Below are 56,151 nucleotides of genomic sequence, written 5' to 3'. Positions count from 1 at the left end.
ATGACCTGGCTGTCGCTGCTGGTCGCGCGTCTGATCGCGCTTTCAACCAGCACCGACGCGCTGCAGTCGCGGCTCAACCAGCGCTTCACCATGGGCTTCTGGCACCTGGAGCCGATCGTGCTGGGGGTGAGCGGCACGCTGATGATCGGTGCGGCGCTGTATGCGCTGGTCAATGCGGTGGATGCGCTGATGTCCGGCGGCCGCCACATCGCGCTCGGCCCGGCCATCGCCTTCGCCGGGTTGTCGATCGTTGGCGAAGGTGCGCTGGCCGGGTTCATCCTGCGCGCCAACCGCCGCATCGGTTCGGAGTTCATCGCGCTGGACGCGAAGAACTGGGTGATCGCCGCCAGCATGTCGGCCTGCTATCTGCTGGCCTTCCTCGGCGGCGTGCTGGTGCGCGGCACCTCGCTGGCCTGGGTCGGGCCGTACATCGACCCGGCCATCCTTGCCTTCGTCTGCGTGCTGGTGATGATCGCCCCACTCGGTACCGTGCGCCGGGCGCTGGCCGGCATCCTGCTGGTCACTCCGCCGGAACTGCAGGCGCACGTGGACGCGGTGGCACGCGCGATCGTGGCCAAGCATGGCTTCGTCGAGCACCGCAGCTACGTGGCCCAGGTGGGGCGTGGCGAACAGATCGAACTGTTCTTCGTGGTGCGCGAGGACGACCCGCCGCGGCCGCTGGTGGAATGGGACAGGCTGCGCGACGAGATCGGCGATGCGCTGGGCGAAGCCTCGCCCGACCGCTGGCTGACCATCATGTTCACCACCGACCGCGAATGGACGATCTAGGCAAACAGGACGATCGATCAAGTTTTTCGTACGCGTTGCAACCCATCGTACGCGGAAAGCGGGCAAAGTAGGCTCCAACGCAACACCCACCCACCCACCCACTGACCAGGAGCATCCCGATGTCCATCGAAAAGGTTCTGTACACCGCCCAGGCAACCTCCACCGGCGGCCGCGAAGGCCGTTCCGTCTCCTCCGACAACGTGCTGGACATCCAGCTGTCGACCCCGCGCGAGCTGGGCGGCGCCGGTGGCCCGGGCACCAACCCGGAACAGCTGTTCGCCGCTGGCTACTCGGCCTGCTTCCTGGGTGCGCTGAAGTTCGTGGCCGGCCAGGCCAAGGTCGCGCTGCCGGCCGACACCACCGTCACTGGCAAGGTCGGCATCGGCCAGATCCCGACCGGCTTCGGCATCGAGGCCGAGCTGACCATCAACGTGCCAGGCGTGCCGCGCGAGCAGGTGGAAGAACTGGTGCAGAAGGCGCACATCGTGTGCCCGTACTCCAACGCCACCCGCGGCAACATCGACGTGACGCTGGTCGTGGCCTGATGCAACGGGGTCAGAGCCCTTTCGCGTTGCGAGAGGGATCCGACCCCAGGGAACCCACCCCAAAAAAATGGGCGGATGCCGGTCGGAACCGAACATCCGCCCATCCCACCTTCGTTGTCCCACAGGGGGGCATGAGGTTGCCGGCCAGCGGCCGGCACTACCAGGTCACTTTTCGCTGGTGATGAGCTGCACGACGCTGGAGAAATCCAGCTTGCCGCGGCCGGCCTGGTGGTTCATCGAGTACAGGTTGCGCGCCACTTCGCCCAGCGGGATCGAGGCGCCGACGCTCATCGCCGCTTCCACCGCCAGGCCCATGTCCTTCAGCATCAGATCGCTGCCGAAGCCACCGCTGTAGCCACGCGAGGCCGGCGCATTCTCCAGCACGCCCGGCCACGGGTTGCACACCTCGGTGGCCCAGCTGCGGCCGGTGCTGACCGCCATCATCTGCGACAGTACCTTCGGGTCCAGGCCGTGCGCCACGCCCAGTGCGATGGCTTCACCGGTCACCGCCATGATCACGCCCAGCGCCATGTTGTTGCACAGCTTGGCGACCTGGCCGGCACCGCTGGCGCCAACGTGGAAGATGTTCTTGCCCATCGCCTGCAGCACCGGGCGGGCGCGCTCCAGCGCGTCCTCCTCGCCACCGACGATGAAGGTCAGCGTGCCCGCCTGTGCCCCTGCGGTACCACCGGACACCGGTGCGTCGATCATCTGCAGGCCACGCGCGGCGGCGGCTTCCGAGACCTTGCGGGCGCTGGCCGGCGCGATCGTGCTGCAGTCGATGACCAGTGCACCGGCGGGGATCGCGGCAAGAATGCCGTCGTCGCCCAGGTACACGCCTTCGACATGACGGCTGGCCGGCAGCATCGAGATCACCACTTCGGCATCGGCCAGAGTGTCGCGCGCCGACGCGGCGGCGCTTGCACCGGCATCGACGGCGGCCTGCACCGCGGCCGGGACCAGATCGAACACGCGCACGCTGTGGCCGTTCTTGACCAGATTGGCGGCCATCGGGCCACCCATGTTGCCCAACCCGATGAATGCAATGCGGCTCATGCAAGGCTCCTTTCAACAAGGGGAGTGCCCAGGTCGGCCAGCGGATGCGCAGCGTCGGCCCAGGGGGAAGCGAAGAAGGTGTCGGCCCACGCGCCGGTGGCCTCGGCCAGGGTGGCCGGGTTCCACTGCGGATTGCGGTCCTTGTCGATCAGCAGCGCGCGGATGCCTTCGGCGAAATCACCGTGGGCGGCGCAATGCAGGGCGACGATGTACTCCAGGCGATAGATCGCGGCAAGGTCCTGGCCGGCACTGCGGCGCTGCAGTTCGTACGCCAACCGTGCCGAACCTGGTGCGCCGGCCGCAAGGGTCTTCTGAGCTGCCTGCAACCAGGCGTCGTCGGTCTGCAGGCCGGCAATGCGCGCAACGATGGCTTCAAGGTCATCGCCTTCGCACAACGCATCGACCTGCGCCGCGTGGGCCAGCAGTGGACCGGTGGCGGCATCGCTGGCATGCGACTGCAGCAGATGGGTCAGGCGTTCGTGGTTGTGCGCGGTGTCATTGGACCAGGCCACCTGCAGCAGCGCATCGAACACTGCACTGCGGCGTTCTTCGGCCACGTGCACGTCGGCCAGGCCGGCGTAGATGGCATCGCCCGGGTTGAGCAGCGCGCCGGTCAACGCCAGGAACAGCCCTCCCTTTCCGGGTACACGCGGCAGCAGCCAGCTGCCACCGACATCGGGGAACAGACCGACGGTGATTTCCGGGAAGGCCAGCTTGGAGCGCTCGCTGACCACGCGGTGGCTGGCGCCGGACATCAGGCCGATGCCACCGCCCATCACGATGCCATGGCCCCAGCACAGGATCGGCTTGGCATAGGTGTGGATGAGATGATCGACGCGGTATTCGACGTCGAAGAACTCGGCGGCGTAGTCGTTCCCGCGGATGTCGCTGCGGCCGGCCTCGCGGAAGGCGACCATGCTCTTGTACAGGCTGTGCAGGTCGCCGCCGGCGCAGAACGCCTTTTCACCGGCGCCCTGCAGCACCACCAGGGCGATGCCTTCATCGTCGGCCCAGGCATTCAACTGCTTCAGCAACAGATGCGCCATCGGCAGCGAGAAGCCGTTGAGCGTGCGCGGCGCGTTGAGCGTGGCGATGCCGATGCGCGTGCCATTGCCGGCCACGCGCTCTTCGAACAGCACCGGTGCGTCGTCGGCAGCGGTGTCGGTGCTCATGCGTTCTTCCACTGCGCGGTGCGCTTTTCCAGGAAGGCCGTCACGCCCTCGACCTGGTCGGCAGTGTCGAACAGGTCGACGAAGGCTTCGCGCTCGGCCACCAGCGCCGAGGCGTGGGTGCCGGTGCGGGTGGCCTGCACCAGGGTCTTGCAGGCGGCGATGCTGGTCGGGCTCTGCTTGCCAGCCTTCTTCGCCCATTCCAGCGCCAGTGCCTTGGCTTCGCCCTTGCCGACCTTTTCTTCGGCCAGGCCAATGCGCAGCGCGGTCTCGGCATTGATGCGCTCGCCCAGCAGGATCATGCGCTTGGCCCAGCCCTCGCCGACCAGGCGCGGCAGGTTCTGGGTGCCGCCAGCACACGGCAGCAGGCCGACGGTGGCCTCCGGCAGCGCGACCTGGGCGTGGTCTTCGATGATGCGCAGGTCGCAGGCCAGCGCGCATTCCAGGCCACCGCCCATGGCGTAGCCGTTGATCGCGGCGATCGACACGCCACGGAAACCGGACAGCGCTTCGAAGGCTTCACCGAAGCGGCGCGCGGCCTCACGTGCGGCGGCCTTGTCGCCAGAGGCGAACTGGTTGAGATCGGCACCGGCGGAGAAGAACTTCTCGCCCTCGCCAGTGATCACCAGCGCGTAGATGCCGCGGTCTGCGTTGAGCGCGCCGACCAGGTCGCGCAGCGCCGACAGGCTGTGCACGGTCCAGGTATGCGCCGGCGGGTTGTTCAGGGTGACCACGGCGGTGTGGCCATCGACCTCGACCTTCAGGCCCACGTGCTCCTGGGTACGCCAATCCTTCATCGCAGTTCCTCTTCGGTGTTGAGCAGGTGACGGGCAACGATCACCCGCATGATCTCGTTGGTGCCTTCCAGGATCTGGTGCACGCGGCAGTCACGCAGCAGGCGCTCGATCGGGTACTCGCGGATGTAGCCGTAGCCACCATGGATCTGCAGCGCTTCGTTGCAGACGTTGAAACCCGCATCGGTAGCAAAACGCTTGGCCATCGCGCACCACACGTTGGCATCGCTGGCACCGGCATCGAGCTTGCGCGCGGCGGTGTGCACCATCTGCCGCGCGGCCACCAGCTGGGTGACCATGTCGGCCAGCTTGAACTGCAGCGCCTGGAATTCGGCCAGCGCCTTGCCGAACTGGCGGCGCTCGCCCATGTAGCGGCGCGCGGCATCCAGCGCACCCTGCGCGGCGCCCAGCGAACAGGCGGCGATGTTGATGCGGCCGCCATCGAGCCCCTTCATCGCCAGCTTGAAGCCGCCGCCTTCCTCTCCCAGAAGGTGGCTGACCGGCACGCGGACGTTTTCGAAGGTGATGCCGCGGGTGGGCTGGCTGTTCCAGCCCATCTTCTCTTCCTTGCGGCCGAAGCTGATGCCTGGCAGGTCCGACGGCACCGCGATCGCGCTGACACCGCCGGCACCAGCACCGCCGGTACGCGCCATCACCACCAGCAGTTCGGTGGCCCCGGCGCCGGAAATGAAGGCCTTCGAGCCGTTCAGCACGAAATGGTCGCCCTCACGCACGGCGGTGGTCTTCAGCGAGGCCGCATCGGAACCGGCGCCCGGCTCGGTCAGGCAGTACGAGGCCAGCTTGTTGCCCGAAGACAGGTCGCTGCCCCAGTCGTCGCGCAGGGCCGGCTGGCCCCACGTGGACACCATCCACGAGGCCATGTTGTGGATGCTGATGTAGGCCGCAGTCGACGGATCGACGTTGGCGAGCTCCTCGATGACGACGGCGGCGTCCAATCGGCTCAGGCCGCTGCCGCCCACTTCCGGGTCCATGTACAGACCGCAGAAGCCCAGTTCCCCGGCCTTGGCGATCGCCTCGCGCGGAAAGATGCCCTCCGCATCCCATCGCGCGGCGTGCGGCGCCAGTTCGGCCAGTGCGAAGTCGCGCGCAGCCTCGCGGTACGCCTGCTGTGCTTCGTCCAGTTCCGTCGTCATCGAGTGGCTCATGGCTGCTCCTGCGCTTACTTCAGGCTGATCGTGGTGTTGACGCCGTGACTCAGCGTCTCGTCGTCGAACCAGCGCGCGGTGACCGTCTTGGTCTGGGTGTAGAACAGCACCACCTGCTTGCCGTACGGGCCCAGGTCGCCCAGCTTGGACGCGCGCGAACCGGTGAAGGAGAACAGCGGCACCGGCACCGGGATCGGCACGTTGATGCCGACCTGGCCGACGTCGATGTCTTCCTGGAACTTGCGCGCGGCGGCGCCGGACTGGGTGAACAGTGCGGTGCCGTTGCCGTTCGGATTGCTGTTGACCATCGCGATGGCGTCTTCCAGCGTGTCCGCTTCGAGGATGACCAGCACCGGCCCGAAGATCTCTTCCTGGTAGATGCGCATGTCGGTGGTGACGCCGGCAAAGATGGTCGGGCCGACGAAGTTGCCCTTCTCGAAGCCATCCACCTGCGGCTTGCGGCCGTCGAGCACCAGCTTGGCGCCCTGCTCCACGCCCGAGGCGATCAGGCCTTCCACGCGCTCGCGGGCGCTGCAGGAAATGACCGGGCCGACGTCGGTGCCGGACACGGTGCCGGCGCTGACCTTCAGCGTCTTGGCCTTTTCGACCAGGTCCTGCACCCAGCTGCGCGCTTCGCCGACCAGCACCAGGGTGGACGCGGCCATGCAGCGCTGGCCAGCGGCGCCGAAGGCGGCACCGACCATCGCGTTGAGGGTCTGTTCCTTGTTGGCGTCCGGCAGCACCACGGCGTGGTTCTTGGCGCCCATCATGCACTGCACGCGCTTGCCGGCCAGCGAGGCGCGGTTGTAGACGTGGGTACCGACGCGGGTGGAACCGACGAACGACACGGCCTTGATGTCCGGGTGGTCGCAGATCGCGTTGACCACTTCCTCGCCACCGTGGACGACGTTCAGCACGCCCTTGGGAATGCCGGCTTCCAGCGCCAGTTCAACCAGGCGCATGGTGACCATCGGGTCCTGTTCGGACGGCTTGAGGATGAAGGTGTTGCCGGTGGCAATGGCCATCGGGAACATCCACAGCGGGATCATCGCCGGGAAGTTGAACGGGGTGATGCCAGCGCACACGCCCAGCGGCTGCATGATCGTGTAGGTGTCCACGCCATTGGCCACGTTGTTGGCCAGCTCGCCCAGCTGCAGGTTGCCGATGGCGGCGGCGTGCTCGACCACTTCCAGGCCGCGGAACACATCGCCTTCGGCGTCCGGCAGGGTCTTGCCCTGTTCGGCGGTGAGGATGTGCGCCAGCTCGCTCATGTTTTCGCGGATCAGCTGCTGGTACTTCAGGAAGATGCGTGCACGGGTGCCGATCGGGGTCTTGCGCCAGGTCTTGAAGGCTTCCTTGGCGGCGGCGACGGCGGCGTCCACTTCGCTGGCAGTGGCGAACGGCACCTGGGCCAGCACGTCCTGGGTGGCCGGATTGATCACGTCCTGCCAGTGGGAGGTGGCCGATTCAACGAACTGGCCATCGATCAGCATGCGGATACGGGGCGCTGCAACAGTCATGACGACAATCCCACGGGGTGCGAAAGATGCTTGGCATTATTCACAGCACCCACCTCGATTTCCGGCCTGAATCCGCTTAATCTGGCCAATGCGCCCCACGATTCCTGTTAATTCTGTGAATTATTCAGCCCCCCAACGGCAACTTGGCCTGCGCCTGCTGCGGTTGCGCGAGCAGCGCGGCTACAGCCAGGCCGATCTGGCGCGCGCGCTGGGGCTGTCGGCCAGCTACCTGAACCAGATCGAGCGCAACAAGCGCCCACTGACACCGGCGGTGCAGAAGAAGCTGGGAGAGGTGTTGGGCGACGTTTCCTCGCTGTTCGATGACGATGAGCCCGCCGCCCTGCAGGAAGCGCTGGGCGAAACCCTGCGCGACCTGGGCCTGGCCGAGGTCAGCGCGACTGAGCTGCGCGCGCTGGCCGGCAACCTGCCGCAGGTCAGCCGGGCGCTGCTGGACCTGCACCGCCGCCACCTGGCGCTGCGCGAGCACGCCGCCGCACTGGAGTTCCAGCTGGGCGAGCCCGGCGCCGGCAGCACCCTGCCGGCCGGCGACCAGGTGCGCGAGTTCTTCAACCGCATGCACAACCACATTCCCGAACTGGACGAACTGGCCGAACGCCTGTTCGCCGAGTGGGGGCTGTCGCCCGGGCATGTGGCACCACGCCTGCGCCAGCTGCTGGCCGACCGCCACGGCGTGCTGGTGGAAGTGGCCGCGCTGCAGGCCGGGCGCGAGAAGCGCCAGTACGATGCGGGCACGCGACGGCTGTGGCTACCGGACTACCTGGAGCCGGGCCAGCAGGCGTTCCAGATGGCCGCCGAACTGGCCCTGCACGGCTACCTGCCGCAGATCGATGCGGTGGTGGCGCGTGCCGGCTTTACCGATGAGGCACGCATCGCGCAGGCGCGGATTGGCTTGTCGAATTACTTCGCCGGTGCGCTGGTGATGCCGTACATGCGTTTCCTGCGTGCGGCCGAAGCCAGCAGCTACGACATCGAGCTGCTGGCGCACCAGTTCGGCGTCGGCTTTGAAGCGGTCTGTCATCGGCTGAGCACCTTGGCACGGCGCAGCGCACCTGGCCTGCCGTTCTTTTTCATCCGCGTGGACCGTGCAGGCAACGTGTCCAAGCGCCATTCGGCCACCGATTTCCACTTCTCGCAGGTGGGTGGATCGTGCCCCCTGTGGATCGTCTACGAGGCGTTCAACCAGCCCGGGCGCATCCTCACCCAGACCGCGCGCATGCCCGATGGCCGCCGCCATTTCTGGCTGGCGCGGCAGGTCAGCAGTGGCCCGGTGGGCCATGGCCAGCCCCGCAAGACCTTCGCGGTGGCGCTGGGCTGCGATCTACAGCATGCCGAACGCCTGGTGTATTCGCTGGGGCTGGATGTGCAGAGCCCGGGCAACTCGGTGTCGATCGGGCCGGGTTGCCGGGTGTGCCCGCGCGAGGACTGCATGCAGCGCGCGTTCGCGCAGTTGCCGGGGCGATAGGGTTGGTTCGGCAGGGCTGCGCCCTGCACCTGCTTCAATCCAAGGCAACAGCAAAAGCAACAACGGGCTTTACGTGGGATGGCGGGGTGGGTCCGGTTGCGGGGGACGCCGTAAACCCGTCCTTGGGGGCTTGGCCGCGGCATCCATGCCGCGGACACCCCCGCAACCGGACCCACCCCGCCTTCGACAGTTTCCCGCTGCTGTGGGTGGGTGCCGACCGTTCGTCGGCACGCTGCTCTTGGTGGGTGTCGACCAAGGTCGACACGCTTGATCCACACATCGCGTGGATCTACTAAACCTTTCGTGCGTAGGCTGCATCCCATTGCAATGCCTGCCCATGGAGACACCCATGCCCCTGTTGCGCTCTTGCCTGGCCCTGCTGCTCGCTGCCACCGCCACACCGGCGTGGGCGACGTTCTCCATTGCCGCCTGCAACGAGGCCGGCGACTGTGGGGTGGCGGTGGCCACGCATAACCTGGCGGTCGGCGGCGTGGGCGTGCCGTGGGCGCAGGCGAAAGTGGGTGCGGTCGCCAGCCAGTTCGAAACCAACCCGACCTATGGGTCGAAGGGTCTGGAGTTGATGGCCAAAGGCCGCACGCCTGCGCAGGTGCTGAAGCAGCTGTTGGATGAAGATGGCAACTTCGATGGCACCACGCTGGCCGAGCGCCAGGTGGGGCTGGTCAGCGCACGCGGCGGCAATGCGCAGTACACCGGCGCTACCGCGCAGCAGGCGGATTGGGCCGGTGCGCAGGGCGAGGGCATGCTGAGCGTGCAGGGCAATGGTCTGGCCGGGTGGGAGGTGCTGGCATCGATGCAACGCGTCTTCGCCACCTCACGTGGGCCGCTAGCCGCGCGCCTGCTGGCGGCGTTGGAAGCGGGTCAGGCAGCGGGTGGTCAACGCAGCGGACAGTGGTCGGCGGCGCTGCTGGTGCGTACGCCCGGCGGCGACTGGCAGGACACCGACCTGCGCGTGGACGCTGACCCACGCGCGGTCGCAAGGCTGCGCGAGCTGTACGACATGCGCCTGTCCAACGAGGCGATCATCCGCGCCGAGCAGCGCTGGGAGAAAGGCGATGTGGCAGGGGCGCGTGCGGCACTGGCGACCTCGTTGTCGCTGGCCCATGGCTGGGACCGCACCTGGGCGCGCGCTGCGCGCCTGGCGATGCGGCAGGGGGATATCGCGCTGGCCCGCGAATACCTGGCCGGCCTGCGTGCGCTCAATCCGGGCTGGGTGAAGCAGGAGCTGGCGCTGCCGTTGTATGTACCCATGCAGGGTGATGCGGTGGTGGCGTCGTGGCGATGAGGCACCGCAGGGGTCAGATCGTGCCGACCAAGGTCGGCACCCACCAGAACAGTTCAATCGGCTGCGGCGGAGATCAGTAGATCGGCGTGACCTTCATCTGCGGCAGCGGGCGTGGTGCACCGTCAGTGAGGTCGGGGCCGAGGTCCTCCCAGGCACGTCCCTGCTCGACCATCAGCCCCCACAGTTGCTGCGAGGCCAGCCGCTTGTCTTCCGAGCCCAGCTTGTACGAGGGCGGTGACGGTTCACCGCGGGCGACCATCGAATACGCCGCGCGGTAAGCCAGCACCTGCTGCGCCGAATCATCGGTGCGCGCCACCTCCAGCGTGTAGCGCTGGTAGGCCGAGGCCAGGTTGCGCCAGCGGATCCAGTAGTGGTTCTCGAACGAGAACGAACAGAAACGCGCACCGGCCAGGCTGCCCTTGTCGGCGATGCGGGTCAGCACCTCCTGCGGCATGTCCAGGTTCATGCCACCCTCGTCGCCCTGCAGGCTGACGTGCACGATGCGGTCGCGATAGCCCGGTGCGCGTGCCTGCAGCAGGTCGCGCCAGTTCTGCATGGTCGCCACGACGGCGAACAGGAAGCGCCCCAGTTCGGCTGCGGCCAGCGGCGTGGCAATGGACTGGTAATGCCGTTGCCAGCCGTGGCGGTTTTCGGTGGGCAGGAACACCGCATGCTCCAGCGCCTGCCGGCTGCCGCTGCCCTGGCTCACTGCTTCGGCGTGCTGCGGATAGACCAGGTTGATGGCGAAGGTCGGCCAACGCGGCAGGGCGGCGTCGAACAGATGGATCGGGAAGTTGCTGCTGATGCCGCCATCGGAGAACCAGCAGATGCGGAAGGCGGTGATCACCGGGCCGCAGGCCTGCCCGGCACTGGTCAGCCCCTCCATGCTGTCGGCCACGTTGTGCTCCGGGTCGGCCGCAGGGGCGGTCGGTTCGCAGCGTCGTTCGCGGCGTGAGGGTTCATGCAGCGGCACCGCGCTGATCAGCAGCGGGAAGCTCAGGCTCATGCGCGTGGCCACCAGCACCGGCAGCTTCGGGCCCTGCGGCAGGTGGTAATAGTGCCGCCCGTCCACCTCCAGCGGCGGGCCGGCCTGGCTCACCAGCCACTGCACGACGCTGGCGGGGAACAGCTGTTCGAACTCCTCGCGCAGGAACCAGAACTGCGCGCCGCCCAGTGGCAGCGTGCGCGGCTCGTTGTGCGAGATGCAGGTGGTGATCATCTGCAGGCTGATCGCATGCGGGCTGACCGGCTCACCGGCATAGCGCGGCGCATCGTGCAGGTCGGCGAAGGTCAACGGTGCATCCAGCGGCTTGCCGGACAACTGCTGCAGGCACGCATGCAGCCACTCGGTCAATGCCGGCTTGCGTGCATCGCGACCGAGACCACTGCACAGGCCCAGCAGGTTGCGCCGCGCCACCCGTGCCACCCGCAGCACCGCGCCAGCGACGCCAGCCCCGTACGCGCACAGCAGTGACGGCAGCAGCGTCGCGGCCACCCCGCTCCAGCCACCGCCCCACCCGCCCAGCCCGAGCAGCAGCGCCAACGACACCAGCACTTCCAGCGGCGCGATCTCGAATACGGCGACGGCCAGGCACAGCAGCTTGTGCGGCAGGCTGGCATTGCCGGTCAGCACCACCAGCAGGCGATAGGCCGCGCGCGCGCCGCGCGCCGGCTGGAACAGGCTGTAGATGAACCCGCGCCGCGACAGCTGTGCCGACACCGCCGACAGCCCGCCATAGCCGGCGTCGCCCGCCAGCTGCTCGCCAGCCTGCATGCGGCGATCACCGCAGGCCGCCGCAGCCGCCACCGCTGCCGCAATGGCGCCGGCTGAAGTGCCGCCGATGCTCTTGAAACGATACTCGCGGGCCAGCGCCAGTACCGCATTGGGGTACACGATGCCGCTGGTGATGCCGCCTTTCATGACCAGATCGCAGTACTTGTCCGCCACTGTCTTGCCCCCGAGCATGCCGTCCGCCGCGTGGGTTGCAGTATGGCGCAGAGGCTTCTCAGGGCCTGAGAACAACGGCGCAGTCCGCGCACGCAATGCGCCGTTCAGCAGAAAGCGTGGCTGCAGGCTTGACCCGCCCGTCCATCGGCGTAGCATCTGCAGCAAGCCAAGGGACAGACCCGCGGCTGCCACAACGACATGAGGGATTCTCATGGAATTCGACTATCTCGTCTTCATCGGGCGATTCGAGCCCTTCCACAACGGCCACGCCGCCGTTGCCCGCCTGGCCCTGAGCCGGGCCCGCAAGCTGATCTTCCTGGTCGGCTCTGCCGATACCCCCCGCAGCCTCCGCAATCCCTGGACCGTGGCCGAACGTGCCGTGATGATCCAGGCGGCCCTCGACGGCCACGGCGACCGCCTGCTGATCCGCCCGCTGCGTGACCACCTGTACAACGAAGCACAGTGGATCGCCAACGTGCAGCGCCAGGTGGCTGACGCCCTGCGCAACGACGGCGCCGCCGCCGATGCCAGAGTCGGCCTGATCGGCATGGACAAGGATGCGTCCAGCTACTACCTGCGCGAGTTCCCGCAGTGGCCGCTGGTGGACGTGCAGCACACCGCCACGCTGTCGGCCACCGAACTGCGGCGTTACCTGTTCGAGGCCGGCGACGTGGACTTCCACGGTGCATTGCTGATGCTGCGTGGCAATGTGCCGGCGCCGGTGTTCGACATGCTCGAAGCGTTCCGCAAGAGCGCGCCGGCCTATGCCCAGCTGGTGGCCGAGTACCGCTTCATCGAACAGTACAAGGCCGCCTGGAAGGATGCGCCCTACGCGCCGACCTTCGTCACCACCGATGCGGTGGTGGTGCATTCGGGCCACGTGCTGCTGGTGCGCCGCCGCTCGGAACCCGGCAAGGGGCTGTGGGCATTGCCCGGCGGTTTCGTCGGCCAGGAACAGAGCCTGCTCGACAGCTGCCTGCGCGAACTGCGCGAGGAAACCCGGCTGAAGATCCCGCTGCCGGTGCTGAAGGGGTCACTGAAGGGCCAGCAGGTCTTCGACCACCCCGACCGCAGCCAGCGCGGCCGCACCATCACCCACGGTTTCCACTTCGAATTCCCCGCCGGCGAACTGCCGCCGGTGCGCGGCGGCGATGACGCCGACAAGGCGCGCTGGGTACCGGTGAGTGAAGCCCTGGACATGGGCCCGCAGCTGTTCGAAGACCACCTGCACATCCTGGAGTATTTCCTCGGCCGCGGCTGACAGGCCCGGCCTCCCCACCGGCGGATAGACCGCCGGTGCCACCCGACGCGAAGGAGCTTCCGTCATGCACTACCTCGATAATCTTCTCCTCAACACCGACAGCTACAAGGCCAGCCATTGGCTGCAGTACCCCCCGGGTACCGATGCCACGTTCTTCTACGTCGAATCGCGTGGCGGCCTGCACGATCGCACGGTGTTCTTCGGCCTGCAGGCGATCCTCAAGGACGCGCTGGCGCGGCCGGTCACCCACGACGACATCGACGACGCTGCTGCGGTGTTCGCCGCGCATGGCGAACCGTTCAACGAGACCGGCTGGCGCGATATCGTCGACCGGCTTGGCGGCCACCTGCCGGTACGCATCCGTGCCGTGCCCGAGGGTTGCGTGGTGCCCACCCATCAGGCACTGATGACGATCGAGTCGACCGATCCGGCCGCGTTCTGGGTGCCGTCGTACCTGGAAACGCTGCTGCTGCGCGTGTGGTATCCGGTCACCGTGGCCACCATCAGCTGGCACGCACGGCAGACGATTGCCGCGTTCCTGCAGCAGACCAGCGACGATCCGCAGGGGCAGCTGCCGTTCAAGCTGCACGACTTCGGCGCGCGCGGTGTATCGAGCCTGGAATCGGCCGCGCTGGGCGGTGCCGCGCACCTGGTCAACTTCCTCGGCACCGATACCGTATCGGCCCTGTGCCTGGCCCGCGCGCACTATCACGCGCCGATGGCCGGCTATTCGATTCCCGCCGCCGAGCACAGCACCATCACCAGCTGGGGCCGCGAGCGTGAAGTGGACGCCTACCGCAACATGCTGCGTCAGTTCGGCAAGCCCGGTGCGATCGTGGCGGTCGTGTCGGACAGCTATGACATCTACCGCGCGATCAGCGAGCACTGGGGTACCACCCTGCGCGATGCAGTGATCGCCTCGGGCGCCACCCTGGTCATCCGGCCCGACTCGGGCGACCCGGTGGAGGTGGTGGCCGAAAGCCTGCGCCGGCTGGATGAAGCGTTCGGCCACGTGATCAACGGCAAGGGCTATCGCGTGCTCAACCACGTGCGGGTGATCCAGGGCGATGGCATCAACCCCGACACGATCCGCGCCATCCTGCAGCGCATCACGGGCGACGGTTACGCGGCCGACAACGTGGCCTTCGGCATGGGCGGCGCCCTGCTGCAGCGACTGGACCGCGACACGCAGAAGTTCGCGCTGAAGTGCTCGGCGGCACGGGTCGACGGTGAGTGGGTCGATGTATACAAGGATCCGGTCACCGATGCCGGCAAGACCAGCAAGCGTGGCCGCATGCGCCTGCTGCGCCGCCTGGATGACGGTAGCCTGCATACGGTGCCACTGCCGGCCAACGGCGACGACACCCTGCCGGTCGGCTTCGAGGACGCGATGGTGACCGTGTGGGAGAACGGGCGCCTGCTGCACGACCAGCGGCTGGACGACATCCGGGCCCGGGCGGCGGCGGGATGCTGAAGGCGTTTGCGGGGGTCAGGGCCCGGTGCGGGTCAACGAGGATCCGACCCCGGGCTTGACCCCTGCGGCCAACAGGTCCACCTTGCACACGCCGAAGGTATCCCTGCCGTGTCTGGATGGTGGCAGGGATTTAAACGGGAATCCGGTGAAGGCGCCTGGCGCGCCCATTCCGGAGCTGCCCCGCAGCGGTGAATGGAAACGAATCCTGCCAACAGCACTGGGCTCACGCCTGGGAAGCGGCAGGGAGTAGGTGGGCTGCGGCCCGTGTCCATCAGCCCGAATACCGGCCCCGGCCGGGGGACACGACCGTCCCCTGATTCGACCTGGACTCTCCGCGGGGAGGGTGCCGGGGCCGTCGCCGTCCTGCGCGCGCAGGCGGTGTGGCCGCGCGCGTCCTGTTCACGGTATCCGGCCAGCCCGCTTCCACGCCCTGACGCACCCGACGATGACCGAGTTCCAACGCCCCACCCTGACCCTGCCCGCCGACGGCAAGCGCCTGCTGCTGCATTCATGCTGCGCGCCCTGTTCCGGCGAAGTGATGGAAGCGATCACCGCCTCCGGGATCGACTACGCGATCTTCTTCTACAACCCGAACATCCACCCGGTGAAGGAGTACGAGCTGCGCAAGCAGGAGAATATCCGCTTCGCCGAGCAGCACGGCATTCCGTTCATCGATTGCGACTACGACACCGACAACTGGTTCAGCCGCGCACGCGGCATGGAGAACGAACCCGAGCGCGGCATCCGCTGCACGATGTGCTTCGACATGCGTTTCGAACGCACCGCGCTGTACGCGCACGAACACGGCTACGACACCATCAGTTCGTCGCTGGGCATCTCGCGCTGGAAGAACATGGCGCAGATCAACGACTGCGGCATTCGCGCCGCCTCGCGCTATGAAGGCCTGCAGTACTGGGACTACAACTGGCGCAAGGGCGGCGGTGCCAGCCGCATGATCGAGATCAGCAAGCGCGAGCAGTTCTACCAGCAGGAGTACTGTGGCTGCGTGTACTCGCTGCGCGATGCCAACCGCCACCGCCGCGAGAACGGCCGCGAGCGCATCAGGATCGGCCTGCTGTACTACGGACAGGACGCTGGGACGCCGCAGGGCGATTGACGTGTGCGCATGGGGCGGCCACGCTGGTCGCCCCTTCTGTTGTACCGGAACTGCCATGACCGCCCTGCCCGCCGATGTCGCCCTGCTGGTGATCGACCTGCAGCCGGACTTCATGCCCGGGGGCGCCCTGGCCTGCGACCAGGGCGATGCGCTGGTGGCCCCCATTGCCGGACTGTTGGCGCAACGCCGCTACCGCACGGTGGTGGCGACCCAGGACTGGCACCCGGCCGACCATGCCTCGTTCGCCAGCCAGCACCCGGGCCAGCGTCCGTTCGAGACCATCCTGCTGCATGCGCAGCCGCAGACCCTGTGGCCCGACCACTGCGTGCAGGGCAGCGCCGGTGCCGCCCTGCATCCGGGCGTGGACTGGACTGCGGCCGACCTGATCCTGCGCAAGGGCACGCGCCAACAGGTGGATTCGTACAGCGCTTTCCGCGAGAACCACGGCCCCGAGGGCGGGCGCCCGGCCACCGGCCTGGCCGGCTGGCTGCATGAGCGGCGCATCCGCGAAGTGCACGTGTGCGGCCTGGCCCGCGATTACTGCGTGCTGTGGAGCGCGCAGGACGCGGTGAAGTCCGGCTTCCGGGTGAAGTTCCTGTGGGACCTGACCCGGCCGGTGACCGAGGCCAACGACGCGATGGTGCGCGAGGCGCTGGGCAAGGCGGGAATCGCGATCGCCTGACCCACAACGGTAGTGCCGGCCGCTGGCCGGCTACCTGCGGATGTCGCCTCTGCCGCTTGCAGGGGCCCGGCCAAGGGCAACACAATGAGCCATCCAGCCCTCCAATTACGCCCCCCTACAGATCGCGGGACGGCCGAACCGGGGGCTTTTCATTGGATGAATGCAGGAAGGCAAGGGTATGCCAACGGCGATTCTCATCGATGGTGGTTACTTCGTTAAGCGGTTCCGCCGTATCGAACCTCACAACGCCAACAACGCCGAACGTGCCGCGGAAGTAGCCCATCGGTGGGCACTCGCGCACCTGACCTCCTCAGGTTGTCAGCGACGGCAACTCTATCGGATCTTCTTCTACGACTGTCCGCCCCTGCAGAAGCGAATGCACAACCCGATCTCGGGCACCTGCATCAACTATGCGCGCTCACCCGAGGCGCTCTTCAGAATCGATCTGCACGAAACCCTGAAACAGAAACGCAAAGTGGCACTGCGCCTTGGTCACCTCGCGGATTCCAGTTCGTGGACAACCGATTCCCGAACGCTCGATGCACTTCTGAAAGGCAAGCGCTCATTCTCCACGCTCCTGCCCGAGGATCTGCACCCGGAAGTCAGACAGAAGGGCGTGGATATGCGCATCGGCCTGGACATCTCCTCGCTTTCCCTCAAACGACAAGTCCGTCAGATTGTTCTGGTCGCTGGTGATGCCGACTTCATCCCCGCTGCCAAGCTCGCGCGACGCGAAGGCGTGGACTTTGTCCTGGACCCCATGTGGTCTCCGATACCCCAAGGCCTTCTGGAGCATATCGACGGTGTTCGCTCCACCTGCCCCAGGCCTGCGAACAGGAAGGAAGGGAAGGCAGTGATCGAACATGCGATGGTGGGTGCAACCCGACCCTAGCGGAACACCACCGTGCGGTGCCCGTTGAGCAGGATGCGGTGCTCCACATGGCGGCGCACGGCACGCGCCAGCACCAGCGATTCGGTATCACTGCCCAGCCGCACCAGCTCGCGCGGCGCCATCGCGTGGTCCACCCGGGCCACGTCCTGTTCGATGATCGGGCCTTCGTCCAGATCCTCGGTCACGTAGTGCGCGGTGGCACCGATGATCTTGACCCCGCGCGCGTGTGCCTGGTGGTAGGGCTGCGCGCCCTTGAAGCTGGGCAGGAAGCTGTGGTGGATGTTGATCGCACGGCCGGCCAGCGCGCGGCACAGCGTGGGTGACAGGATCTGCATGTAGCGCGCCAGCACCACCAGGTCGATGCGCTCGCGCTCGACCAGATCGATGATCTGCTGCTCCTGCACCGCGCGCGTATCGGCGGTCACCGGCAGGTGGTGGAACGGCACCTGGTAGGAGCCGGCCAATGGCGCGAAGTCGGCGTGGTTGGACGCCACCGCCGCGATGTCGACCTTCAGCTGGCCGCTGTGGGCGCGGAACAGCAGGTCGTTGAGGCAATGCCCCTGTTTGCTGACCAGCACCAGCAGGCGTGCGCGGCGGCGGCCATCGTGCAGCTGCCAGTCCATGCCGAAGTCCTGGGCGAGCGTGGCCATCGCGGCGTGCACGGTCTCCAGCGGCAGGCCAGCGTCACGGTCGAAATGCACGCGCAGGAAGAAGCGGCCGCTTTCCTCGTCGCCGAACTGCTGGGCGTCAAGGATGTTGCAGCCGTGGTCGAACAGCAGGCCGGACACGCGATAGACGATGCCGGTACGGTCGGGGCAGGACAGGGTGAGGATGGAATCGGGGCGCATCGCCACAGTGTAGGGCAGCATCCTGCCCAGCGGCGGGATGATCGCCGATGCAGCCGAACCGATGGGTTCAGTCCCAAGCGATACTTGGCCTCCATCGTGGCAAGCTGGTTGGTCATGAACCTGTTGCAACTGATCCGCAGCTTCACCCGCACCGCAGAGACCGGCAGCATTGCCGCCGCGGCCCGCATCCTTGGCATCAGTGCCACCGCAGTCGGGCAGAACATCAACCGGCTGGAGGCGCATCTGGGCGTACGGCTGCTGAACCGCAGCACGCGCCAGCTGGCGCTCAGCGAAGCCGGGGCGCTGTACCTGGCGCAGGTGCGCCACATCGAGGCCGACCTGGCGCGCGCGCAGGCGATGGTCACCTCCGGCGACATCGAACCGGCTGGGCCGCTGCGCATCGCCTGCAGCAGTGCGTTCGGCCGCCATGTGCTGGCGCCGTTGCTGCCTTCGCTGCAGCAGCGCTACCCGCAACTGCAGCTGGAGCTGCGCCTGACCGACCGCGCCGTGCAGCATGGCCCGGAAGCGGTGGATGCCAGCATACGCATCGGGGCCCAGCTGGAGGACGGGGTGGTCGCGCGGCAGCTGGCGCGTGTTCCGTTCGTGTTCTGCGCCTCGCCGGCCTACCTGAAGGGCCATGGCACGCCGCAGGAACCCGCTGAACTGGGTCGCCATCGCGGGCTGCTGCACCGCTTTCCCACCGATGGCCGGCCATTGCGCTGGGGCCTGCTGAAGGACGGCCAGCGTGTGGACGCTGCGCTGCCGCCCAGCATGGTCTGCGATGACATCGATGCGCTGGCGTCGCTGGCGGTGGCCGGTGCCGGCATCACCCGGCTGGCCGCGTTCGTGGCCGAGCCGTACCTGCGCGATGGCCGCCTGCAGGCAGTGTTCGGCGCCGACAGCGCGTGGCGGCCGGAACCGATGGACGTCTATTTCTGCGTCAGCGACCGCCGCGACTTCACCGCCAAGATCCGCGCGCTGTTCGAACACCTGCGGGCCGGCATGGCGCCGGCCTGGCGGGTGTGAGCCTCAGCGCGCCTTGAACACGCCGCGTGCCTCGCGCGGCTCGCAGCGCATGTACTGCGGCGCCGCGTCCACGCTGTCACGCAGGGCAGCGGCGGCATGCCACGGCCAGCGCGGGTCGTAGAGAATGCCGCGCGCCAGCGCCACGGCATCGGCGTGGCGATGGCGCAGGATCGATTCAGCCTGCTCGGGCTCGGTGATCATGCCCACCGCGATGACCGGCATGCGCACCTTTGCCTTGATCGCCGCCGCGAACGGCACCTGGTAACCGGGGCCGACGGTGATCTTCTGGCGCTCGTCCAGGCCGCCGCTGGAGACATGCAGGACGTTGCAGCCGCGCGCGTCCAGCACCTGGGCCAGTGCTTCGCTCTGCACCAGGTCCCAGCCACCCTCGACCCAGTCGCTGGCGGAAATGCGCACGCCCACCGCGACCTTGTCCGACACCGCCGCGCGTACCGCGTCGAACACTTCCACCAGCAGGCGCAGGCGGTTCGGCAGCGAGCCGCCATAACCGTCGGTACGGTGGTTGCTCAACGGCGACAGGAACTGGTGCAGCAGGTAACCGTGCGCGGCATGCAGCTCGATCAGCTCGAAGCCCAGGCGCTCGGCACGCACCGCACTGGCGGCGAAGGCGGCGATCACTTCGGCAATGCCCGCCTCGTCCAGTGCCTGCGGCGCCGCATCGGCGGCGTGGAACGGCAGCGGCGACGGCGCCACGGTGGCCCAGCCACGCGCATCATCGGCCGCCAGCTGGCCACCGCCGTCCCAGGGGCGGGCGGTGGATGCCTTGCGGCCGGCATGGCCCAGCTGGATGCCCAGCGGCATCGGCGACCAGCGGCGGACGCTGGCCAGTACCTGTGCCAACGCGGCCTCGGTGCCGTCGTCCCACAGCCCCAGGTCGGCCCAGCTGATGCGGCCGCGCGGTTCGACCGCGGTGGCTTCCAGGATCAGCAGGCCGGCGCCGGACTGCGCCAGGTTGCCCAGGTGCATGGCGTGCCAGTCACTGGCGCGGCCGTCTTCGGCGGAGTACTGGCACATCGGCGCGATGACGATGCGGTTGGACAGGGTCAGGGGGCCGAACGAGATCGGCGAGAACAGCTGGCTCAAGACAGGAATGCACGACGTAGGGGATGCGTATTGCACCGCTGCGTGGCTCCCGGATCAACCATCTGGATGGATCGCTGTTTCGCGGGGACGGGTTGTCGGTAGAGTCGACTGACAGTCGACTCTACCCAGCCGGTGGCTCGATAACCGACGCCAGCGCCTCGGCGCAGTCCCGCTCGTCCTTGAACTGCAGCAGGTCGTCGGCACGGGTGCGGCCACGATTCACGGCGGCCACCGGCAGTCCGGCCCTGGCGGCCGCCTGCACGAAGCGGAACCCGGAGTAGACCATCAGCGACGAGCCCACCACCAGCACGGCGTCGGCCTGCTGCAGGTGATCGTGCACTGCCGCCACGCGGTCGCGTGGCACGTTCTCGCCGAAGAACACCACATCCGGCTTCAGCAGGCCGCCGCAGTACGCGCAATCGGGTACAACGAAGCCGGAGAAATCAGCCTCCAGGTCGGCATCGCCGTCCGGCGCGATGCCGGCCTCCAGCGTGTCCCAGCCGGGGTTGGCGTCCAGCAGGCGCTGCTGGAACGCCCCGCGATCGCTGCGCCGCTCGCAGCCCATGCAGCGCACCTGATCCAGGCGCCCATGCAGGTCGATCACCGTGTGGCTGCCGGCACGCTGGTGCAGGCCATCCACGTTCTGGGTGAGCAGCAGCTGCAGTTTGCCGCGGCGCTCCAGCGCGGCCAGGGCGTGGTGGGTGCCGTTGGGCCGGGCCAGGCCGAAGCGCGGCCAGCCCAGCAGGCTGCGCGCCCAGTAGCGCTGGCGGGTGGCCACCTCGCCCATGAAGGCCTGGTAGGTCACCGGCGGGGTGCGCTTCCACTGGCCGTCGGTGTCGCGGTAATCGGGGATGCCCGAGGCGGTGCTGCACCCGGCGCCGGTCAGCACGAACAGGCGCTGGGCGCGGTCGATGAAGTCGGTCAGCGGCGAGGTCATGGCTGCCAGATGGGGGCGCCGCGGCGCCCCTGCAAGCGCCGGTTCAGCCGGCGTGCTCAGGCGGCCGGCAGCGGCGGTACCGCGATCGGGTGGCCTTCCTCGTCCAGTGCGATCATCACGAAGTGGCCGCGGGTGCACAGCTTGCGCTCGCCGCTGTGCAGGTCTTCGGCGACCAGTTCCACCTCCACCTTCATCGAGCTGCGGCCGACCTCGACGATGCGGCCGATGGTTTCCACCATCTGGCCGATGCGGATCGGCAGCTTGAAGTCGACCTGGTCGCTGCGCGCGGTCACCACGGTACGGCGCGAATAGCGGGCGGCGGCCAGGAACGCGGCCTTGTCCATCCATGCCAATGCCTGGCCACCGAACAGGGTGCCGAGATGGTTGGTGTGGTTGGGGAAGACGATTTCAGCCATGCGCACTTCGGTGGGCGGCACGGTCTCGGGGATCGGGGTCATGGGGGTGCTTCGGTGTGGGGTGCGGCAATTTTAAGCCAGGCCCCGTGCAGGCAGCGCTACACTGCGCCACGCCCACCGCCAGGACCGCCCATGCCCGCCACTTCCGACCTGCTGGCCTTCGCGCTGGTTTCCCTGGCCATGGTGCTGACGCCCGGGCCGAACATGATCTACGTCATCTCGCGCTCGATCTGCCAGGGGCCGATGGCTGGCCTGATCTCGTTGGGCGGGGTGGCGCAGGGCTTCGTGTTCTACATGCTGTGCGCGGCACTGGGCATCACTGCCCTGCTGATGACCGTGCCGTTTGCCTACGACGCGCTGCGCATCGGTGGCGCGCTGTACCTGCTGTACCTGGCGTGGCAGGCGCTCAGGCCCGGCGGCCGTTCGCCGTTCGCGGTGCGCGAGCTGCCGCAGGACAGCCCGCGCAGACTGTTCACGATGGGCTTCCTGACCAATCTGCTGAACCCGAAAGTGGCGGTGATGTACCTGTCGCTGCTGCCGCAGTTCCTGCATCCGGACAGCGAAGGCAGCGTGCTGCTGCAGTCGATCGTGCTGGGCTCCACCCAGATCCTGGTCAGCGTCAGCGTGAACGGCATCATCGCGCTGACCGCCGGCAGCATCGCCGGCTTCCTGGCCGCGCGCCCCACCTGGCAGACGGTGCAGCGCTGGCTGATGGGCACGGTGCTGGCCGGGCTGGCGGTACGCATGGCGGTGGAAGGGCGGCGCTAGCCGCGCCTTGTAGCGTCGAGCCATGCTCGACTGCTGTCAGCGAAGACCAATCGAGCATGGCTCAACGCCACAGAAACGAAAAACCCCGGCATTGGCCGGGGTTTCTCGTTGCGACAGGCCTGACCGGTCCTATCAGAAGTTCATGTCGAAGGCGACTTCGCCCTGCACGCCGACCTGGTAGGCCGAGACGCGGCGTTCGAAGAAGTTGGTCAGTTCCTGCACGTCCTGCAGTTCCATGAACGGCAGCGGGTTGCGCACGTTGTACTTCTTTTCCATGCCCAGCTTGGCGAAGTGCTGGTCGGCGCAGTGCTGCAGGTACTGGCGCATGTCGCGGGTCGAGATGCCGGCCACGCCGCCGGACAGCACGTCCTCGGCGAACTGCACCTCGCACTCGATGGCTTCGGCCAGCATGTCGTAGACCTGCTGCTTCATCTCGTCATCGAACAGGTCCGGCTCTTCCTCACGCACGACGCGCACCGACTCGAACGCGAACTCCATGTGCGCGCTCTCGTCGCGGAACACCCAGTTGGTGCCCGAAGCCAGGCCCGGCAGCAGGCCGCGCGAACGGAAGTAGTACACGTAGGCGAAGGCAGCGAAGAAGAACAGGCCTTCGATGCAGGCGGCGAAGCAGATCTGGTTGAGCAGGAACTGGCGACGCTGCGCGCGGGTCTCGATGCGGGTCAGGTCCTGGATCGAGTCGATCCACTTGAAGCAGAAATCGGCCTTCTTCTTGATCGAGTCGATGTTCTCCACCGCCGAGAACGCCTTGGCGCGCTCTTCCGGATCCGGCAGGTAGTTGTCGAGCAGGGTCAGGTAGAACTGCACGTGCAGTGCTTCTTCATACAGCTGGCGCGACAGGTACATGCGCGCTTCGGGCGCATTCAAGTGCTGGTACAGGTTCAGCACCAGGTTGTTGGACACGATCGAATCGCCGGTGGCGAAGAACGCGACCAGGCGGTGGATCAGGTGGCGCTCACCCGGCGACATCTTGCTGTGCAGGTCGGTGATGTCGATCTGGAAGTTGATCTCTTCCACCGTCCAGGTGTTCTTGATCGCGTTCCGGTACATGTCATAGAACTGCGGGTAGCGCATCGGGCGCAGGGTCAGTTCAAAACCGGGATCGAGCAGCATCTGCTTGGGCTTGTCGGCCATGGGTGTTTCCTTGAATTCCTGGGTGAGCCACCGGGCATGGCCCGGTGCTACCGTGGGTGATGATCGTTGGCCGGGGTTGCCGGCCAGCGGCCGGCACTACCGCGCGGCGGTGCCGCTGTTACTGGCAGGCCTCGCAGGCTTCCGGGTTTTCCAGCGAGCAGGCGATGGCTTCGTCCGGGCTGAACACCTTGGCCGGGGCCGCCGCGCTCACCGTGGTCTTGGCGATCTTGGTGGCCGGACGCGAACGCAGGTAGTAGGTGGTCTTGATGCCCTGCTTCCAGGCGTACATGTACATGGAGGACATCGCGCCGATGTTCGGGCTTTCCATGAACAGGTTGAGCGAGGCCGACTGGTCGATGAAGGCGCCACGCTCGGCGGCCATGTCGATCAGCGAACGCATCGGCAGTTCCCACGCGGTGCGATAGACCTCGCGCAGCGCTTCCGGGATCTGCGGGAGACCGGCGATGGAACCCTCGGCCAGCTTGATGGCATCGCGCATTTCCGGCGTCCACAGGCCCAGCTTCTTCAGCTCGTTGACCAGGTAACGGTTGACCTGCAGGAAGTCACCGGACAGGGTCTCGCGCTTGAACAGGTTGGACACCTGCGGCTCGACGCACTCGTAGCAGCCGGCGATCGAGGCGATGGTCGCGGTCGGCGCGATCGCGATCATCAGCGAGTTGCGCAGGCCGTGTTCCTTGATGCGCTCACGCAGGGCATCCCAGCGCGCGGTGTCTTCCGGCACCACGTTCCAGGCGTCGAACTGCAGTTCGCCGCTGGCGGCACGGGTGTCGTTGAACGACGGGTGCTTGCCGCGTTCCTGGGCCAGCTCGCAGGAGGTTTCCAGCGCATGGAAGTAGATCGCTTCGGCAATCTTCTTCGACAGGGCGCGGGCCTCGGCGCTGTCGAACGGCAGGCGCTTGCGGAAGAACACGTCCTGCAGGCCCATGCAGCCCAGGCCGACCGGACGCCAGCGCAGGTTGGCGCGGCGGGCGGTCTCGATCGGGTAGAAGTTCAGGTCGATGACACGGTCGAGCTGGCGCACGGCCAGGCGCACGGTCTCGGCCAGCTTCTCGAAGTCGAACTCGTTGTGCTCGTCGAAGTGGTTGCCCAGGTTGATCGAACCCAGGTTGCACACCGCGGTTTCATCGTTGGAGGTGACCTCCAGGATTTCCGTGCACAGGTTGGACAGGTGGATCACGTTGCCCGGACGCAGGGTCTGGTTGCTGGCGCGGTTGCACTTGTCCTTGAAGGTCATCCAGCCGTTGCCGGTCTCGGCCAGGGTACGCATCATGCGGGCATACAGCTTGCGCGCGGAGATGGTGCGGTTGGCCTTGCCCTGCGCTTCGGCCTGCAGGTAGGCCTGCTCGAAGGCTTCGCCGAACAGGTCGGTGAACTCCGGCACGACGCGCGGATCGAACAGCGACCATTCCTGGTCGGCCTCGACGCGCTTCATGAACAGGTCCGGCACCCAGTTGGCCAGGTTCAGGTTGTGCGCACGGCGGGCTTCGTCACCGGTGTTGTCACGCAGTTCGAGGAAGTCCTCGATGTCGGCGTGCCAGGTTTCCAGGTACACGCAGGCCGCGCCCTTGCGCTTGCCGCCCTGGTTCACCGCGGCCACCGACGAATCCATGGTCTTCAGCCACGGCACGATGCCGTTGGAGTGGCCGTTGGTCGACTTGATCAGCGAGCCACGCGAACGCACGCGGGTGTAGCTGACGCCGATGCCGCCGGAGAACTTCGACAGCTGGGCGATGTCGCCGTACTTGGCATAGATCGACTCCAGCGAGTCCTGCGGCGAGTCCAGCAGGAAGCACGAGGACAGCTGCTCGTGGGTGGTGCCGGAGTTGAACAGGGTCGGGCTGGACGGCAGGTAGTCCAGATTGCCCATGCGCTTGTACAGCGCCAGGGTCTCGGACACGTCCTCGCTCAGCGCACTGGCGATGCGCAGGAAGAACTGCTGCGGGGTCTCGATCACCTTGCGGGTGTGCGGGTGGCGCAGCAGGTAACGGTCGTACAGGGTACGCAGGCCGAAGTAATCGAAGTTCAGGTCCAGCGCGCCGTCGATGGCGTCGTTGAGCTTGCGTGCATTGGTCTGCACGAAGTTCAGCAGGCGGTCGTTGATCAGGCCGACTTCATGGCCACGGCTGACCGACTGCGAGAAGGCGTAGATTTCCTGGCCCGAGACTTCCTTGGCGATGTAGTTGGCCAGCAGCCGCGCGGCAAGGCGGCCGTACTCGGGCTCTTCACCGATCAGCAGGGCGGCGGTGCGGATGGACAGCTCGTCCAGCTCGCGGGTGGTGGCGCCGTTGTACAGGCCGGAAATGGTGCGGGTGGCCACGCGCATCGGATCGACGGCGTGCAGGCCTTCAGAGGAACGCTGCACCGCACGCACGATCTTGTTCAGGTCCACCAGTTCGGTGGTCCCATTGCGCTTGGTCACACTCATCGCGTTGGCCGTCGGCGGCGACGTCAACAGGAATTCGCTTTCCTTCTCGATGGTGGCGCTGGATTCGGTGCTCACGGCGTGTGTCCTCTTGGCGTGATTGGGGGTGCTCGATGCATCGGGTGACGCGGCCCGGGACATGACAGCCCAGGGTGACAGGACGGCGTCGCAGGGAATGAGACCTGCGCCGGCCACTGCCGTTGACGATCGCGGAGGGGTACTGGGGCCACCCCCTGGAATTGGGGTTGCTGCGACCGACGGCCACAAGATAGTGGGGGTAATGGGGTCCGTCAACGCCAAATGTAGTGAAATTCGGCAATCCCTTGCGCCGCAAGGATCGTGCCATCGGCGCCTGGATCGGACGCTTCAGACCTGCCGGAACGGGCTGCGCAGTCAAGCCCGAAAGGCGTCATTGCGGTGGCACAACGCACCGCGAAAACGGAACAATGACAGCTTCACATGACAGTGATGAAACTGGCTAGGGACAACCCTGTGGATAGATCGTGGGCAGCCGGTGGAAATCCGGTGGAGGCCGGGATCACCCGCCGGGCAGCGACGCGAGGCCGTATGTGTCAGCCGGCCGGGCCGGAAGAGCGGCCGCAGGGAAACGCCGTTGCGCCCTCCCCCCGGTCACGGCGCGGCCGATGCCGGCCAGCGGCCGGCACTACCGGAATCCCAGGGGGGGGCGTGCCGGCCGCTGGCCGGCAATGCACGCCCGCAGAGTCGCTCACGCCCGGTGCGGGGTGCCTAGGTACTCGGCGCTCTGCATCTCGATCAGGCGCGAGGCGGTGCGCTCGAAGGCGCCCTGCAGGCGCTGGCCGGTGTACAGCTCGATCGGCGAGGTGCTGGCGGTGCAGACCAGGTTGACATGGCGGTCGTACAGCTCGTCGATCAGGTTGACGAAGCGGCGCGCGGCATCCTCATTCAAGCGGTCGAAGGCGGGAATGCCGCCCAGCAGCACCGTGTTGAACTCATGCGCGATCTCGATGTAGTCCGACGGCCCACGCGGGCCCTCGCACAGCGCGGCGAAATCGAACCAGGCGATGCTCTTGCCGCGGCCCCGGACCGGGATCTTGCGGCCCTCGATCTCGATGTTGCCGGGCTTGGCCGGCTGGCCGCCGCTCAGTTCGCTCCAGCGCGTGGCCAACCAGTCGTCGCTGTCGGCCGCCAGCGGTGCGCGGTACACCGGCGAGCGGGTCAGCGCGCGCATCCGGTAGTCCTCGGTGCCTTCGGCATACAGCTCGACGCAGAAGCGCTGCAGCAGGCCGATGGCCGGCAGGAAGCTCTCGCGCTGCAGGCCGTTGAGGTAGAGGTTCTCCACCGCGGTGTTGGAGGTGGTGACCAGGGTCACGCCCTCGGCGAACAGGCGCTCCAGCAGCCGCGCCAGCAGCATCGCGTCACCGATGTCGGTGACGAAGAACTCGTCCAGCACCAGCACGCGCAGGTTGCTGCGCCATTCCTGGGCGATCTTCGCCAGCGGGTCGCTCTGGCCCTGGTGCTCGCGCAGGCGCTCGTGGACGCTGCGCATGAAGCGGTGGAAGTGGGTGCGGTACTTCTGCCTGATCGGCAGGCCGTCGTAGAACAGGTCGACCAGGAAGGTCTTGCCGCGGCCGACGCCGCCCCAGAAGTACAGGCCCTTGACCGGCTCGGGCTTTTTCCAGAACGAGGACAGGCGGTCCAGCCAGCCGTCCTCGGCACTGTCCAGCAGGGCCAGGTGGATGCGGTCCAGCTCGGCCAGCGCCGCATGCTGGGCCGGATCGTCCTGCCAGTCACCGCGGGCGACCCCTTCCGCGTACCGCTGCGACGGGGTCAGCTCGGTTGTACTCATGCCGCCGCGCCCAGCCAGTGCTTCACGCCGTGGGTCAGCGCGCCACGCAGGTCGATCAGCTTGCGGTGGAAGAAGTGGCTGGTCTCGGGCATGCGCACCAGCTCATGCGGGAACTCCAGCGTGTCCAGCCACTGGTAGACGGCCTGCGGATCGACGATCTCGTCCTGCTCGCCCTGGATCACCAGCCAGCGCGCCGGCGGCACGATGCCATCGAAATCCCAGCGCCCGGCCGGCGGGGCGATCGAGATCAGCGCTTCCGGCTGCAGCGCGGCGGCGGCCTTCAGCGACACGAACGAACCGAAGCTGAAACCGGCCAGCCACAGGCGGTCGTGCGGGCGCTGGCTGCGCACCCAGGCGGCGACCGCCTTCAGGTCGTCCTGCTCGCCCACGCCGCCATCGAAGGTACCGGCCGAAGCGCCGACGCTGCGGAAGTTGAAGCGCACCGTGGCGATGCCCAGCTCGCGCAGGGTCGTGGCGGTCATGGTGACCACCTTGTTGTGCAGGGTGCCGCCCTCGGTGGACAGCGGATGGCAGACGATGGCCACGATCGGCTGTGCCGGCACGTCGGCCTTGGGCAGGTCGACGACCACTTCCAGCGGGCCGGCCGGGCCGTCCAGTTCGAGGCAGGCGGTTTCGCCGAGGGCGACGGGGAACGAAGGCTTGTGCATGGCACCATGATACCGTCCCCCGCCCCTGCCCTGTGCCCGTCCCATGCTCTTCCTGTCTTTAGCCGTGATCTGCAGCGTGCTGGTTTCGGTGTTGTTGAAGATGGCCGGACGCCGCCAACTGGATGTTGCGCAGATGGTCACCTGGAACTATCTGGTGGCGGCAACGCTCACCGCCGTGGTGCTGCAGCCGCCGCTGGATGCGCTGCGCGCGCCACATGCCCCGTGGCTGTCCTTGCTGGCGCTGGCGGTGGTGCTGCCCTCGATCTTCCTGGTGCTGGGCCGCGCCGTGGCGGTGGCCGGCATCGTCCGCAGTGACGTGGCGCAGCGCTTGTCGCTACTGCTGTCACTGGCCGCCGCGTTCCTGTTCTTCGGCCAGACCGCCACGCCGTGGAAGCTGGCCGGGCTCGGCCTGGGCCTGCTGGCGATGGTGGCGATCAGCCTGCGCCCACGCGGGCCGGTGGTCGCGTCCGCGCCCGGCGGCTGGGGCTGGCTGCTGGGGGTATGGGCCGGGTTTGCGGTGGTGGACGTGCTGCTCAAGCAGGTGGCGCTGTCCGGCACGCCGTCGATGGCGGCGGTGCTGGCCAGCTTCAGCGTGGCCTTCGTGCTGATGCTGGCGTTGCAGCTGTGGCGGCACTTCAGCGGTCGCAGCCGGCTGGCCTGGCGCAACCTGGGCGCGGGCGCGCTGCTGGGCCTGCTCAATGGCGGCAACATCCTCTTCTATGTACACGCGCACCAGGCGATGCCGGACAGCCCGGCCACCGTGTTCGCCGGCATGAACATCGGGGTGGTGGTCTTGGGCGCGCTGGTAGGTGTGTTCGCCTTCGGCGAGGCCACCACGAAGTGGAACCGCGCGGGGCTGGCACTGGCGGTGCTGGCGATCGGGTTCATCGCCTGGGGGTGAGCGATACCCGGGGTCGGATCCCATTCCCACGGAATGGGATCCGACCCCGGCCTGGGGCGTTACTTGTCGAAGCCCAGCAGCAGCGGGTCGTGGTCGGAGCTGCGCCACGGGCCCTGCACGTTGCGGCCCTGGTAACCGCTGGCGTCCTGCTCGTCGGCGTTGCTGTGCCATTCGGCGGCACCGCGCAGGCGCTTGGCCATGCCCGGGTTCAGCAGGGCGTGGTCGAGACGGCCGGTGTAACCGTTGTAGACGTAGCTGTAGGGATGCTCGACCTTGGCCACCTTGAACGCGTCCTGCCAGCCCAGGTCACGCAGGGTGCGGATCGGGTCCTCCATCGCGTAGGCGTTGAAATCGCCAAGCAGCACCGCGTCCCTGGCACCGGTACCGGTCGGGTCGGTCTGCAGCCAGGCGTGCAGCTGCTGCGCCGAGGTCACCCGGGTGGCGTTCCAGCAGCCCTGGTTGTCGTTGTGGTCGGCGTCGGCACCGCTCGCATCGCGGCAGCCCTTCGACTTGAAGTGGTTGGCGACCACCACGAACGGCGCACCGTGCTTGCCCTGGAAGGCCTGCGCCAGCGGCACGCGGCTGTGCTCGACGAACGGGCCGCCGGTCAGTGTGGCCGGCTTGCCCAGCGGTTGCAGTCGGTTGCTGCGATAGATGATGCCGACCCGGATCGGGTTGTCGCCGGGGCCGTTGCCGGCGTCGACGAAGCGCCAGTCGCCCTGCGCGCCGCGGTCGCGGTTGAGCGCATCGACCAGTTCGGCGATGGCCGACTGCGGGCCGTAGCCGTCGTTCTCCAGTTCCATCAGCGCAGCGACATCGGCGCCCAGCGCGTTGACCGTGGTGAGCAGCTTGGCGAGCTGCGCCTTGTGCTCGTCCAGCGTGCGCGCGCCGCGCAACGTCGGGAAGCCACCGCCCTGGCCGTCACCATTGAAGAAGTTCTCCAGGTTGAAGGCGGCCACGTGCAGGCTGCCCGGCACCGTGGGTACTGCCGGGCGCTTCAGTTCCGGCAGCTTCAGCGCGCCTTCGACCTGCAGGCGCGGATGGCCCTGCGCGTCCACGCGCACGATGCCCTCCACGTTGCGCAGCTGCATGCCGGTGCGCAGCACCGGATTGCCCGGCAGGTAGGGCACGCTGGCGGGGTCGCGGGCAGCACGGCCATCTTCCAGCACCAGGCGGCGGCGCTGGTTGTCGGCCATCACCTGCTCATAGCCGGCAGAGCCCGGCGCGGCCACTTCGGTCGGCTGCCAGAGGCGGCCATCGAAGGCCACGGTGAGCTGGCCGAAGCGCTCCAGGCCGTCGGTACCGGCCAGGGTGAGCGGCGCAGCGATGCGCACGCGCTGCCCATCCAGCGCGCGCCAGTCGGCCGGCGCGGCGGTCAGCACCACCGGGGCGCTGCTGCGCGCGGCAGGGGGCGTCGCGATCGGCGTGGCCTGCGGCTGGGCCTGGGCGAACGCGCCGGCCGGCAGCAGCAGGGACAGGGCAAGGGCGAAGGAGCGGCGGTGCATCGACGGGCGATTCCTGGGAAGAGGGCGCACAGACTAACCCTGAAATGCGAAGCCCCGCCTGCAGGCGGGGTTTTGAGCTTGGTGGGCAAAGCCACCGGCGGCGGACGGAGAACGACCGGGGCAATGGGGCGACCGGCGGGTAGAGTCGACTGTCAGTCGACTATCGCGCGCAGCGCGGGCTTTTTCGGTGGCGTTGGGAAGAGCAGTCGACTAACAGTCGACTCTACCCCCGTTCCGCGGTTCCGCCATCCGGTTCGGCCGTTCCCCGCTCCGCGGTTCCGCCATCCCGTTCGGCCGTTCCCTGTTTCGACGTTTCCGCCGTTTTGCGGTTTGGCCGTTCCGGCGGTTACTTCAGGTTGGCCAGCATCCAGTCCACGGTGGCGTGGATCTGTTCTTCGGTCAGCGCCGGGTTGCCGCCCTTGGGCGGCATGATGCCGCCGTCGGGGCCGGTATAGCCCTCGATGGCGTGCTTGTAGAGGGTGTCCTTGCCCTGCGCGATGCGCTTGTCCCAATGCGAATGGTCCAGCGTCGGTGCCATGCCCACACCGTTGGTGTGGCAGGCGGTGCACAGGTTGTCGAAGATCACCTTGCCATCCTTGGTGCCGCCGTAGGCCACCTGCGACGCCGCCTTGGCCAGCGCGGCGGCCTTGGCCGCGGCCTGCGCGGCGGCGCCGGTGCTGCCGGCATAGACCGCGCCGGTGGGCGAAATGCGCTGTTCGGTGCGCTTGGCCGCAGTGGGCGACACCTCGGGCGGAATCCGGGTGTGCAGGTAGGCGGCAAGGAGGATGAGGCCGAGGGTGATGGTCGCCAGCAGCGCGATCACCATGGAGAAGCGTTTCAGGAACTCCAGATCGTAATTCCGCACTCTTCGTTACCCCTGGCTGATAGTCGTTGGACCACGGCTGAGCGACTGCGTGATGGACCGAGTATAGAACGCGCCTTGCGTGCGACAACAGGCGTCGATGCTGGTGCGGCGCAGCATGCCGGGGGCTGGGGTCAGATCCCTTTTGCGCCGCAAAAGGGATCTGACCCCAGCAACAGAAGCCGGCCAGCGGCCGGCGCTACCGGATTACCGGGGCGCCGATCGCGCGCAGGCAGAAGCCGCAGATCGCATCCACCAGCGCATCCTCGTCGCGGTGCGCTTCGCGGCTGGGTGCGGTGGGGCCGACCATCGCCTCGGTGAAGGCACCGACCAGGCAGGCGGCGGCCACATGCGCGTCCTGCGCCGGCAGTTCGCCGGCCGCCACGCCTTCTTCGACCAGCCGCAGGAACACGTCGCCAAACGCACGGCGGCCGCGCATGCGCTCGGCCTCCACGTCCGGATCGACCGGTTCGACGATGAAAGCGTGCGCCAGCCCCGGCCCGGCCAGGGCGCGGCGGACGAAGGCGGTGATCGCCAGCCGCAGGCGCTCGCTGGCCGCCTCCGGGCCACTGGCGATGCGCTCCATGATCGCGACCTCGTGGGCCACGGCGGCGTTGAGGACCTCCACGAACAGCTCGGCCTTGGACGGGAAGTGGCGGTAGATCAGGCCAGTGGACACCCCCGCCTGGGTCGCCACGGCGGTCACCGGGGCGTTGCGCCAGCCGCCGGTCGCGACCAGTTCGCGGGTGGCCAGCAGGATCCGTTCACGGGCGCCCGCCAGGCGTTCTTCCATCAATGCAGAGCGTTTATAGGCCATGTTCTGATTCTAGTTTCAATTTTTGAATTCGTATTCACTTCTTATCCGAACCCCGCTACGCTGGGGCCATCGCCCGTGCGGGTGGCGGTCCTGCCGACCGCCGCCCGCTCCCCCGCCGGGTGCGTCCATTCCCTGCCATCCCGCCGTGGAGCCACCACAATGCACGTGCCATCCCTGAACTTCGATCTTGGCGAAGACATCGACCTGCTGCGCCAGAGCGTGGCCCATTTTGCCGCCGCCGAGGTCGCACCGCTGGCCGCCGAGGCCGATGCCAGCAACCAGTTCCCGCTGGCCCTGTGGCCGAAGCTGGGCGAGCAGGGCCTGCTCGGCCTCACCGTGGAAGAAGCATACGGCGGTACCGGCATGGGCTACCTGGCCCACGTGGTGGCGATGGAAGAAATCTCGCGCGCCTCCGGTGGCATCGGCCTGTCCTATGGCGCGCACTCCAACCTGTGCGTGAACCAGCTGCGCAAGAACGGCAATGAGGAACAGAAGCAGCGCTTCCTGCCCGGCCTGTGCGATGGCAGCCTGGTCGGTGCGCTGGCGATGAGCGAGCCGGGGGCCGGCTCGGACGTGGTGTCGATGAAGCTGCGCGCCGACAAGCGCGGCGACCGCTACGTGCTCAACGGCAACAAGATGTGGATCACCAACGGCCCGGATGCCGACGTGCTGGTGGTCTACGCCAAGACCGACATGGACGCCGGCGCCAAGGGCATCACCGCGTTCCTGGTCGAGAAGGGCATGAAGGGCTTCTCCACCGCGCAGAAGCTGGACAAGCTGGGCATGCGTTCTTCGCCCACCTGCGAGCTGGTGTTCCAGGACTGCGAGATTCCCGAAGAGAACGTGCTGGGCCAGGTCGGCGGTGGCGTGCGCGTGCTGATGTCCGGCCTGGACTACGAGCGCGTGGTGCTGTCCGGTGGCCCGCTGGGGCTGATGGCCGCGGCCATGGACGTGGTGATGCCCTACGTGCACGAACGCCACCAGTTCGGCGAACCGATCGGCAGCTTCCAGCTGATCCAGGCCAAGATCGCCGACATGTACGTGGGCCTGGGCGCCTGCCGCGCGTATGTCTATGCCGTGGCGCGCGCCTGCGACCAGGGCCGCACGACCCGCCAGGACGCCGCCGGTGCCATCCTGTACGCCGCCGAGAAGGCCACCTGGCTGACCGGCCAGGCGATCCAGATCCTCGGTGGCAACGGCTACATCAATGAATACCCGACCGGCCGCTTGTGGCGCGACGCCAAGCTGTATGAAATCGGCGCCGGCACCTCGGAGATCCGCCGCATGCTGATCGGCCGCGAACTGTTCCAGCGCACCCTGTAAGGCCACCGCGATGACCGTCCTGACCAGCCAGCTGCAACCGGGCAGCGAAACGTTTGAAAGCAACCGCGCGGCCATGCAGGCCGTGGTCGACGACCTGCATGCCACCCTCGCCCGCACCGCGCTGGGTGGCAGTGAGGCGGCGCGCGCCAAGCACACCGCGCGCGGCAAGCTGCTGGTGCGTGACCGCATCGACGCCCTGCTCGACCCCGGCAGCGCCTTCCTGGAAATCGCGCCGCTGGCCGCGCACGGCATGTATGAAGACGCCGTGCCCGCCGCGGGCGTGGTGGCCGGCATCGGCCGGGTGAGCGGCGTGGAATGCGTGATCGTGGCCAACGACGCCACGGTCAAGGGCGGCACCTACTACCCGATGACGGTGAAGAAGCACCTGCGCGCGCAGGAGATCGCCGAGCAGAACCACCTGCCCTGCATCTACCTGGTCGATTCCGGCGGCGCGTTCCTGCCGCTGCAGGACGAAGTCTTCCCCGACCGCGATCATTTCGGCCGCATCTTCTACAACCAGGCCAACCTGTCGGCGCAGGGCATTCCGCAGATCGCCTGCGTGATGGGCAGCTGCACCGCCGGTGGCGCCTATGTGCCGGCGATGAGCGACGAGACCGTGATCGTGCGCGAACAGGGCACGATCTTCCTCGGCGGCCCGCCGCTGGTGAAGGCGGCCACCGGTGAAGTGGTGACGGCCGAGGAACTGGGGGGCGCCGACGTGCATACCCGCATCTCCGGCGTGGCCGACCACATGGCCGACAACGATCTGCAGGCGCTGGCACGGGTGCGCGCGATCATCGCCCAGCTCAACTGGCGCAAGCCGGAACCGGCGATGGCGGTGCAGGCCCCTGAAGCGCCGTTGCTGCCGGCCCATGAGCTGTATGGCGTGATCCCGGCCGATACGCGCAAGCCCTACGACGTGCGCGAGGTGATCGCGCGGCTGGTGGATGGCTCGCGCTTCGACGAGTTCAAGCCGCGCTACGGCGCAACGCTGGTGACCGGTTTCGCCCATCTGAACGGCTACCCGATCGGCATCATCGCCAACAACGGCATCCTGTTCTCCGAGTCGGCCCTGAAGGGCGCGCACTTCATCGAGCTGTGCACCCAGCGCAACATCCCGCTGGTGTTCCTGCAGAACATCACCGGCTTCATGGTCGGCCGCAAGTACGAACAGGGCGGCATCGCCAAGGACGGCGCCAAGCTGGTGATGGCGGTGGCCTGTGCCAAGGTGCCCAAGTTCACCGTGGTCATCGGCGGCTCGTTCGGTGCCGGCAACTACGGCATGTGCGGCCGTGCGTACTCGCCCAACTTCCTGTGGATGTGGCCGAACGCGCGCATCGGCGTGATGGGCGGCGAGCAGGCCGCCAGTGTGCTGGCCACGGTCAAGCGCGATGGCATCGAAGCCAAGGGCGGCCAGTGGCCGGCGGCGGAAGAGGATGCCTTCAAGGCACCGATCCGCGACCAGTTCGAACAGCAGGGCCACCCGTACTACGCCAGCGCGCGCCTGTGGGACGACGGCGTGATCGATCCGGCCGACACCCGCCAGGTGCTGGCGCTGGCGCTGTCGGCCAGCCTCAACGCCGCCCCGCAGCAGACGCGCTTCGGCGTGTTCCGCATGTGACCCGTGCCATGACCGAGCACGCTCCTATGAAGCACGTTGCCATGTTCAGCAAAGTCCTGATCGCCAACCGCGGCGAAATCGCCTGCCGCGTCATCGCCACCTGCCGCCGCCTCGGCATCGCCACCGTGGCGGTGTACTCCGATGCCGACCGCAACGCACGCCATGTGCGCCTGGCCGACGAAGCCGTCCACATCGGCCCGGCCGCCGCACGCGAGAGCTACCTGCGTGGCGATGCCCTGCTTGACGCCGCGCGCGCTACCGGCGCAGAGGCCATCCACCCCGGTTACGGCTTCCTGTCGGAGAACGCCGACTTCGCCGATGCCTGCGCCGCCGCCGGCATCACCTTCATCGGGCCACCGCCCAGCGCGATCCGTGCGATGGGTGACAAGAGCGCGGCCAAGGCGCTGATGGCCAAGGCCGGTGTGCCGCTGACGCCGGGTTACCACGGTGACCAGCAGGCGCCGGACTTCCTGCGCGCACAGGCCGATGGCATCGGTTACCCGGTGCTGATCAAGGCCAGCGCCGGTGGCGGTGGCAAGGGCATGCGCAAGGTCGAGCGCAGCGAGGACTTCGTCGATGCGCTGGCCAGCTGCCAGCGCGAGGCAGCCTCGGCGTTCGGCAACGACCACGTGCTGGTCGAGAAGTACGTCGAACGGCCGCGCCATATCGAGATCCAGGTGTTCGGCGACAGCCACGGTGAAGCGGTCTACCTGTTCGAGCGCGATTGCTCGGTGCAGCGCCGCCACCAGAAAGTCCTGGAAGAGGCTCCCGCCCCAGGCATGAGTGCCGAGCGCCGCGCCGCGATGGGCCAGGCCGCGGTCGATGCGGCGCGCGCGGTGGGCTACGTCGGTGCCGGCACGGTGGAGTTCATCGCCGGTCCGGACGGCGATTTCTACTTCATGGAAATGAACACCCGCCTGCAGGTCGAGCACCCGGTCACCGAATACATCACCGGCACCGACCTGGTGGAGTGGCAGCTGCGCGTGGCTTCGGGCCAGCCGCTGCCGCTGCGCCAGGACCAGCTGGCCATCCATGGCCACGCGATCGAAGCGCGGCTGTACGCCGAAGATGCCGATCGTGGCTTCCTGCCGTCCACCGGCACCCTGCGCCGCCTGCGCCTGCCGGCAGCGTCGGCCCACGTGCGCGTCGATACCGGCGTGGAGGAAGGCGACAGCATCACCCCGTACTACGATCCGATGATCGCCAAGCTGATCGTCTGGGACGTGGACCGCGACGCCGCGCTGCGCCGCATGAGCCAGGCACTGGCCGACTGCCAGGTGGTGGGCGTGACCACCAACGCTGGTTTCCTGCGCCGCCTGGTGAATACCGGTTCGTTCGCGCAGGCCAGGCTGGATACCGCGCTGATCGAACGCGAACAGGCGGCATTGAGTGCCGTCGGCGATGCGGGTGCGGACCTGTGGCTGCTGGCCGCCGTGGCCGCAGTGGCAAGCACGGCACCCGCCAGCACCGACGCGCGTGATCCGCATTCGCCGTGGCAGTCACAGGGTGGCTGGCGCCTGGGCGCGTGCGCGCCGCGCGTGCTGCCGCTGCAGCAGGGCGAGCGCCGGCACACGCTGAAGGTGTGGGCGCAGGCCGATGGCTGGCGCGTGCAGTGCGATGACGCAGCACCGGTGCGGGTGATCGGCACGGCCGATGTACGCGGGCTGGCGGTGCAGCTGGGCGGGCGCCGCTGGACACTGCAGCTGCTGCGTGACGGCGACCAGCTGTACCTGTTCGGTGCCGATGGCCAGCATCGCTTCACCCTGCACGATCCGGTCAGTGAATCGGACCATGCCGTGGCCGACGCCGGCAGCCTGCTGGCCCCGATGCCGGGCAAGATCGTGGCCACGCTGGTCGCTGCCGGTACCGAGGTCAAGCGCGGTACGCCGCTGGTGGTGCTGGAGGCAATGAAGATGGAGCACACCCTGCAGGCACCGGCCGATGGCACGGTGAAGGGGTACCGTGCCAAGGCCGGCGACCAGGTCGGCGACGGCGCGGTGCTGGTGGACTTCGAGGCGGCCTGATCGCCGGGGCGGCGGCCGCTCAGGGGCCGTCGCCCGCCACCACCCGCCCGGCCGGATCGAATTCGGCCGTATCCAGCGTGGCGCTGCGCCAGCCCAGGCCACAGATGGCCATCGCGCTCTGGCCGATGCCATCGAAGCCGAAGGCACGATCGACATCGGCATCGTTGATCGCCGCGGTCACGAACGCTGCCAGCCCGCGCTCGGTGGCGCACAGGTACAGCAACTGCGAAATGTGGCCCACGTCCAGCGTCACCGCACGGTGCGCCTTGGCATGGTTGCGGTACTTCCAGAAGCAGCGGTCATAGCGCGGCGCCAGCACCAGCAGCGCCGGCGCATCGGCGAACCACGCCTGCCCGGACAGCATCCGCCGTGCCATCGCAGGCAACGCCTGCGGCGGCGGCGACGGCAGCGGCAGCACGGCGTGCTGCACCGGATGATAGTGGTACAGGCCCGGTGCCAGTCCTTCCACGTTCTGCACCAGCAGGAAGCCCTCGGTGGGATGCAGGCCGCCACCGGAAGGCACGTTCTTCTTCAGGAACTCGGTATCACGCTCGACCTTCTGCACCGCGTGGGCCATCAGCGTGCGCTGCAGCACCTGGGCCAGCAGCGGCAGTGGCAGCGCGCGCTGCGGGTCGAAGTTGCGGCAGGTCATGCGGCGCGCCAGCAGGGCGTCGAACGCCGCCTCTTCGCTGCGCGGCAGAGGCTGGTAGTCGCCCTGCATCGGCTGCACCACCGGCGGCGGCGGCCCGAGGCGCTGGCGCAGGCCGGCGGCGGTGTCCAGGCCCTGCCGGCGCATGTCGTCCACGCTGTCCACGGCCTGCCAGCGCGCGTGGCGATGGGCCAGCGCGGCCAACGGCCACCACTGGCTGCGCCGCAGCGCCTCGTCGCGCATCTGGTGCCCCACCTCGCTCGGTGGGTCGGTCAGCAGCAGGCCCTGTTCGACCAGGCGGGCCAGCATGGCCGGGGACGCATCGGCCGGCGGTTCGCTCCAGCGGTGCGCGCTGAGCTCGCCCAGCAGCTGGCGCTCCTCGGCATCGACCGGCAGCGGCTGGTCCAGATGGGCGGCCAGCGCCACCCAGCTGATCTGGCTGTCCATCTCGGCATGGCCGGCCAGCATCGCGCGCAGGTCCAGGGTGACCGCCTCGCGCGGCTCGAACATCAGGCTGGCGCAGCGGCGCAGGCGCATCGGTTTCCTTCCTTGTGCCGCACAGCCGGCATAGCAGCAACGACCGCAGCGCGGCCAACTTTAGCGATGTGCACCGCCCGGCCCTCAATGGCAGGCTGTCGCGGCCGATACGAGTAGCTCCACCTACGGACGTTCCCCATGAGCACCCATCCCCGCCTCTCCGCTGCGGACGCCAGCACCCTGCTGGACCATCTGATCGGCAATGACGACTTCCGCCGCCACTTCACTGCTGCGCCGGGCGAGGCGCTGGCCTCGATCGGCCTGGATGCGGCCGTCGGTGAAAGCGACTGCATGAAGATCGACACCCTGGCCCCGGTCGAGGAGCTGCGCCGGGTGCGCGATGCACTGCAGGCCCATCTGTCCGGTTCGGTGGCAGCCATGACGGTGGTGTTCTGCTTCGAAGCGGGCAGGGTCGGCGAACGCATCGACGGTTGAGCCGCCATCAGGGTGCGCCCGTCGCGGCCGGCGTCGCCCAGGTCGAGACGTCATGCACGTTCAGCGGTTGCCATACCTGCAGCGCGGTGACCTCGGCAATCGCCCGGCCACGGTGCTGGGCCAGCCAGGCCTGCTGCCGGCGCACGGCCGCGTCGTCGCCCTGCGCACGCAACGCGAGCAGCAGCACCACGTGGGCCTGCACCGGCTCGTTGCCGTCGAGCATCGGCTCGATCAGGGTACGGGCGGCATCCGGTCGCTGCATCTGCAGCTGATCCTCCGCGCTGACGATGCGCAGCCAACGTTCCGCGACCGGACTGCGCAGGCTGCGCAGCAGCGGCCGCTGCTCGTCCAGCCAGCGCCTGGCCAGCTCGAACTGGCCCTGGCGCTGGGCCAGGTGCACCAGCGCCAGCCATTGCAGGCCACGCGCATGCAGCATGGGATCATCGCGCTCCTGCAGCATCGGCTGCAGCAGTGCGGCAGTCGCCTGTAGTGCGGTCCGGTCCGCCGTGCCGCACAGCGCCGATACGCTGGCGTGCTGCAGCCGCTGCTGCACCTGGAAGTCGACCAGCGTCGGCGCCGGTGCGTCTTCGCGTACCGCCTGCTGCATGGCCGCGCAATCGCGCTGCGCGGCCGCCAGCAGCAGTTGCGCGCGCAGCTTCATGCGCTGCTGCAGGGCATCGGCGGCACGGATCTGCGGCAGCAGTTGCGCGGCCTTGGCGTACTGGCCCTGCGCGACCAGCACGTCCACGCCGGTCTCATCGGCATCATCACGACCGCGCAGGACCTGTGCCTGGGCCAGCGTCTCGGCCGCCAGCTGCGGCTGGTTGGCGGCGATCTGTATCCGCACCAGGTGGACCAGCGGATACAGGCGCAGCGGATCCTGCGGCACCGCGGCCGCACGCGCATAGGGTTCGGCCTCGCTGAACTGGTTGGCCTGCAACAGGTACCAGGACGTGTTGGACAGCCCGGCGAACGAATCCGGATAGACCTTGGCCAGCGTGCGCCAGTGCTCCAGTGGCCAGCCACCGGGCTCCAGCTCGGCCATCCAGGCCTTCAGGTACAACCGCTCGCGTGGCGGCAGGCGATCCTGCAGGTCCAGCGCGTGCTGCATGGCTTCGCGCGCGCGCCGCCCTTCCTCGACGCGCGCATGCAGCTTGGCCACGCCCATGTAGGCCAGGGCGAAACCGGGATCGATGTCGATCGCGGCCTGGTAGAGGTTGCGTGCCTCCTCGAAGCGACGCTGGCCCAGCGCGCTTTCGGCCAGCGCGAACGCACGCAGCGCGCGCAGGTCCTGGGTCGAAGCGCGCGGCAGCGGTAGCGATTGCTCGAGGCTGGCCACCGACTCGCCCAGTCCGCGACGCAGGCGACCGACCACGTCGTCCACCGCGAACACCATCTGGTCGGATCGATCGGCGGTGGCGGTGAAGGTCTGGATCACCTGGCCACTGCCCGGCGCGGCAACATCGATGGCCAGCTCGTAGCCACCGATCTTCTGCCGCACGGTCGGCAGCAGCACCGCGCGCGCGCCCTCACGCACCGCCACATCGACCGCGGTATCGCGGTTGAGCCGGGTATCGCCCGAGAGCCGCGCCATTTCCAGGCTTTCGCGGATCTTGCCTTCCGACAGCACGTTCACGTAGCGCGACTGCTCCAGCGCGATCCGGATCGCGTGCCGCATCGAGTCATCGAAGATCGGATCGCCGGTGAGGTTGTCGACATCGCCAAGCACCACCCAGTCACGTTCGGCGAAGGCAATGGCCGGCTCCGACCGCAGCAGCAGCCAGCCGCCGAGCACGGCCGCGGCCAGGATCAGGCCTTCGGCGGCCATCACCAGCGGTTGCCGCCACAGCGGCAGGTCGCGGCGCGCCTTGGCGTTGGCGCGCGGCATGCGCAGCGGCGCCGAGCCGATCTCGCCCACTTCGATCACTTCCTGCACCACCGGCACGCCCTTGAAGCGCCAGCGCCCGTGCGACTTCCACAGCAGGCGCGCGCCACGCTCACCCAGTGCATCGGTGGCGCGGCGGGTGAGCGATTCGGCGACCGCCGACAGCAGGATCTGGCCGGGGCGGGCCAGCGTCATCAGGCGCGCGGCCATCGGCTTGGCCAGGCCTTCCACTTCCATCGACTTGGCACCGGCGCGAACCGCTTCGGCGCTGTTCTCCCAGGTCAGCACGTCGCCCACGTGCAGGCCGGCGCGCGCGCGCAGTTCAATCGCGCGCTGCTGGCCCAGCGCGTGCAGTTCGCGCTGGTAGTCCAGGGCGAAGCCCAGGGCGTCGACGGCGCGCTCGAACAGCATGAACAAGCCATCGGAGCGATCGATCAGCTGGCCGTTCCAGCGCTGCTGCAGCACCAGTACCAGGCGGTCGTGTTCCTGGAACAGGCTTGCCGCCGCCACATCGCCGATCCGCTCGACCAGCTGCAGCGAATCACACAGATCGGTGAACAGCAGGGCGCGTAGCTGGGGGCTATGCGGGGCTGACGTTCCGTTGTCGCCATTCATCGCCTGCCTCTCCCTATTGGCCGTCCGGATCATCCGCCCAGCGCAGGCAGTTGCCGCCATCGCGCTTGGCCTGGTACAGCGCACGATCCGCGCAGGCATACCACTCGCTCCAGCCTGCCTCCGGCGCCAGCAGGCAGGCACCGATGCTGACCAGGCTCACATGCGGCGTGCCATGGCTGCGCTCGAGCAGGCCATGCACCGCAGTGATGATGAACTCGGCCGCGTGCTGCACGATCTCGCGGTTGCCGCGGCGCAGGATCAGGCAGAACTCATCGCCGCCGAGCCGGCATGCCAGGTCCAGCTCGCCGGCCATCGAGCGCAGGATGTTGCCCATGCTCTGCAGCACGCGGTCGCCGGCCTGGTGGCCATGGCGGTCGTTGATCTGCTTGAAGCGGTCACAGTCGATCAGCAGCAGTGCCTGCGGTGGCCCGTCGGCATGCACGCGGCATTCCTGCAGGTACAGGGTGAGGCCACGGCGGTTGTGCAGGCCGGTCAGCTCATCGGTTCGCACCAGCTCACGGGTGTGGGTCAGCTGGTGGGTGGTGATGTACAGGTTGTCCAGCGCGGTTTCCAGGTCGTGGTTGCGGCGGCGCAGCTGGCTGATCAGGGCCTGTTCGTTGGTCAGCACGCGCATGATCGTGCGACGCAGGAAGTACGCCACCAGCCCGGGATCGGATTCGACCAAGCGGTGGAAGTCGGCCGGCCCCAGCTCCAGCACATCGCAGTCGACCAGCGCACGCGCGCTGGCGCTGCGCAGGTGATCGCCGACCAGCAGGCCCAGTTCTCCGAAGAACTCGTGCCGCCCGAGCGTCTTGATCACCAGGTCCTCGCCGAAGTCCAGTTCGATCTGGCCGTCGAGGATCACATACATGCGCTCGCCGCGGTGGCCACGCTGGAACAGCCACTGTCCGGCATGAAGCTTGCATGGGCGGGCGAATCTGGCAAACAATGCCACCTCGGCATCGGACAACAGCGCGTGCACGATCTCGGCCATCGCCACGCGGGCGATACCTGTCGTCATATCACTGTTCTCGGCCGCACCCCTGCCGGTCATTCCCTGCACCCGCCGCCAGCGTCCCCTGGTGAGCCGCGGAGCATAGCACCGCTTTAAAGTGTGCGTCCTATCTCATTTTGAGCCTTCCGCCCCGCTTCCCGGATGTGAAGATCGACGGTGGCCCGTTCTGGTCACCGGTGTCCGGGCAAAACCCTTGCCGGATCAATCCGATGCCGGGTTTCACAGGGTTTCGGCCAAGTTGCGGGGGCCGGGGTGCGCCTGATTGACGCTGCCCGCTGGCCGCCTGCTTGCATCGATACAACAACGCCGGCAGGTCCCCCGACCGGCCGGCGTTGTCTGGCCCTTCCCTGGCCACCCTGATCACCCGGTGCCCGGTAGTGCCGGCCGCTGGCCGGCAACTGCATGAGCTTCGGAAACATCGATGGGTTGCCGGCCAGCGGCCGGCACTACCCGATCACGCGGCGCGTTCGCTGCGCCCGCCATGGAACTGCTCTTCCTCGGTGGAGCCGGTCAGCGCGGTGGTCGACGACTGACCCTGCTGGATCGCCTGGGTCACCGCGTCGAAGTAGCCGGTACCGACCTCGCGCTGGTGCTTGACCGCAGTGAAGCCACGCTCGGCCGCTTCGAACTCGGCTTCCTGCAGCTCGACGAACGCGCTCATCTGGCGGCGTGCGTAGCCGTGGGCCAGGTTGAACATGCCGTAGTTCAACGCATGGAACCCGGCCAGGGTGATGAACTGGAACTTGTAGCCGTAGCTGCCCAGTTCGCGCTGGAACTTCGCAATGGTGGCGTCCTCCAGGTTCTTCTTCCAGTTGAAGCTGGGCGAGCAGTTGTAGGCCAGCAGCTTGCCCGGGAACTTCGCGTGGATCGCCTCGGCGAACCTGCGTGCGAACTCCAGGTCCGGCTTGCCGGTCTCGCACCACACCAGGTCGGCGTAGGGCGCATAGGCCAGGCCGCGGCTGATCGCCTGGTCCAGGCCGTTGCGGGTCTTGTAGAAGCCTTCGACGGTGCGCTCACCGGTGGTGAACGGCCTGTCGTTGCCGTCGATGTCGCTGGTCAGCAGATCAGCCGCTTCGGCATCGGTGCGCGCCACCAGCAGGGTCGGCACACCCAGCACATCGGCGGCCAGCCGGGCGGCATTGAGCTTCTCGATCGCCTCGCGGGTCGGCACCAGCACCTTGCCGCCCATGTGGCCGCACTTCTTCACCGAGGCCAGCTGGTCCTCGAAGTGCACGCCGGCAGCACCGGCCTCGATCATCGCCTTCATCAGTTCGAAGGCGTTGAGCACGCCGCCGAAGCCAGCCTCGGCATCAGCCACGATCGGCTGCAGGAAATCGATCTCGTCCTTGCCTTCGGCGTGGTGCAGCTGGTCGGCGCGCAGCAGCGTGTTGTTGATGCGCTTGACCACCGCTGGCACCGAATCGGCCGGGTACAGCGACTGGTCCGGATACATCTGGCCGGCCAGGTTGGCGTCGGCCGCCACCTGCCAGCCGGACAGGTAGATCGCCTTCAGCCCGGCCTTGACCTGCTGCATGGCCTGGTTGCCGGTCAACGCACCCAGCGCGTTGACGAACTCGCGCTCGTGCAGCGACGCCCACAGCTTCTCCGCACCCAGGCGGGCCAGCGAGTGCTCGATGTGGACGGTGCCGCGCAGGCGCACCACGTCGGCGGCGCTGTAGTTGCGCTGGATGCCTTCCCAGCGCGGGTTGGTGTCCCAGTCGTGCTGGATCTGTTCGGCAGTGGGCAGCGTGCTCATGTCTTTCTCCAGTTCGGTTCGTGCGTACAGCGGGGAGGGAAACGGCGGGAGGGCGGGCAGTCGGTCAATCGATGCGCGCGTAGGCCGGCAGGGTCAGGAAATCGGTCAGTTCGTCACTGCGGCTCAGTTCGCCGAGCAGGGCGATGGCCTCGCCGATGCGCGCGCCGCCGGGCAGCGCGGTGGTGTCGCCCAGCCGCGCCGGCAACTGCGCCAGGTTGGCGTCCAGCAGGGCCAGGTCGATCGCGGTGCCATCGTCCAGCTGCTGGCCCGGGGTGTGCAGCCATTGCCACAGCTGGCTGCGGCTGATCTCGGCGGTGGCCGCGTCCTCCATCAGGTGGTGGATCGGCACGCAGCCGTTGCCATCCAGCCAGGCGGCCAGGTAGCGCACGCAGACTTCCACGTTGCCATCGAAGCCGGCGCGGGTGATGGTGCCCGGCGGCCGCGCGATCAGTTCGTCGCGGCCGACGCGCACATCCTGGCGCAGCACGCCGTGCTGGTTCGGGCCGGGCATGTGCTCGTCGAAAATCGCCATCGCCACCGGGATCAGCGCCGGGTGCGCGACCCAGGTACCGTCATGGCCGGCGCTGACTTCGCGCAGCTTGTCGGCGCGCACGCGGGCCATCGCCTGTTCGTTGGCGGCGGCATCGTTGTTGATCGGAATCTGCGCGGCCATGCCGCCCATCGCATGCGCACCGCGGCGGTGGCAGGTCTGGATCAGCAGTTCCGAATACGCCTTCAGGAACGGCTGGGTCATGGTCACCTGGCCGCGTTCGGGCAGCACGCGGTCGGCGTGGCGGCGGAAGGTCTTCAGGTACGAGAAGATGTAGTCCCAGCGCCCGCAGTTCAGGCCGACGATGCGGTCACGCAGCGCGTGCAGGATCTCGTCCATCTCGAACACCGCCGGCAGCGTTTCGATCAGCACGGTCACCTTGATCTGGCCATGCGGCAGGCCCAGCATGCCCTCGATGTGCGACAGCGCGGTCTCCCACAGCGCCGCCTCTTCCATGCTCTGCAGCTTGGGCAGGTAGAAGTACGGGCCACGGTCCTTCGCCTGCAGGGTGCGGGCGTTGTGGAAGGCGAACACCGCCGCGTCGAACAGGCCACCGGCGAGGAACTGGCCGTCGATGCGCACGTGCTTTTCGTCCAGGTGCCAGCCACGCGGGCGCACAATCAGCACCGCCTGTTCGTCGTACGGGCGCAGCGTGTAGTGCTTGCCATTGGGGGCGGTGTACTGCAGATCGCCGCGCACCGCCGCAGCCAGCGACTGCTGGCCGGCCAGCAGGTTGCGCCAGGTCGGCGAGGTCGAATCCTCGAAGTCGGCCATGAACACCTTGGCGCCGGAGTTCAGCGCGTTGATGACCATCTTCGGGTCGGTCGGCCCGGTGATCTCGACGCGGCGGTCCTGCAACGCGGCCGGCAGCGGCGCCACGCGCCAGTCGCCGCTGCGGATCGCGGCAGTGTCCTCGCGGAAGTCCGGCAGGCCGCCCTGGTCGAAGAACGCCTGGCGTTCACGGCGAGCCTGCAGCCTCGCCTGCCGGCCCGGTTCCACCGCACGGTGCAGCGACACCAGCAGGGCCAGCAGCGGCGCCGGCAGCAGGGTGTCCTGGCCGGCCACGCGGGTCGCCAGAGCGATACCGGGGGTGGCCTTCGCGGCGGGGGTGGGAACAGCGGAAGCGACGGCGGACATGGGGCGACTCCAGCGGTGGGGGAACGACTCCACGGTGCCGCCGGGCCTGGGTATTTGGCAAAACAGTTTTTGCAATGTTGCACATAAGTTGTGCTAATACTCGTGACACGATGAGCACACGCACCCCGCCAAGTCCGCGTTTTTCCTACAAATCGGATCGGCTGAAGCCGTTGCGCGCGTTCTGCCAGACCGTGCGTCTGGGCTCTGTCTCACGGGCAGCTGAGGCGCTGTTCGTCAGCCAGCCGGCCATCAGCCTGCAGTTGCAGGCCCTGGAACGGGAGCTGGGCGTGCCGTTGTTCGAGCGCAGCGGGCGTCGCCTGGTGCCCAGCCGCGAGGGCCAGCTGCTGTACGAAATGGCGCAGCCGCTGGTGGAGAACCTGGACGGGCTGGAGGCCCGCTTCCGCGACAAGGTGCGCGGCCTGGATGCGGGCGAGCTGAACATCGCCGCCAACAGTTCGACGATCCTGTACCTGCTGCCGAAGATCGTCGAGCGCTTCCGCCTGCACCACCCGGACGTGCGCCTGACCCTGCACAACGCGATCAGCGCTGATGGCACCGACCTGCTGCGCGAGGATGCCGCCGACCTGGCAATCGGTTCGATGACCGATGTACCGGCCGACCTGACCTACGCCCCGGCCTACCGCTTCGAGCAGGTCCTGATCGCACCGCACGACCATCCTCTGGCTGCCGGTGGCGAGCTGGAGCTGGCTGACATCGCGCGCTATCCGCTGGTGCTGCCGCCGAAGCGGCAGATCACCTACCGCCTGGTCGACCAGGTGCTCCAGCGCCACCGCATCGCTTACACGGTGGCGCTGGAGGTGGGCGGCTGGGAGGTGATCAAGCAGTACGTGGCGATGGGGATGGGGATATCGATCGTGCCGGCGCTGTGCCTGCACGAGGCCGACCGCGAGCGGCTGGCGGCGCGATCAATGAAGCGCTGGTTCCCCGAGCGCAGCTACGGGGTGATCGTGCGCCGTGGCAAGGCACTGTCGGCGCAGGCGCGGGCGTTCATCGAGCTGATCCAGCCGGAGTTGTTCAGTCCGCGCGATTACGACCAGAGCGGGCATTCGGAGCGGTGAGGGGTATTCGGCAGGGCTGCGCCCTGCACCCGCAGAGGCCGAAGCAACAGCAACGGCGACAGCGGGCTTTCCGTGGGATGGCGGGGTGGGTCCGGTTACGGGGGACGCCGTAAATCCGTCCATGGAGGCTCGGTCGCGCCATCCATGGCGCTCACGCCCCCGCAACCGGACCCACCCCGCCTTCGACAGTTTTCTGCGAACTGTGGGCGGGGTCGGATCCCGTTGCGGCGCAACGGGCTCTGACCCCGCCTCTGATTCATTTCCGGCTGACGATGAATAAACTGGACCCATGTCCATCGAACTCCGCCATCTGCGTTACTTCCTGGCTGTCGCCGATACGCTGCACTTCGGCCAGGCGGCGGAGCGGCTGGGCATGTCGCAGCCACCGCTCAGCCAGCAGATCCGCCAGCTGGAGGAACTGATCGGGGCGCGCCTGTTCGTGCGCAGCCATCGCCGCGTGCAGCTGACGCCTGCTGGGGAGCTGCTGCAGGAGCGCGCGCGCGCGATCGTGCAGCAGGTGGAAACCGCAGTGGACGAAGTGCAGCGTGCGCAGCGCGGCGAGCAGGGTGAACTGCATATCGGCCTGACCCGCGCCACGCCGCTGTCGCCGCAGATTCCGCGTTCGATCCTGCGCTACCGCCAGCAGTACCCGCAGGTGCGGCTGCAGCTGAGCGAGATGAACACCCTGCAGCAGATCGATGCGCTGCTGGAGGGCCGCCTGGACGTGGGCATCATCCGCAAGCGCGCATTGCCGCCGGAGCTGGTGGCGCACAGCCTGTTCGTCGATCCGCTGGCGCTGATCGTGCATGCCGACCACCCTGCCCTGCGCAGGCTGTCGAAGCAGGGCACGGTGTCGTTGCGCGACTTCGCACAGGAGCCGTTCGTGGCATTTCGCCGCAGTGCGGGCGCGGGCATCCATGACCACATGATCGCGTTGTGCGCGGCCGCCGGGTTCACGCCGCGCATCGTGCAGGAAGCTGGCGAGGCGTCGACATTGATCAGTCTGGCCGCCGCCGGGCTGGGCGCGGCGATCCTGCCATCGTCCTGCGACCACATCCGGGTGGAAGGCGCACGCTTCGTCGCGCTGGCCGACGCTGGCGCGCATTCGGAGGTACAGCTGGCGTGGCATCGCGAGCGCGTCACGCCGCTGATCCGCAACTTCGCCGGGCTGCTGCGCGGGGCGTTCGCCGGTAGAGTCGACTGTTAGTCGACTATCGGGCGCAGCGCGGGGGTTTTCGCGGTCTGATGGAAGAGCAGTCGACTAACAGTCGACTCTACCTCGGCAACCCCACATGGGCCGGCATGCCGGCCAGCGGCCGGCACGACCGTACGCGATGGGTCACGCGGTGACCGGCTGCGGGGCGCGCTGCTGCAGCGCCCAGACGATGCCGCCCCCGATCAGGGTCAGCACGGCAGCGAACGCGCACACGCCCAGCCAGTCCCAGGCCGCGTAGGCCAGCCCCCCCACACCGCCCAGCACGCTGGAGCCCAGGTAGTAGGCGAACAGGTACAGCGCCGAGGCCTCGGCGCGCATCGTACCGGCGCGGCTGCCAACCCAGCTGCTGGCCACCGAGTGGCCGCCGAAGAAGCCGAAGGTCACCAGCGCGATGCCCAGCGCCATCGTGCTCAGCCACGGCATCGCCAGCAGCGCGATGCCGGCGCCGATCAGCGCGAACGAGATCGACAGGATGCGGCCGCGCCCGTACCGCGTGGCCTGCTGGCCCATCCACGCCGAACTGAAGGTGCCCACCAGGTACACGCTGAAGATCAGGCCGACCACGGTCTGGCTGAGGTGGTACGGCGGCGCCAGCAGGTGGTAGCCCAGGTAGTTGTAGAGGGTGACGAACACGCCCATCAGCACGAACGAGGTGGCGAACAGCCACGGCAGGCCCGGGTCGGCGAACAGCAGGCGCCAGCGCGACGGCAACTGGCGCAGGCCATCGCGGCGGGGATGGAAATGGCGCGACGGCGGCAGCTGCAGCCACAGCAGCACGGTGCTGGCCACGGCGATGATCGAGACCACCCCGATGCCCCAGCGCCAGCCCCAGTGATCGGCGATGATGCCGGCCAGCAGGCGCCCGCTCATGCCACCGATGGCGTTGCCGCCGATGTACAGGCCCATCGCCAGGCCCAGCGCGCGGCTGTCCATTTCCTCGACCAGGTAGGTCATCGCCACCGCCGGGACGCCACTCAGTGCCAGGCCGAGCAGGGTGCGCAGCACCAGCAGCGTGGTCCAGTCATCCACCAGCGCCGTGCTCAGCGACAGCATGGCCGAGGCCAGCAGCGCCGCAATCATCAACGGGCGGCGGCCGACCGCGTCGGACAGCAGGCCGGCCAACAGCATTGCCACGGCCAGCGTGCCGGTGGTCAGCGACAGCGACATAGCGCTGCCGGCGGCCGACACGCCGAAGTGGCGGCTGAACTCGGGCAGCAGCGGCTGCACGGTATACAGCAGGCCGAAGGTGGAAAAGCCGGCCAGGAACAGTGCCAGCGCGGTGCGGCGGAAGGCCGGCGTACCCTGCTGGATGCGGGTCTCGGCGCTGGAGTCGACAGTGGGGGGGCGGCGTTCGACGGCCGCCGCGGTTTCGCCAGTCATGGGATCGATGGGCCGGTGGGGGACGGCGGGGCATGGGAGGGAACGGGCCTCAGACTAGGCCCGTCGATCCAGTCGATCCATAACCTGATAGATCAGGATTGATATATAGGAAGTATCAATTCAGCTTACAGGCGTTGCCACTCGAAACCGTCACCGCGGCGGTAGTACACCGCCACCGCGCGGCCGTAGATCTTGTCGGCATCGACGAAACCGAAGAAGCGGCCGTCGAAGCTGTTGCCACGGTGGTCACCCAGCACCAGCACCTTGCCGGCCGGCACCACCAGGTCGGCGATGTCCGGACCGCCCCCCATGTCCAGATCGAGGCGGGCTCTGCGCTCGCCGAAGGCTTCCACGTCCTGCAGGTCGGCAATCTGCAGCGGCTGGCCGTTGATGCTCAGATGGCCCTCGCGCATCTGCACATGGTCACCGGCCACCGCCGCCACGCGCTTGATCAGCCGGGTGCCGTCGGCCGGTGAATCGAACACCGCCACTTCACCACGCTGCGGAACGCCGGTGGACATCAGTTCCTTGCCGGTGAACGGCAGGCGCAGGCCATAGGCACGCATGTCCACCACCACCCGGTCGCCGGGCTGCAGGGTGGGCTGCATCGAGCCACTGGGCACCACGTAGTGGTTGGCCAGGGTATCGCGGGCCGCGGCGAGCAGGCCGAGCATCACCAGCAGCGGCAATGCTTCCTTCTTCAGCCAGAGCAGCGCGCGTTCGGGAAGGGGAGGACGGGCAACAGCATCCATGACAGGCTCCGGGTGAGGGTAGCTGCATCAGACCACATCCGGGCCGGAGAGGTTCCCGTGCCGCCCTGCGAGCCTGGGCCCGGCGCTACGAAAGGGGTTACGCAGGTTTTACGCCCCGGCCCAGCTGCGGGCATCGCACCTTTACGGGCACCACGCGCATCGTGTGCCCACCGCGCCACAGGGCGCATTCCGCAAGGTGTTGTATGACCCTCCTGGTGATCCGCCACGCCTCTTCGTCGGCACCGCGTCCCCAACTGCCGGCACAGCTGGCCGGCCATCGCGTGCTGTGCAGCGACTGCGCCAGCCTGTCCGAAGTGCGCCAGTGCCTGTGCCAGCCGCAGGCGCGTTCGGCCGACTGGGTGTTGCTGGATGTCGGCGTGGCCGACGACGCGCAATGGCAGGCCGAGGGCGGCGCGTTGCAGGCGGCGCTGGAGCGGCTGCCGGCGCAGTACATCGAACTGCAGTCGCCCAGCGAGCCCGGCCTGGACGCGCGCCTGCGCCTGCAGCACGGTCCGGCCGCCGTGGTGGTCGACCAGCGCAGCCAGCAGGCCGGGTACCCGTTGTCGCTGGCCATCGTCGGCCGTCGCCTGGCACAGGAGGGCTGAGCCATGTCGATCTTCATCATCCGCGGCCCGGAAGCGGCCGGCGCACTGATCCGTACCGCGATGCCACTGCCGGCGCCGGTACTGAAGTCGCTGGTGCATCGCGCGATCGACGCCGGAACCAGCGTGGCGATCCGCGCCTGCGGGTCGGAACAGGAACTGCTCGATGCGCTGCGCGTGGCCGATCACAGCCGCGGCGAAGTGACGCTGCTCGACCCGGGCGCATGCGCCAACAGCCTGCGCCTGCAACGCCTGCTGCCCTACCTGCACAATGCCTACGTGGAGGTCCACGACGACGGCGCGGTGGCCGAGCCCTGCCTGCCGGCCGGTGTCGGCCAGCGCCTGGGCATCGCCGCCGGCTATGGCGCGCAGAGCTACGTGCTGGCGCTGGATATCGCGCTGGATCACCTGGGGTTGGCCGAACAGGCCAACCGGGTGCACGTGGGAACGTGATGGCCGGGCGGTACCCGGTAGTGTCGGCCGCTGGCCGGCAACCTCGACGGCAACGGCTGGCATTCCGTGGGATGACGCGATCTGCAGTGGATGCACGCCCTGCGTGGATGAGCGGCACAAAGCGGAATCTGTCGATGGCATCCACGCAACGAAAAACGGCGGGGTTTCCCCGCCGTTATTTCTTTCGTACTTCAGGTCACGCTTACTTCAGCCCGCGGAACTTCAGCAGCGGTTCCACCGACGGATCCTTGCCGCGGAAATCGCGGTACAGGGTCGACAGCTCCACGCTGTTGCCGCGCGAGAGGATCTTGTCGCGGAACTCCTGGCCGTTGGCCGCCGTCAGCCCACCGTGCTCGGTGAACCACTGGTAGGCGTCATGGTCGAGCACTTCGGCCCAGAAGTAGGCGTAGTAACCGGCCGAGTAACCACCACCCCAGATGTGGTCGAAGTAGGTGGTGCGGTAACGCGGCGGCACCTGCGGCAGGTCGACCTTGAACTTCTTCAGCGCGCTGGCTTCAAAGGCGCCGACATCCTGCAGCGGCGCATCGGCCTTCTGGGTGTGCCAGGCCAGGTCCAGCAGCGCGGCCGACAGGTACTCGGTGGTCGCATAGCCCTGGTTGAAGCTGCGCGCCTTGAGGATCTTGTCGACCAGTTCCTGCGGCATCGCCTCGCCGGTCTTGTAGTGCTTGGCGTAGTTGGCGAACACCTTCGGGTCCAGCGCCCAGTGCTCGTTGAACTGCGACGGGAACTCGACGAAGTCGCGCGAGGTGGCGGTGCCGGCGATCGACGGGTACTTCACGTTCGAGAACATGCCGTGCAGCGCATGGCCGAACTCATGGAACATGGTGGTGACGTCGTCGAAGCTGATCAGCGCAGGCTGGCCGGCGGCCGGCTTGGTGAAGTTGCAGACGTTGTACACCACCGGCTTGGCACCGGTCAGGCCGTCCTGTTCGACGAACACGTCCATCCAGGCGCCGCCGGACTTGCTGTCACGCTTGAAGTAGTCGGTGTAGAACAGGGCCAGCGAGGTGCCGTCCTTGTCGAACACTTCGTACACCTTCATGTCCGGGTTGTAGGTCGGAATGTCGGTGCGCGGCTTGAAGGTGATGCCGTACAGCTGGGTGGCGGCGTAGAAGACGCCGTTCTGCAGCACGTTGTCCAGTTCGAAGTACGGCTTGATCTGCGACTCGTCCAGATCGTACTTGGCCTTGCGCACCTGCTCGGCGTAGAAGTCCCAGTCCGATGCGGCGACCTGGAATCCGCCCTTCTGCGCGTCGATGACCTTCTGGATCTCACCGGCTTCGGCGCGTGCCTTGGCAGTGGCGGCCGGCACGGTGTCGGTCAGCAGCTTGAGCGCGGCAGCCGGGGTCTTGGCCATCTGATCGCCCAGCTGGTAGTCGGCGAAGGTGTCGAAGCCGAGCAGCTTGGCCTTCTGCGCACGCAGCTGGGCCAGGCGCTGCACGGTCTGCCGGGTGTCGTTGGCATCACCGCGCTCGGCGCGGGTCTCCGAGGCCTTCAGCACGGCGGCGCGCTGGTCGCGATCGCTCAGCGAGCCGAGCACCGGCTGCTGGGTGGTGTTCTGCAGCGGCAGCAGGAACTTGCCGTCCAGCTTGCGCTCCTTGGCGGCGGCCGCGGCGTTGTTGATCGCATCCTCGTCCAGGCCGGCCAGCTTGGCCTTGTCGTCGACGACGACGGCCGCAGCGGCGGTGGCGGCCACCAGGCGGGTATGGAACTGGGTGGAGAGGGTGGTCTCTTCCACGTTGAGCTTGCGCAGGGTCGCCTTGTCAGCGTCGGACAGCTGCGCACCGGCACGTACCAGGCCATCGTAGTAGTGCTCGACCAGGCGCTTCTGCACCGGGTCCAGCTCCAGCGTGTCACGCTGGTCGTACAGCGACTTCACGCGCGCGAACAGCTTCGGGTCGAGGTTGATCTCGTCCTGGTGCGCGGCCAGCTTCGGCGCCACTTCTTCCTGGATCTTCTGGCGCGCATCGTTGGTGTCGGCCTGGACCAGGCCGAAGAAGATGCGCGACACGCGGGTCAGGGTCTCGCCGCTGCGCTCCATCGCCACGATGGTGTTGTCGAAGGTGGCCGGCTCGCTGCTGTCGGCGATCTTGCGCACGTCGGCCAGGTGCTGGCGCATGCCCTCTTCGAACGCCGGCAGGTAGTCGCTGTCCTTGATCTTGTCGAACGGCGGGGCCTGGAACGGCAGCGTGCTGGCACTCAGCAGCGGATTGGTGGAGGCTTCGGCCGGCTGCTGGGCCGGGGTCTTCTGGGCATCGGACACGGGGGTGGACTCCTTGCCGGAACAGGCCGCCAGCGCCAGGCTGATGGCGGCGGCCAGGACTACGGTACGCGACATGTAAAACGCTCCTTGGGCAGACGGTATGGATACCAGCCCTCCACCCTACTCCTGTCGCGCTCGCCCGGCATGTGCCGGACGTGGCGTGTGTGCGGCGGCCTGCAACCGGCTCAGACCGTGCCGCGGGTCTTGCCGATCCAGGGCCGGTAGAACTCCCGGATGGCAGCCATGTCGGCCACATCGTCGCCGCTCGGGGTGAACAGCGGACCGATGCCGATGGTCTTTTCCGGATAGTGGAAATACGCGGTCAGGATCGGTACGTCAGCCATCCGGGCAATCTTCAGGAAGCCGGCCTTCCAGTCCTTCACCGCCTTGCGGGTGCCCTCGGGGGTGATGGCGAACCACATCTTCTCGTTGTTGCGCAGCAGGTCCACGGCCTGGCCCACCGTGCCCTGCGGCGAGCTGCGATCAAGCGGGATCACGCCCAGCCGGTGCAGCAGCGGGCCCAGCGGCCACCAGAACAGCGACGCCTTGCCCAGCACCTTCACCTTCATGCCCAGCGCGATCTTCGCTGCCATGCCCCACAGCCCGTCCCAGTTGGACGAGTGCGGGGCAATGATGAAGACCAGCCTGGGGATGTCAGGCAGGGTGCCGGTCACCTTCCAGCCACCGAGGCGCAGGGTGCAGCGCGCCAGCCAGCGCAGGAAGGCGTTGGGTTTGACCTGCGGCATCTGCGGCGGCACCGCCGGCAGCAACGAAGTCGGGTTGTTCAAGCAATCACTCCCAGTCACGTGATGAGCGCCCGCGCTTGATCTGCGCGCGCCCGCGTTTGGCGTCCAGACGACGCAGTTTCGACCCGAGGGTCGGCTTGGTGGCCTTGCGCGGTTTGGGCACGCTCAGCCCGGCCTGGATGAAGGCCGCCAGCCGCTCGCGCGCATCCTCGCGATTGCGATCCTGGGTGCGGAAACGTTGCGCGTCGATGACCAGCACGCCTTCGCCGGTCATGCGCCGGTCACGCCGCGCCAGCAGCCGCGCGCGCAACGGTTCGGGCAACGAGGGCGAGTTGGCCACGTCGAAACGCAGTTCCACCGCGGTGGACACCTTGTTGACGTTCTGGCCGCCGGCGCCACTGGCGCGCACGAACCGCTCGACGATCTCGCCGTCGGGGATTTCAAGCTGCGCGCTGATGGTGACCGGTCCACTGCCCATCCGCGCATTGTAGCGGCAGGCACGTGGTGGAGTGCGCCATCGCGCCCCGTATGCCGCCGATCAGGCACCGAACACGCCGCCTTCGCCTGGGCTGCGGGTATGCTGGCGGTCCCATGTACCGCAGGAAGCCCCGCATGACCCGCTTCACACCCGCCCTGCCGTCCCTGCTGCGCCGCGCCGCCCTGCTGCTGGCCCTGGCCGTGGCCAGCGTTCCGGCCCTGGCCGCCCCGCCGACCGACGGCGACATCAACCGCCTGCTGTCGGCCTCGCGCGCGCAGAGCATGATCGACACCATGGTGCCGCAGATCGAAGCCATGCAGCAGCAGCAGTTCCAGCAGGTGGCCGCGCAGCGCCAGCTCACCGCCCAGCAGCAGGAACAGCTGAAGCGGATCCAGGCCCGGACCAGCCAGACCCTGCGCCAGGCGATGTCGTGGCAACAGCTGCGGCCGATGTACGTGGACCTGTACAAGAAGACCTTCAGCAAGGAAGACGTGCTGGCAATGGCCGAGTTCTACGAGAGCGCGGCCGGCCAGAGCCTGCTGGACAAGACCCCGGCGCTGATGCAGAACGTGATGGTGGCCATCCAGGCCCGCATGCAGCCCCTGTTTGCAGACCTACAGAAGGACCTGGAAGCGATCGTCAACGAACCGGAAAAGAAATGAGGTAGTGCCGGCCGCTGGCCGGCTCCCCTGTACATCTGGCACCACGCAGCTGCCGGCCAGCGGCCGGCACTACCGTCAAACGGTGTCCACCTGCCAGCCGAACAGGTCAAGCGCCTTCTGGAATTCACGGTCCAGCGGCGCACTGACATCCACGGCGCCGCCATCGGGATGCGGGAAGCGCAGGCGCTCGGCGTGCAGCAGCATGCGATGCACGCCCTGCGTGCGGAAGATCCTGTTTGCAGAGCTGCAGAAGGACCTGGAAGCGATCGTCAACGAACCGGAAAAGAAATGAGGTAGTGCCGGCCGCTGGCCGGCTCCGCAGTACATCTGGAATCACACAGCTGCCGGCCAGCGGCCGGCACTACCGTCAAACGGTGTCCACCTGCCAGCCGAACAGGTCAAGCGCCTTCTGGAATTCACGGTCCAGCGGCGCACTGACATCCACGGCGCCGCCGTCGGGATGCGGGAAGCGCAGGCG

Annotated in this window: 48 protein-coding genes, 2 pseudogenes and 1 riboswitch (2 of these 51 only partly in view); of the genes and pseudogenes, 21 read left to right on the top strand and 29 right to left on the bottom strand. The window is 67.9% G+C overall.

Features of this window, described 5'->3' with window-relative positions; genetic code table 11:
- Positions 1-789: the 3' portion of a cation transporter gene (locus LRM18_RS05650; RefSeq protein ID WP_049466253.1), read on the top strand. Its footprint begins 168 nt before the window's first position; only the last 789 of its 957 coding nucleotides appear in the window; its start codon lies beyond the left edge, outside the window; its stop codon occupies positions 787-789.
- A gap of 119 nt (positions 790-908) precedes the next feature.
- Positions 909-1,334 (top strand): organic hydroperoxide resistance protein, encoded by a 426-nt coding sequence (locus LRM18_RS05645; RefSeq protein WP_005411948.1) that lies wholly within the window; start codon positions 909-911, stop codon positions 1,332-1,334.
- A 165-nt stretch (positions 1,335-1,499) separates the two neighbouring features.
- Here the strand turns inward: LRM18_RS05645 and mmsB are convergent, their stop codons facing one another.
- The 5 genes from mmsB to LRM18_RS05620 are packed head-to-tail and all read right to left on the bottom strand — an operon-like array spanning position 1,500 to position 7,039.
- Positions 1,500-2,390: a 3-hydroxyisobutyrate dehydrogenase gene (gene mmsB, locus LRM18_RS05640; protein WP_049449384.1), complete on the bottom strand. Its 891-nt coding sequence runs from the start codon at positions 2,388-2,390 to the stop codon at positions 1,500-1,502.
- Positions 2,387-3,562, bottom strand: a complete 1,176-nt coding sequence (locus tag LRM18_RS05635; protein WP_270952223.1) for an enoyl-CoA hydratase/isomerase family protein — start codon at positions 3,560-3,562, stop codon at positions 2,387-2,389. The genes mmsB and LRM18_RS05635 overlap by 4 nt, the downstream gene beginning before the upstream one ends.
- Positions 3,559-4,356, bottom strand: coding sequence for an enoyl-CoA hydratase (locus LRM18_RS05630; RefSeq protein WP_270952221.1), 798 nt, complete (start codon positions 4,354-4,356; stop codon positions 3,559-3,561). Before LRM18_RS05630 ends, LRM18_RS05635 begins: the two co-directional genes overlap by 4 nt.
- Positions 4,353-5,519: an acyl-CoA dehydrogenase family protein gene (locus LRM18_RS05625; protein ID WP_270952219.1), complete on the bottom strand. Its 1,167-nt coding sequence runs from the start codon at positions 5,517-5,519 to the stop codon at positions 4,353-4,355. Before LRM18_RS05625 ends, LRM18_RS05630 begins: the two co-directional genes overlap by 4 nt.
- A gap of 14 nt (positions 5,520-5,533) precedes the next feature.
- A complete protein-coding gene (locus tag LRM18_RS05620; RefSeq protein WP_053461878.1) occupies positions 5,534-7,039 on the bottom strand; it encodes a CoA-acylating methylmalonate-semialdehyde dehydrogenase in 1,506 nt (501 codons plus the stop codon).
- Positions 7,040-7,154: 115 nt separating this feature from the next.
- Here LRM18_RS05620 and LRM18_RS05615 point away from each other — a divergent pair, with 115 nt between their 5' ends.
- Together LRM18_RS05615 and LRM18_RS05610 are read left to right on the top strand one after the other, a co-directional pair.
- Positions 7,155-8,522 (top strand): short-chain fatty acyl-CoA regulator family protein, encoded by a 1,368-nt coding sequence (locus tag LRM18_RS05615; protein ID WP_049466250.1) that lies wholly within the window; start codon positions 7,155-7,157, stop codon positions 8,520-8,522.
- 349 nt (positions 8,523-8,871) lie between these two features.
- Positions 8,872-9,825 carry a DUF1028 domain-containing protein gene (locus tag LRM18_RS05610; RefSeq protein ID WP_064237433.1) on the top strand — a complete coding sequence of 318 codons (954 nt, stop codon included), beginning with the start codon at positions 8,872-8,874 and terminating at the stop codon, positions 9,823-9,825.
- Positions 9,826-9,898: 73 nt separating this feature from the next.
- Here LRM18_RS05610 and LRM18_RS05605 read toward each other — a convergent pair whose 3' ends face one another.
- Complete coding sequence (locus LRM18_RS05605) at positions 9,899-11,791, bottom strand: patatin-like phospholipase family protein (RefSeq protein WP_270952215.1); 1,893 nt, start codon at positions 11,789-11,791, stop codon at positions 9,899-9,901.
- A gap of 187 nt (positions 11,792-11,978) precedes the next feature.
- On the opposite strand from LRM18_RS05605, the gene LRM18_RS05600 reads away from it, so the two are divergent.
- The 5 genes from LRM18_RS05600 to LRM18_RS05580 all read left to right on the top strand — a co-directional run bounded on the left by LRM18_RS05600 (position 11,979) and on the right by LRM18_RS05580 (position 17,199).
- The gene (locus tag LRM18_RS05600; protein WP_154583090.1) at positions 11,979-13,034 is read left to right on the top strand and encodes a bifunctional nicotinamide-nucleotide adenylyltransferase/Nudix hydroxylase; all 1,056 of its coding nucleotides are present in this window, start codon (positions 11,979-11,981) and stop codon (positions 13,032-13,034) included.
- Between the two features lie 64 nt (positions 13,035-13,098).
- Entirely contained in the window at positions 13,099-14,508 is a 1,410-nt protein-coding gene (locus tag LRM18_RS05595; RefSeq protein WP_270952213.1) for a nicotinate phosphoribosyltransferase, read from the top strand.
- A 78-nt stretch (positions 14,509-14,586) separates the two neighbouring features.
- Positions 14,587-14,815, top strand: a riboswitch (cobalamin riboswitch).
- Between the two features lie 138 nt (positions 14,816-14,953).
- Positions 14,954-15,625: an epoxyqueuosine reductase QueH gene (locus LRM18_RS05590; protein ID WP_049415804.1), complete on the top strand. Its 672-nt coding sequence runs from the start codon at positions 14,954-14,956 to the stop codon at positions 15,623-15,625.
- A gap of 55 nt (positions 15,626-15,680) precedes the next feature.
- Positions 15,681-16,307, top strand: coding sequence for a bifunctional nicotinamidase/pyrazinamidase (gene pncA, locus LRM18_RS05585; RefSeq protein WP_270952209.1), 627 nt, complete (start codon positions 15,681-15,683; stop codon positions 16,305-16,307).
- A gap of 160 nt (positions 16,308-16,467) precedes the next feature.
- Positions 16,468-17,199 carry an NYN domain-containing protein gene (locus tag LRM18_RS05580; protein WP_270952207.1) on the top strand — a complete coding sequence of 244 codons (732 nt, stop codon included), beginning with the start codon at positions 16,468-16,470 and terminating at the stop codon, positions 17,197-17,199.
- On the opposite strand, the gene purU is transcribed toward LRM18_RS05580, so the two are convergent.
- Positions 17,196-18,047: a formyltetrahydrofolate deformylase gene (purU, locus tag LRM18_RS05575; protein WP_270952438.1), complete on the bottom strand. Its 852-nt coding sequence runs from the start codon at positions 18,045-18,047 to the stop codon at positions 17,196-17,198. The genes LRM18_RS05580 and purU overlap by 4 nt on opposite strands.
- 114 nt (positions 18,048-18,161) lie before the next feature.
- On the opposite strand from purU, the gene LRM18_RS05570 reads away from it, so the two are divergent.
- Positions 18,162-19,073 carry a LysR family transcriptional regulator gene (locus LRM18_RS05570; RefSeq protein WP_270952205.1) on the top strand — a complete coding sequence of 304 codons (912 nt, stop codon included), beginning with the start codon at positions 18,162-18,164 and terminating at the stop codon, positions 19,071-19,073.
- Positions 19,074-19,076: 3 nt separating this feature from the next.
- Here LRM18_RS05570 and LRM18_RS05565 read toward each other — a convergent pair whose 3' ends face one another.
- The 3 genes from LRM18_RS05565 to LRM18_RS05555 form a co-directional block, all read right to left on the bottom strand.
- Complete coding sequence (locus LRM18_RS05565) at positions 19,077-20,177, bottom strand: NADH:flavin oxidoreductase/NADH oxidase (protein WP_270952204.1); 1,101 nt, start codon at positions 20,175-20,177, stop codon at positions 19,077-19,079.
- 121 nt (positions 20,178-20,298) lie between these two features.
- Positions 20,299-21,114 carry an NAD-dependent protein deacetylase gene (locus LRM18_RS05560; RefSeq protein WP_197639355.1) on the bottom strand — a complete coding sequence of 272 codons (816 nt, stop codon included), beginning with the start codon at positions 21,112-21,114 and terminating at the stop codon, positions 20,299-20,301.
- Positions 21,115-21,170: 56 nt separating this feature from the next.
- Complete coding sequence (locus LRM18_RS05555) at positions 21,171-21,572, bottom strand: acyl-CoA thioesterase (RefSeq protein ID WP_004153688.1); 402 nt, start codon at positions 21,570-21,572, stop codon at positions 21,171-21,173.
- 90 nt (positions 21,573-21,662) lie between these two features.
- On the opposite strand from LRM18_RS05555, the gene LRM18_RS05550 reads away from it, so the two are divergent.
- Entirely contained in the window at positions 21,663-22,298 is a 636-nt protein-coding gene (locus LRM18_RS05550; RefSeq protein ID WP_270952195.1) for a LysE family translocator, read from the top strand.
- A 132-nt stretch (positions 22,299-22,430) separates the two neighbouring features.
- On the opposite strand, the gene LRM18_RS05545 is transcribed toward LRM18_RS05550, so the two are convergent.
- The 4 genes from LRM18_RS05545 to LRM18_RS05530 all read right to left on the bottom strand — a co-directional run bounded on the left by LRM18_RS05545 (position 22,431) and on the right by LRM18_RS05530 (position 28,389).
- The gene (locus LRM18_RS05545) at positions 22,431-23,450 is read right to left on the bottom strand and encodes a ribonucleotide-diphosphate reductase subunit beta (RefSeq protein ID WP_014035600.1); all 1,020 of its coding nucleotides are present in this window, start codon (positions 23,448-23,450) and stop codon (positions 22,431-22,433) included.
- Between the two features lie 118 nt (positions 23,451-23,568).
- Positions 23,569-25,971, bottom strand: coding sequence for a ribonucleoside-diphosphate reductase subunit alpha (locus tag LRM18_RS05540; RefSeq protein WP_057494534.1), 2,403 nt, complete (start codon positions 25,969-25,971; stop codon positions 23,569-23,571).
- 649 nt (positions 25,972-26,620) lie between these two features.
- Positions 26,621-27,721: a cell division protein ZapE gene (zapE, locus tag LRM18_RS05535; RefSeq protein ID WP_049465448.1), complete on the bottom strand. Its 1,101-nt coding sequence runs from the start codon at positions 27,719-27,721 to the stop codon at positions 26,621-26,623.
- On the bottom strand, positions 27,718-28,389 hold the full coding sequence (locus LRM18_RS05530; RefSeq protein ID WP_270952191.1) for a CocE/NonD family hydrolase: 672 nt from the start codon (positions 28,387-28,389) through the stop codon (positions 27,718-27,720). Before LRM18_RS05530 ends, zapE begins: the two co-directional genes overlap by 4 nt.
- A 43-nt stretch (positions 28,390-28,432) precedes the next feature.
- Between LRM18_RS05530 and LRM18_RS05525 the strand changes: the two genes are divergently transcribed.
- Entirely contained in the window at positions 28,433-29,290 is an 858-nt protein-coding gene (locus tag LRM18_RS05525) for an EamA family transporter (RefSeq protein WP_057494532.1), read from the top strand.
- Positions 29,291-29,349: 59 nt separating this feature from the next.
- Here the strand turns inward: LRM18_RS05525 and LRM18_RS05520 are convergent, their stop codons facing one another.
- The 3 genes from LRM18_RS05520 to LRM18_RS05510 form a co-directional block, all read right to left on the bottom strand.
- Positions 29,350-30,795 carry an ExeM/NucH family extracellular endonuclease gene (locus tag LRM18_RS05520; protein ID WP_270952188.1) on the bottom strand — a complete coding sequence of 482 codons (1,446 nt, stop codon included), beginning with the start codon at positions 30,793-30,795 and terminating at the stop codon, positions 29,350-29,352.
- A gap of 346 nt (positions 30,796-31,141) precedes the next feature.
- Positions 31,142-31,660, bottom strand: coding sequence for a c-type cytochrome (locus tag LRM18_RS05515; RefSeq protein ID WP_049467966.1), 519 nt, complete (start codon positions 31,658-31,660; stop codon positions 31,142-31,144).
- Between the two features lie 196 nt (positions 31,661-31,856).
- Positions 31,857-32,474 carry a TetR/AcrR family transcriptional regulator gene (locus tag LRM18_RS05510; RefSeq protein ID WP_197639350.1) on the bottom strand — a complete coding sequence of 206 codons (618 nt, stop codon included), beginning with the start codon at positions 32,472-32,474 and terminating at the stop codon, positions 31,857-31,859.
- 159 nt (positions 32,475-32,633) lie between these two features.
- Between LRM18_RS05510 and LRM18_RS05505 the strand changes: the two genes are divergently transcribed.
- Genes LRM18_RS05505 through LRM18_RS05495 form a run of 3 tightly spaced genes read left to right on the top strand, consistent with a single transcriptional unit; the run spans position 32,634 to position 37,442 of the window.
- The gene (locus tag LRM18_RS05505) at positions 32,634-33,797 is read left to right on the top strand and encodes an isovaleryl-CoA dehydrogenase (RefSeq protein WP_053461863.1); all 1,164 of its coding nucleotides are present in this window, start codon (positions 32,634-32,636) and stop codon (positions 33,795-33,797) included.
- A 10-nt stretch (positions 33,798-33,807) separates the two neighbouring features.
- A complete protein-coding gene (locus tag LRM18_RS05500) occupies positions 33,808-35,418 on the top strand; it encodes a carboxyl transferase domain-containing protein (protein ID WP_049467972.1) in 1,611 nt (536 codons plus the stop codon).
- A gap of 41 nt (positions 35,419-35,459) precedes the next feature.
- Positions 35,460-37,442 carry an acetyl/propionyl/methylcrotonyl-CoA carboxylase subunit alpha gene (locus tag LRM18_RS05495; RefSeq protein WP_064239590.1) on the top strand — a complete coding sequence of 661 codons (1,983 nt, stop codon included), beginning with the start codon at positions 35,460-35,462 and terminating at the stop codon, positions 37,440-37,442.
- Positions 37,443-37,461: 19 nt separating this feature from the next.
- Here the strand turns inward: LRM18_RS05495 and LRM18_RS05490 are convergent, their stop codons facing one another.
- The gene (locus LRM18_RS05490) at positions 37,462-38,628 is read right to left on the bottom strand and encodes a putative peptide maturation dehydrogenase (protein ID WP_270952181.1); all 1,167 of its coding nucleotides are present in this window, start codon (positions 38,626-38,628) and stop codon (positions 37,462-37,464) included.
- Between the two features lie 138 nt (positions 38,629-38,766).
- On the opposite strand from LRM18_RS05490, the gene LRM18_RS05485 reads away from it, so the two are divergent.
- On the top strand, positions 38,767-39,063 hold the full coding sequence (locus LRM18_RS05485; RefSeq protein ID WP_049467976.1) for an NHLP-related RiPP peptide: 297 nt from the start codon (positions 38,767-38,769) through the stop codon (positions 39,061-39,063).
- Positions 39,064-39,070: 7 nt separating this feature from the next.
- Here LRM18_RS05485 and LRM18_RS05480 read toward each other — a convergent pair whose 3' ends face one another.
- The 4 genes from LRM18_RS05480 to aceB all read right to left on the bottom strand — a co-directional run bounded on the left by LRM18_RS05480 (position 39,071) and on the right by aceB (position 46,021).
- Positions 39,071-41,563: a putative peptide modification system cyclase gene (locus LRM18_RS05480; protein ID WP_053461861.1), complete on the bottom strand. Its 2,493-nt coding sequence runs from the start codon at positions 41,561-41,563 to the stop codon at positions 39,071-39,073.
- Positions 41,564-41,576: 13 nt separating this feature from the next.
- Positions 41,577-42,617 carry a GGDEF domain-containing protein gene (locus tag LRM18_RS05475; protein ID WP_270952177.1) on the bottom strand — a complete coding sequence of 347 codons (1,041 nt, stop codon included), beginning with the start codon at positions 42,615-42,617 and terminating at the stop codon, positions 41,577-41,579.
- Positions 42,618-43,032: 415 nt separating this feature from the next.
- Positions 43,033-44,334 carry an isocitrate lyase gene (gene aceA / locus LRM18_RS05470; RefSeq protein WP_270952175.1) on the bottom strand — a complete coding sequence of 434 codons (1,302 nt, stop codon included), beginning with the start codon at positions 44,332-44,334 and terminating at the stop codon, positions 43,033-43,035.
- Positions 44,335-44,398: 64 nt separating this feature from the next.
- Positions 44,399-46,021, bottom strand: a complete 1,623-nt coding sequence (gene aceB / locus LRM18_RS05465) for a malate synthase A (protein WP_270952173.1) — start codon at positions 46,019-46,021, stop codon at positions 44,399-44,401.
- Between the two features lie 110 nt (positions 46,022-46,131).
- On the opposite strand from aceB, the gene LRM18_RS05460 reads away from it, so the two are divergent.
- Positions 46,132-47,100 carry a LysR family transcriptional regulator gene (locus tag LRM18_RS05460; RefSeq protein WP_270952171.1) on the top strand — a complete coding sequence of 323 codons (969 nt, stop codon included), beginning with the start codon at positions 46,132-46,134 and terminating at the stop codon, positions 47,098-47,100.
- Positions 47,101-47,389: 289 nt separating this feature from the next.
- Positions 47,390-48,307 (top strand): LysR family transcriptional regulator, encoded by a 918-nt coding sequence (locus tag LRM18_RS05455; protein ID WP_049466732.1) that lies wholly within the window; start codon positions 47,390-47,392, stop codon positions 48,305-48,307.
- Positions 48,308-48,439: 132 nt separating this feature from the next.
- Here the strand turns inward: LRM18_RS05455 and LRM18_RS05450 are convergent, their stop codons facing one another.
- Together LRM18_RS05450 and lepB are read right to left on the bottom strand one after the other, a co-directional pair.
- Positions 48,440-49,696: an MFS transporter gene (locus LRM18_RS05450; protein WP_150828261.1), complete on the bottom strand. Its 1,257-nt coding sequence runs from the start codon at positions 49,694-49,696 to the stop codon at positions 48,440-48,442.
- 125 nt (positions 49,697-49,821) lie between these two features.
- Complete coding sequence (gene lepB / locus LRM18_RS05445) at positions 49,822-50,448, bottom strand: signal peptidase I (protein ID WP_057493984.1); 627 nt, start codon at positions 50,446-50,448, stop codon at positions 49,822-49,824.
- A 203-nt stretch (positions 50,449-50,651) separates the two neighbouring features.
- On the opposite strand from lepB, the gene LRM18_RS05440 reads away from it, so the two are divergent.
- Entirely contained in the window at positions 50,652-51,053 is a 402-nt protein-coding gene (locus tag LRM18_RS05440) for a hypothetical protein (protein ID WP_053461854.1), read from the top strand.
- Between the two features lie 3 nt (positions 51,054-51,056).
- Positions 51,057-51,503 (top strand): 3-dehydroquinate dehydratase, encoded by a 447-nt coding sequence (locus tag LRM18_RS05435; protein ID WP_004153636.1) that lies wholly within the window; start codon positions 51,057-51,059, stop codon positions 51,501-51,503.
- 202 nt (positions 51,504-51,705) lie between these two features.
- Here the strand turns inward: LRM18_RS05435 and dcp are convergent, their stop codons facing one another.
- The 3 genes from dcp to arfB all read right to left on the bottom strand — a co-directional run bounded on the left by dcp (position 51,706) and on the right by arfB (position 55,011).
- On the bottom strand, positions 51,706-53,862 hold the full coding sequence (dcp, locus tag LRM18_RS05430) for a peptidyl-dipeptidase Dcp (protein ID WP_057493986.1): 2,157 nt from the start codon (positions 53,860-53,862) through the stop codon (positions 51,706-51,708).
- A 110-nt stretch (positions 53,863-53,972) separates the two neighbouring features.
- Positions 53,973-54,575 (bottom strand): lysophospholipid acyltransferase family protein, encoded by a 603-nt coding sequence (locus LRM18_RS05425; RefSeq protein ID WP_049466721.1) that lies wholly within the window; start codon positions 54,573-54,575, stop codon positions 53,973-53,975.
- Positions 54,576-54,579: 4 nt separating this feature from the next.
- Positions 54,580-55,011, bottom strand: a complete 432-nt coding sequence (arfB, locus tag LRM18_RS05420; protein WP_005420755.1) for an alternative ribosome rescue aminoacyl-tRNA hydrolase ArfB — start codon at positions 55,009-55,011, stop codon at positions 54,580-54,582.
- A gap of 134 nt (positions 55,012-55,145) precedes the next feature.
- Between arfB and LRM18_RS05415 the strand changes: the two genes are divergently transcribed.
- Positions 55,146-55,673, top strand: a complete 528-nt coding sequence (locus tag LRM18_RS05415; RefSeq protein ID WP_032962218.1) for a DUF2059 domain-containing protein — start codon at positions 55,146-55,148, stop codon at positions 55,671-55,673.
- Positions 55,674-55,748: 75 nt separating this feature from the next.
- Here LRM18_RS05415 and LRM18_RS05410 read toward each other — a convergent pair.
- Positions 55,749-55,910, bottom strand: a pseudogene (locus LRM18_RS05410) (pseudouridylate synthase); the annotation flags it as partial.
- Between the two features lie 130 nt (positions 55,911-56,040).
- Positions 56,041-56,151 (bottom strand): annotated as a pseudogene (locus LRM18_RS05405) (pseudouridylate synthase) (its annotated part continues 51 nt past the right edge of the window); the annotation flags it as partial.

The organism is Stenotrophomonas sp. PI_27 (genome assembly GCF_027854495.1).
Classification (GTDB): domain Bacteria; phylum Pseudomonadota; class Gammaproteobacteria; order Xanthomonadales; family Xanthomonadaceae; genus Stenotrophomonas; species Stenotrophomonas pavanii.
The sequence above is the reverse complement of the archived record's forward strand: the minus strand, read 5'-3'. Positions and strand labels throughout refer to the sequence as shown.

What these genes read in the sequence shown, in the direction of transcription:
- LRM18_RS05460 (WP_270952171.1), top strand. Translation starts at nt 46,132, where the DNA reads ATGAGCACACGCACCCCGCCAAGTCCGCGTTTTTCCTACAAATCGGAT.
- LRM18_RS05635 (WP_270952223.1), bottom strand. Translation starts at nt 3,562, where the DNA reads ATGAGCACCGACACCGCTGCCGACGACGCACCGGTGCTGTTCGAAGAG.
- LRM18_RS05490 (WP_270952181.1), bottom strand. Translation starts at nt 38,628, where the DNA reads ATGCGCCTGCGCCGCTGCGCCAGCCTGATGTTCGAGCCGCGCGAGGCG.
- LRM18_RS05525 (WP_057494532.1), top strand. Translation starts at nt 28,433, where the DNA reads ATGCTCTTCCTGTCTTTAGCCGTGATCTGCAGCGTGCTGGTTTCGGTG.
- zapE (WP_049465448.1), bottom strand. Translation starts at nt 27,721, where the DNA reads ATGAGTACAACCGAGCTGACCCCGTCGCAGCGGTACGCGGAAGGGGTC.
- LRM18_RS05475 (WP_270952177.1), bottom strand. Translation starts at nt 42,617, where the DNA reads ATGACCGGCAGGGGTGCGGCCGAGAACAGTGATATGACGACAGGTATC.
- LRM18_RS05520 (WP_270952188.1), bottom strand. Translation starts at nt 30,795, where the DNA reads ATGCACCGCCGCTCCTTCGCCCTTGCCCTGTCCCTGCTGCTGCCGGCC.
- LRM18_RS05605 (WP_270952215.1), bottom strand. Translation starts at nt 11,791, where the DNA reads ATGCTCGGGGGCAAGACAGTGGCGGACAAGTACTGCGATCTGGTCATG.
- LRM18_RS05440 (WP_053461854.1), top strand. Translation starts at nt 50,652, where the DNA reads ATGACCCTCCTGGTGATCCGCCACGCCTCTTCGTCGGCACCGCGTCCC.
- LRM18_RS05450 (WP_150828261.1), bottom strand. Translation starts at nt 49,696, where the DNA reads ATGACTGGCGAAACCGCGGCGGCCGTCGAACGCCGCCCCCCCACTGTC.
- purU (WP_270952438.1), bottom strand. Translation starts at nt 18,047, where the DNA reads ATGCGCCCCGATTCCATCCTCACCCTGTCCTGCCCCGACCGTACCGGC.
- LRM18_RS05500 (WP_049467972.1), top strand. Translation starts at nt 33,808, where the DNA reads ATGACCGTCCTGACCAGCCAGCTGCAACCGGGCAGCGAAACGTTTGAA.
- LRM18_RS05560 (WP_197639355.1), bottom strand. Translation starts at nt 21,114, where the DNA reads ATGACCTCGCCGCTGACCGACTTCATCGACCGCGCCCAGCGCCTGTTC.
- LRM18_RS05530 (WP_270952191.1), bottom strand. Translation starts at nt 28,389, where the DNA reads ATGCACAAGCCTTCGTTCCCCGTCGCCCTCGGCGAAACCGCCTGCCTC.
- LRM18_RS05550 (WP_270952195.1), top strand. Translation starts at nt 21,663, where the DNA reads ATGCCCGCCACTTCCGACCTGCTGGCCTTCGCGCTGGTTTCCCTGGCC.
- LRM18_RS05570 (WP_270952205.1), top strand. Translation starts at nt 18,162, where the DNA reads ATGAACCTGTTGCAACTGATCCGCAGCTTCACCCGCACCGCAGAGACC.
- LRM18_RS05435 (WP_004153636.1), top strand. Translation starts at nt 51,057, where the DNA reads ATGTCGATCTTCATCATCCGCGGCCCGGAAGCGGCCGGCGCACTGATC.
- LRM18_RS05590 (WP_049415804.1), top strand. Translation starts at nt 14,954, where the DNA reads ATGACCGAGTTCCAACGCCCCACCCTGACCCTGCCCGCCGACGGCAAG.
- LRM18_RS05625 (WP_270952219.1), bottom strand. Translation starts at nt 5,519, where the DNA reads ATGAGCCACTCGATGACGACGGAACTGGACGAAGCACAGCAGGCGTAC.
- LRM18_RS05595 (WP_270952213.1), top strand. Translation starts at nt 13,099, where the DNA reads ATGCACTACCTCGATAATCTTCTCCTCAACACCGACAGCTACAAGGCC.
- LRM18_RS05480 (WP_053461861.1), bottom strand. Translation starts at nt 41,563, where the DNA reads ATGAATGGCGACAACGGAACGTCAGCCCCGCATAGCCCCCAGCTACGC.
- mmsB (WP_049449384.1), bottom strand. Translation starts at nt 2,390, where the DNA reads ATGAGCCGCATTGCATTCATCGGGTTGGGCAACATGGGTGGCCCGATG.
- LRM18_RS05485 (WP_049467976.1), top strand. Translation starts at nt 38,767, where the DNA reads ATGAGCACCCATCCCCGCCTCTCCGCTGCGGACGCCAGCACCCTGCTG.
- LRM18_RS05545 (WP_014035600.1), bottom strand. Translation starts at nt 23,450, where the DNA reads ATGGCCGACAAGCCCAAGCAGATGCTGCTCGATCCCGGTTTTGAACTG.
- dcp (WP_057493986.1), bottom strand. Translation starts at nt 53,862, where the DNA reads ATGTCGCGTACCGTAGTCCTGGCCGCCGCCATCAGCCTGGCGCTGGCG.
- LRM18_RS05610 (WP_064237433.1), top strand. Translation starts at nt 8,872, where the DNA reads ATGCCCCTGTTGCGCTCTTGCCTGGCCCTGCTGCTCGCTGCCACCGCC.
- LRM18_RS05645 (WP_005411948.1), top strand. Translation starts at nt 909, where the DNA reads ATGTCCATCGAAAAGGTTCTGTACACCGCCCAGGCAACCTCCACCGGC.
- LRM18_RS05580 (WP_270952207.1), top strand. Translation starts at nt 16,468, where the DNA reads ATGCAGGAAGGCAAGGGTATGCCAACGGCGATTCTCATCGATGGTGGT.
- pncA (WP_270952209.1), top strand. Translation starts at nt 15,681, where the DNA reads ATGACCGCCCTGCCCGCCGATGTCGCCCTGCTGGTGATCGACCTGCAG.
- LRM18_RS05620 (WP_053461878.1), bottom strand. Translation starts at nt 7,039, where the DNA reads ATGACTGTTGCAGCGCCCCGTATCCGCATGCTGATCGATGGCCAGTTC.
- LRM18_RS05630 (WP_270952221.1), bottom strand. Translation starts at nt 4,356, where the DNA reads ATGAAGGATTGGCGTACCCAGGAGCACGTGGGCCTGAAGGTCGAGGTC.
- arfB (WP_005420755.1), bottom strand. Translation starts at nt 55,011, where the DNA reads ATGGGCAGTGGACCGGTCACCATCAGCGCGCAGCTTGAAATCCCCGAC.
- LRM18_RS05555 (WP_004153688.1), bottom strand. Translation starts at nt 21,572, where the DNA reads ATGACCCCGATCCCCGAGACCGTGCCGCCCACCGAAGTGCGCATGGCT.
- LRM18_RS05510 (WP_197639350.1), bottom strand. Translation starts at nt 32,474, where the DNA reads ATGGCCTATAAACGCTCTGCATTGATGGAAGAACGCCTGGCGGGCGCC.
- LRM18_RS05415 (WP_032962218.1), top strand. Translation starts at nt 55,146, where the DNA reads ATGACCCGCTTCACACCCGCCCTGCCGTCCCTGCTGCGCCGCGCCGCC.
- LRM18_RS05495 (WP_064239590.1), top strand. Translation starts at nt 35,460, where the DNA reads ATGTTCAGCAAAGTCCTGATCGCCAACCGCGGCGAAATCGCCTGCCGC.
- LRM18_RS05505 (WP_053461863.1), top strand. Translation starts at nt 32,634, where the DNA reads ATGCACGTGCCATCCCTGAACTTCGATCTTGGCGAAGACATCGACCTG.
- aceB (WP_270952173.1), bottom strand. Translation starts at nt 46,021, where the DNA reads ATGTCCGCCGTCGCTTCCGCTGTTCCCACCCCCGCCGCGAAGGCCACC.
- lepB (WP_057493984.1), bottom strand. Translation starts at nt 50,448, where the DNA reads ATGGATGCTGTTGCCCGTCCTCCCCTTCCCGAACGCGCGCTGCTCTGG.
- LRM18_RS05455 (WP_049466732.1), top strand. Translation starts at nt 47,390, where the DNA reads ATGTCCATCGAACTCCGCCATCTGCGTTACTTCCTGGCTGTCGCCGAT.
- aceA (WP_270952175.1), bottom strand. Translation starts at nt 44,334, where the DNA reads ATGAGCACGCTGCCCACTGCCGAACAGATCCAGCACGACTGGGACACC.